Origin of the sequence: Burkholderia sp. Bp9143 (assembly GCF_003853645.1) — a bacterium.
Lineage (GTDB): Bacteria > Pseudomonadota > Gammaproteobacteria > Burkholderiales > Burkholderiaceae > Burkholderia.
Genome location: NZ_QTPO01000031.1, coordinates 1 through 57022, shown reverse-complemented (window position 1 = coordinate 57022; position 57022 = coordinate 1). Strand labels below are relative to the sequence as shown.

At 66.1% G+C, this 57022-nt stretch carries 50 protein-coding genes and 2 tRNA genes (1 of these 52 cut by a window edge); 29 read left to right on the top strand and 23 right to left on the bottom strand.

What is annotated here, in order from left to right:
* On the top strand, positions 1 to 1152 hold the 3' portion of the coding sequence (gene phnY, locus DIE23_RS22900) for a phosphonoacetaldehyde dehydrogenase (protein WP_124614228.1). Its footprint begins 303 nt before the window's first position; the window shows 1152 of its 1455 coding nt (coding positions 304-1455); its start codon lies beyond the left edge, outside the window; it ends in the stop codon at positions 1150 to 1152.
* A 33-nt stretch (positions 1153 to 1185) separates the two neighbouring features.
* Here the strand turns inward: phnY and DIE23_RS22895 are convergent, their stop codons facing one another.
* Positions 1186 to 1989, bottom strand: coding sequence for an alpha/beta fold hydrolase (locus tag DIE23_RS22895; RefSeq protein WP_124614227.1), 804 nt, complete (start codon positions 1987 to 1989; stop codon positions 1186 to 1188).
* An 81-nt stretch (positions 1990 to 2070) separates the two neighbouring features.
* On the opposite strand from DIE23_RS22895, the gene DIE23_RS22890 reads away from it, so the two are divergent.
* The gene (locus DIE23_RS22890; protein WP_124614226.1) at positions 2071 to 2685 is read left to right on the top strand and encodes a CGNR zinc finger domain-containing protein; all 615 of its coding nucleotides are present in this window, start codon (positions 2071 to 2073) and stop codon (positions 2683 to 2685) included.
* Positions 2686 to 2724: 39 nt separating this feature from the next.
* Here the strand turns inward: DIE23_RS22890 and DIE23_RS22885 are convergent, their stop codons facing one another.
* A complete protein-coding gene (locus DIE23_RS22885) occupies positions 2725 to 3774 on the bottom strand; it encodes a DUF3592 domain-containing protein (protein WP_124614225.1) in 1050 nt (349 codons plus the stop codon).
* Positions 3775 to 3961: 187 nt separating this feature from the next.
* Positions 3962 to 4037: transfer RNA gene (locus DIE23_RS22880), tRNA-Lys, on the bottom strand.
* A 192-nt stretch (positions 4038 to 4229) separates the two neighbouring features.
* Between DIE23_RS22880 and DIE23_RS22875 the strand changes: the two genes are divergently transcribed.
* The gene (locus DIE23_RS22875) at positions 4230 to 4634 is read left to right on the top strand and encodes a PaaI family thioesterase (protein ID WP_011886440.1); all 405 of its coding nucleotides are present in this window, start codon (positions 4230 to 4232) and stop codon (positions 4632 to 4634) included.
* 8 nt (positions 4635 to 4642) lie between these two features.
* Entirely contained in the window at positions 4643 to 5509 is an 867-nt protein-coding gene (locus DIE23_RS22870; protein WP_124614224.1) for a patatin-like phospholipase family protein, read from the top strand.
* A gap of 49 nt (positions 5510 to 5558) precedes the next feature.
* Here DIE23_RS22870 and DIE23_RS22865 read toward each other — a convergent pair whose 3' ends face one another.
* The gene (locus DIE23_RS22865; protein WP_124614223.1) at positions 5559 to 6572 is read right to left on the bottom strand and encodes a D-2-hydroxyacid dehydrogenase family protein; all 1014 of its coding nucleotides are present in this window, start codon (positions 6570 to 6572) and stop codon (positions 5559 to 5561) included.
* 425 nt (positions 6573 to 6997) lie between these two features.
* Between DIE23_RS22865 and DIE23_RS22860 the strand changes: the two genes are divergently transcribed.
* Positions 6998 to 8047: a LysR family transcriptional regulator gene (locus DIE23_RS22860; RefSeq protein ID WP_069226298.1), complete on the top strand. Its 1050-nt coding sequence runs from the start codon at positions 6998 to 7000 to the stop codon at positions 8045 to 8047.
* Between the two features lie 136 nt (positions 8048 to 8183).
* Here the strand turns inward: DIE23_RS22860 and DIE23_RS22855 are convergent, their stop codons facing one another.
* The 3 genes from DIE23_RS22855 to dprA all read right to left on the bottom strand — a co-directional run bounded on the left by DIE23_RS22855 (position 8184) and on the right by dprA (position 12709).
* A complete protein-coding gene (locus DIE23_RS22855) occupies positions 8184 to 10781 on the bottom strand; it encodes a DNA topoisomerase III (protein WP_124614222.1) in 2598 nt (865 codons plus the stop codon).
* 191 nt (positions 10782 to 10972) lie between these two features.
* Positions 10973 to 11353 carry a thioredoxin family protein gene (locus tag DIE23_RS22850; protein ID WP_006750078.1) on the bottom strand — a complete coding sequence of 127 codons (381 nt, stop codon included), beginning with the start codon at positions 11351 to 11353 and terminating at the stop codon, positions 10973 to 10975.
* A gap of 36 nt (positions 11354 to 11389) precedes the next feature.
* Positions 11390 to 12709, bottom strand: a complete 1320-nt coding sequence (gene dprA / locus DIE23_RS22845; protein WP_260436145.1) for a DNA-processing protein DprA — start codon at positions 12707 to 12709, stop codon at positions 11390 to 11392.
* Positions 12710 to 12894: 185 nt separating this feature from the next.
* Between dprA and def the strand changes: the two genes are divergently transcribed.
* From def to DIE23_RS22775, 14 genes are all read left to right on the top strand, one after another.
* Positions 12895 to 13398, top strand: coding sequence for a peptide deformylase (gene def, locus DIE23_RS22840; RefSeq protein ID WP_124614220.1), 504 nt, complete (start codon positions 12895 to 12897; stop codon positions 13396 to 13398).
* A 34-nt stretch (positions 13399 to 13432) separates the two neighbouring features.
* On the top strand, positions 13433 to 14416 hold the full coding sequence (fmt, locus tag DIE23_RS22835) for a methionyl-tRNA formyltransferase (RefSeq protein ID WP_124614219.1): 984 nt from the start codon (positions 13433 to 13435) through the stop codon (positions 14414 to 14416).
* A gap of 110 nt (positions 14417 to 14526) precedes the next feature.
* Complete coding sequence (locus DIE23_RS22830; protein ID WP_124614218.1) at positions 14527 to 15168, top strand: LysE family translocator; 642 nt, start codon at positions 14527 to 14529, stop codon at positions 15166 to 15168.
* A gap of 100 nt (positions 15169 to 15268) precedes the next feature.
* On the top strand, positions 15269 to 16126 hold the full coding sequence (htpX, locus tag DIE23_RS22825; RefSeq protein WP_124614217.1) for a zinc metalloprotease HtpX: 858 nt from the start codon (positions 15269 to 15271) through the stop codon (positions 16124 to 16126).
* A 175-nt stretch (positions 16127 to 16301) separates the two neighbouring features.
* The gene (gene rsmB, locus DIE23_RS22820; RefSeq protein WP_124614216.1) at positions 16302 to 17690 is read left to right on the top strand and encodes a 16S rRNA (cytosine(967)-C(5))-methyltransferase RsmB; all 1389 of its coding nucleotides are present in this window, start codon (positions 16302 to 16304) and stop codon (positions 17688 to 17690) included.
* On the top strand, positions 17687 to 18277 hold the full coding sequence (locus tag DIE23_RS22815) for a DUF4390 domain-containing protein (protein ID WP_124614215.1): 591 nt from the start codon (positions 17687 to 17689) through the stop codon (positions 18275 to 18277). Before rsmB ends, DIE23_RS22815 begins: the two co-directional genes overlap by 4 nt.
* Positions 18267 to 20681 (top strand): sensor histidine kinase EsaS, encoded by a 2415-nt coding sequence (gene esaS, locus DIE23_RS22810; RefSeq protein WP_124614214.1) that lies wholly within the window; start codon positions 18267 to 18269, stop codon positions 20679 to 20681. The genes DIE23_RS22815 and esaS overlap by 11 nt, the downstream gene beginning before the upstream one ends.
* Positions 20682 to 21383, top strand: coding sequence for a response regulator transcription factor EsaR (gene esaR / locus DIE23_RS22805; protein WP_124614213.1), 702 nt, complete (start codon positions 20682 to 20684; stop codon positions 21381 to 21383).
* A 62-nt stretch (positions 21384 to 21445) separates the two neighbouring features.
* Positions 21446 to 21521, top strand: a tRNA-Phe gene (locus tag DIE23_RS22800).
* A 349-nt stretch (positions 21522 to 21870) separates the two neighbouring features.
* Positions 21871 to 22605 (top strand): 7-cyano-7-deazaguanine synthase QueC, encoded by a 735-nt coding sequence (gene queC, locus DIE23_RS22795; RefSeq protein ID WP_124614212.1) that lies wholly within the window; start codon positions 21871 to 21873, stop codon positions 22603 to 22605.
* Between the two features lie 75 nt (positions 22606 to 22680).
* The gene (gene queE / locus DIE23_RS22790) at positions 22681 to 23313 is read left to right on the top strand and encodes a 7-carboxy-7-deazaguanine synthase (RefSeq protein WP_124614211.1); all 633 of its coding nucleotides are present in this window, start codon (positions 22681 to 22683) and stop codon (positions 23311 to 23313) included.
* A gap of 18 nt (positions 23314 to 23331) precedes the next feature.
* Positions 23332 to 23784, top strand: a complete 453-nt coding sequence (queD, locus tag DIE23_RS22785; protein ID WP_014895699.1) for a 6-carboxytetrahydropterin synthase QueD — start codon at positions 23332 to 23334, stop codon at positions 23782 to 23784.
* Positions 23785 to 24090: 306 nt separating this feature from the next.
* Positions 24091 to 24876: an HpcH/HpaI aldolase/citrate lyase family protein gene (locus DIE23_RS22780; protein WP_014895700.1), complete on the top strand. Its 786-nt coding sequence runs from the start codon at positions 24091 to 24093 to the stop codon at positions 24874 to 24876.
* Positions 24873 to 25649 carry a tetratricopeptide repeat protein gene (locus DIE23_RS22775; protein WP_124614210.1) on the top strand — a complete coding sequence of 259 codons (777 nt, stop codon included), beginning with the start codon at positions 24873 to 24875 and terminating at the stop codon, positions 25647 to 25649. Before DIE23_RS22780 ends, DIE23_RS22775 begins: the two co-directional genes overlap by 4 nt.
* Before the next feature lie 103 nt (positions 25650 to 25752).
* On the opposite strand, the gene rodA is transcribed toward DIE23_RS22775, so the two are convergent.
* The 5 genes from rodA to DIE23_RS22750 all read right to left on the bottom strand — a co-directional run bounded on the left by rodA (position 25753) and on the right by DIE23_RS22750 (position 32358).
* Positions 25753 to 26901, bottom strand: a complete 1149-nt coding sequence (gene rodA / locus DIE23_RS22770; protein ID WP_124614209.1) for a rod shape-determining protein RodA — start codon at positions 26899 to 26901, stop codon at positions 25753 to 25755.
* 11 nt (positions 26902 to 26912) lie between these two features.
* On the bottom strand, positions 26913 to 29198 hold the full coding sequence (gene mrdA / locus DIE23_RS22765) for a penicillin-binding protein 2 (RefSeq protein ID WP_124614208.1): 2286 nt from the start codon (positions 29196 to 29198) through the stop codon (positions 26913 to 26915).
* Between the two features lie 400 nt (positions 29199 to 29598).
* Complete coding sequence (gene mreD, locus DIE23_RS22760; protein WP_124614207.1) at positions 29599 to 30111, bottom strand: rod shape-determining protein MreD; 513 nt, start codon at positions 30109 to 30111, stop codon at positions 29599 to 29601.
* Positions 30108 to 31175, bottom strand: coding sequence for a rod shape-determining protein MreC (gene mreC / locus DIE23_RS22755; RefSeq protein ID WP_124614206.1), 1068 nt, complete (start codon positions 31173 to 31175; stop codon positions 30108 to 30110). The genes mreD and mreC overlap by 4 nt, the downstream gene beginning before the upstream one ends.
* Positions 31176 to 31314: 139 nt before the next feature.
* Positions 31315 to 32358 (bottom strand): rod shape-determining protein, encoded by a 1044-nt coding sequence (locus DIE23_RS22750; protein WP_004189550.1) that lies wholly within the window; start codon positions 32356 to 32358, stop codon positions 31315 to 31317.
* Positions 32359 to 32725: 367 nt separating this feature from the next.
* On the opposite strand from DIE23_RS22750, the gene gatC reads away from it, so the two are divergent.
* From gatC to DIE23_RS22705, 9 genes are all read left to right on the top strand, one after another.
* Positions 32726 to 33025 (top strand): Asp-tRNA(Asn)/Glu-tRNA(Gln) amidotransferase subunit GatC, encoded by a 300-nt coding sequence (gene gatC / locus DIE23_RS22745; RefSeq protein ID WP_124614205.1) that lies wholly within the window; start codon positions 32726 to 32728, stop codon positions 33023 to 33025.
* Positions 33026 to 33094: 69 nt separating this feature from the next.
* Entirely contained in the window at positions 33095 to 34585 is a 1491-nt protein-coding gene (gatA, locus tag DIE23_RS22740) for an Asp-tRNA(Asn)/Glu-tRNA(Gln) amidotransferase subunit GatA (RefSeq protein ID WP_124614204.1), read from the top strand.
* A 2-nt stretch (positions 34586 to 34587) separates the two neighbouring features.
* Positions 34588 to 36060 carry an Asp-tRNA(Asn)/Glu-tRNA(Gln) amidotransferase subunit GatB gene (gatB, locus tag DIE23_RS22735; protein WP_124614203.1) on the top strand — a complete coding sequence of 491 codons (1473 nt, stop codon included), beginning with the start codon at positions 34588 to 34590 and terminating at the stop codon, positions 36058 to 36060.
* 126 nt (positions 36061 to 36186) lie between these two features.
* Positions 36187 to 37026, top strand: coding sequence for a polyphosphate kinase 2 family protein (locus tag DIE23_RS22730; protein WP_124614202.1), 840 nt, complete (start codon positions 36187 to 36189; stop codon positions 37024 to 37026).
* A 49-nt stretch (positions 37027 to 37075) separates the two neighbouring features.
* The gene (locus tag DIE23_RS22725; RefSeq protein ID WP_124614201.1) at positions 37076 to 37849 is read left to right on the top strand and encodes an exodeoxyribonuclease III; all 774 of its coding nucleotides are present in this window, start codon (positions 37076 to 37078) and stop codon (positions 37847 to 37849) included.
* A 320-nt stretch (positions 37850 to 38169) separates the two neighbouring features.
* Positions 38170 to 38550, top strand: coding sequence for a PAAR domain-containing protein (locus DIE23_RS22720; RefSeq protein WP_124614200.1), 381 nt, complete (start codon positions 38170 to 38172; stop codon positions 38548 to 38550).
* Positions 38543 to 39088 (top strand): PAAR domain-containing protein, encoded by a 546-nt coding sequence (locus DIE23_RS22715; RefSeq protein WP_124614199.1) that lies wholly within the window; start codon positions 38543 to 38545, stop codon positions 39086 to 39088. The genes DIE23_RS22720 and DIE23_RS22715 overlap by 8 nt, the downstream gene beginning before the upstream one ends.
* Positions 39085 to 39699 (top strand): hypothetical protein, encoded by a 615-nt coding sequence (locus tag DIE23_RS22710; RefSeq protein ID WP_124614198.1) that lies wholly within the window; start codon positions 39085 to 39087, stop codon positions 39697 to 39699. The genes DIE23_RS22715 and DIE23_RS22710 overlap by 4 nt, the downstream gene beginning before the upstream one ends.
* Complete coding sequence (locus tag DIE23_RS22705; RefSeq protein ID WP_124614197.1) at positions 39696 to 40418, top strand: hypothetical protein; 723 nt, start codon at positions 39696 to 39698, stop codon at positions 40416 to 40418. The genes DIE23_RS22710 and DIE23_RS22705 overlap by 4 nt, the downstream gene beginning before the upstream one ends.
* Positions 40419 to 40519: 101 nt before the next feature.
* Here the strand turns inward: DIE23_RS22705 and DIE23_RS22700 are convergent, their stop codons facing one another.
* On the bottom strand, positions 40520 to 41572 hold the full coding sequence (locus DIE23_RS22700; RefSeq protein WP_124614196.1) for an NAD(P)-dependent alcohol dehydrogenase: 1053 nt from the start codon (positions 41570 to 41572) through the stop codon (positions 40520 to 40522).
* 229 nt (positions 41573 to 41801) lie between these two features.
* Between DIE23_RS22700 and DIE23_RS22695 the strand changes: the two genes are divergently transcribed.
* Entirely contained in the window at positions 41802 to 42746 is a 945-nt protein-coding gene (locus DIE23_RS22695; protein ID WP_124614195.1) for an AraC family transcriptional regulator, read from the top strand.
* Positions 42747 to 42801: 55 nt separating this feature from the next.
* Here the strand turns inward: DIE23_RS22695 and DIE23_RS22690 are convergent, their stop codons facing one another.
* The 10 genes from DIE23_RS22690 to DIE23_RS22640 form a co-directional block, all read right to left on the bottom strand.
* Positions 42802 to 43848, bottom strand: a complete 1047-nt coding sequence (locus tag DIE23_RS22690; RefSeq protein WP_124614194.1) for a M48 family metallopeptidase — start codon at positions 43846 to 43848, stop codon at positions 42802 to 42804.
* On the bottom strand, positions 43838 to 45259 hold the full coding sequence (locus DIE23_RS22685; protein WP_124614193.1) for an AmpG family muropeptide MFS transporter: 1422 nt from the start codon (positions 45257 to 45259) through the stop codon (positions 43838 to 43840). The genes DIE23_RS22690 and DIE23_RS22685 overlap by 11 nt, the downstream gene beginning before the upstream one ends.
* Positions 45260 to 45375: 116 nt before the next feature.
* Positions 45376 to 45984, bottom strand: a complete 609-nt coding sequence (gene metW / locus DIE23_RS22680) for a methionine biosynthesis protein MetW (protein WP_006755281.1) — start codon at positions 45982 to 45984, stop codon at positions 45376 to 45378.
* Positions 45981 to 47126, bottom strand: coding sequence for a homoserine O-acetyltransferase (locus tag DIE23_RS22675; protein ID WP_124614192.1), 1146 nt, complete (start codon positions 47124 to 47126; stop codon positions 45981 to 45983). The genes metW and DIE23_RS22675 overlap by 4 nt, the downstream gene beginning before the upstream one ends.
* A gap of 266 nt (positions 47127 to 47392) precedes the next feature.
* The gene (locus DIE23_RS22665; protein WP_124614191.1) at positions 47393 to 50386 is read right to left on the bottom strand and encodes an autotransporter outer membrane beta-barrel domain-containing protein; all 2994 of its coding nucleotides are present in this window, start codon (positions 50384 to 50386) and stop codon (positions 47393 to 47395) included.
* 402 nt (positions 50387 to 50788) lie between these two features.
* On the bottom strand, positions 50789 to 51331 hold the full coding sequence (locus DIE23_RS22660; protein WP_124614190.1) for a fimbrial protein: 543 nt from the start codon (positions 51329 to 51331) through the stop codon (positions 50789 to 50791).
* 240 nt (positions 51332 to 51571) lie between these two features.
* Positions 51572 to 52651, bottom strand: a complete 1080-nt coding sequence (locus tag DIE23_RS22655) for a fimbrial protein (RefSeq protein WP_124614189.1) — start codon at positions 52649 to 52651, stop codon at positions 51572 to 51574.
* Between the two features lie 60 nt (positions 52652 to 52711).
* Positions 52712 to 55330, bottom strand: coding sequence for a fimbria/pilus outer membrane usher protein (locus tag DIE23_RS22650; protein ID WP_260436144.1), 2619 nt, complete (start codon positions 55328 to 55330; stop codon positions 52712 to 52714).
* A 189-nt stretch (positions 55331 to 55519) separates the two neighbouring features.
* Positions 55520 to 56284: a molecular chaperone gene (locus tag DIE23_RS22645; RefSeq protein WP_124614187.1), complete on the bottom strand. Its 765-nt coding sequence runs from the start codon at positions 56282 to 56284 to the stop codon at positions 55520 to 55522.
* Positions 56285 to 56390: 106 nt separating this feature from the next.
* On the bottom strand, positions 56391 to 56933 hold the full coding sequence (locus tag DIE23_RS22640; protein WP_124614186.1) for a fimbrial protein: 543 nt from the start codon (positions 56931 to 56933) through the stop codon (positions 56391 to 56393).
* Between the last annotated feature and the right edge of the window lie 89 nt (positions 56934 to 57022).

The window sequence follows — 57022 nt, the reverse complement described above, 5'->3', positions numbered from 1 at the left end:
ATCAAGGATTCGACGTATGAAGCCGGGCGAGTGGCCGACGTGCTCACGTTCGGTGCGGGCGAAGTGCTGAAGGACGACGGGCAGATCTTCTCGTGCGATCTGACGCCGCACGGCAAGAAGCGTCGCGTATACACGCAGCGCGAGCCGTTGCTCGGCGTGATTTCCGCGATCACGCCGTTCAACCATCCGATGAACCAGGTCGCGCACAAGGTCGTGCCGTCGGTCGCGACCAACAACCGGATCGTCGTGAAGCCGTCGGAGAAGGTGCCGCTGTCGTGCTACCTGTTCGCGGACATCCTGTATGAAGCCGGCCTGCCGCCGCAGATGCTGCAGGTGATTACCGGCGACCCGAAGGACATCGCGGACGAGCTGATCACGAATCCTGCGATCGACCTGATCACGTTCACCGGCGGCGTGTCGATCGGCAAGTCGATCGCGTCGCGGATGGGCTACCGGCGCGCGGTGCTCGAGCTCGGCGGCAACGATCCGATCATCGTGATGGAAGACGCCGATCTCGACGAGGCGAGCACGCTCGCCGTATCGGGCTCGTACAAGAACTCGGGGCAGCGCTGCACCGCGATCAAGCGGATGCTCGTGCACGAGGCGGTGGCCGACCGCTTCACCGAGCTGGTCGTCGAGAAAACCCGCGCGTGGGGCTACGGGAACCCGGCCGATCCGTCGGTCGACATGGGCACGGTGATCGACGAAGCGGCCGCGAAGTTCTGCGAGCAGCAGGTGAACGATGCAATTGCGCGCGGTGCGCGGCTCCTGATCGGCAACGTGCGCGACGGTGCGCTGTATTCGCCGACGGTCATCGATCGCGTGACACCCGACATGCCGCTCGTGAAGTACGAGACGTTCGGCCCGGTGTCGCCGATCATGCGCTTTCGCGACATCGACGAGGCGATCCGGATGTCGAACAGCACCGACTATGCGTTGTCGTCGTCGGTCTGCACGAACCGCTTCGACAACATCACGCGTTTCATCACGGAGCTGGAAGTCGGCAGCGTGAACGTGCGCGAGGTTCCGGGCTACCGACTCGAACTGACGCCGTTCGGCGGCGTGAAGGATTCGGGCCTCGGCTACAAGGAAGGCGTGCAGGAAGCGATGAAAAGCTTCACGAATACGAAGACCTATTCGCTGCCCTGGTAAGCGGCACTGCACGATATACCTGCGCGGGTGCGCCTACCGGTCGAGCACGGTGGCGACAATCGCCTCCGGCGCATCCTCCTGGACCAGGTGACCCGCGCGCGGCACCCTGATCAGCTTGCCGTTCGCGATGCGATCGGCAAGCGCCTGCCCCTGTTCGAGCGGAATCCACGCGTCGTCCTCGCCCCACACGATGCGCACCGGAAAGTCCGGCGGCGCATAGCGGGTCTCCGCTTCCTCGATGTAACGCTGGCGCATCTGCGCGATCTGTCGATAGAACGCCGGCTGGCCGGCCGGCGTGAGCCATGGCGAGCGATAGATCGACAGCACGTCGTCGCTCAGCGGCCGTGCGACCGCATTGCCGATATAGGCAGACACGAGTGCGTGGTGCGCATACGCCGGCAGCCCGGTGAACGCGGCTTCGTGCTGCGCGACATGCCGCACGAACGGCGAGCCTTGCGGCGCGATCGCGACCGGGTTGACGAGCGTCAGGTCCGAATACGCGATGCCGTCGAGGAAATGCGCGCGCAGCACCGTCGCGCCGCCGTAGTCGTGCGCCAGCACGCGCGGGCGTGCAATATTCCATTCGTCGAGCAGCGCGCCGAACAGCACGTTCTGCCGGCCGAGCGATACGTCGGCGTCGGGCATGTCCGACTGGCCGTAGCCGAGCAGGTCGTAGAAGAACACGCGATGGCGCCGTGCGAGCCACGGCGCGATGCGGCGCCACACCTGCGATGAAAACGGCGTGCCGTGTACGAGCACGAGCGGCGGCCCTTCGCCGAGCGTGCCCCACGCGATCCGGTGACCTTCAAAAATGAAGCGCTTGGCGAGATCGAGCATCGGTGCCTCCGTGCTAACCTGTTTTGGTTGTTAACAGGTTACGCCTGTTCATCCGGATATGAAACCGATAGGTGGAAATAAATGGTTACTCTACACGAACCTGCGCGCCAGGCGCACGCATGGAGTGCGGCCGATTTCGTCGGCGGCCATCCGGCGCTCGACTTCCTGAACACGGTGGCGGACACGGGCAAGACGCGCGACGAGGACAAACTCGTCGACTGGCCGACCGTGCGGGCGTGGGCCGGGAAATCGGGGTTGCTGGCGGATGCCGATCTCGCGCGTTTCCTGCGTCATCCCCGGCAGGACGGCGCGGACGAACTCGCCGCGCTGCATGGTTTTCGCGAGGATGCATATGCAGCGCTCGCGCACCTGTCGGCCGGCGATGGCGGCCGCGCCGGCGCGCGAGCGGCGGACCGGCTCGCCGAGGCGATTCGCGATGCGATCGGGCGCAGCAGATTCGACGCGGTCGATGGCCGCTTCGCGTGGCGGCCCGATGCGTGCACCGCGTCGCGCTGGATCGATGCAGCCGCGCTCGGGTTCGAGCATCTGATGCGCGGCGACGACTTCGCGCGTGTGCGGCAGTGCGGCCGCTGTACGTGGTTCTTCGTCGATCGCGGCCGCGGTGTCGGGCGACGCTGGTGCGACATGCGCACGTGCGGGAATCGCGCGAAGGTGGAGGCGTTCAGGGAGCGGTGAGGCCGGTGCCGTGGCGTTGACGGGTCGGCTCCGCGTTCGTCATTCAGCGAGTTCGTGCGGCCGATGCTCGGGCCACAGCCCCCCGACGACGAACAGTCCGGCGACGAGGAACGGCGCGCCGATCGCGAACAGGATCGCCGTGAGTCCCCACCGATCCCAGAACCGGTCGATGACCGCGCGCTCGGGCGTGACGGGGTCGTACAGCACGTTGACCACCTCGCCTTCGTACAGCCCGGGATGCGATGAAGCCGAGTCTTGGGCGAATGTGACCGGGCGGCCGCTGTCGGTCGTGAACGCGACGCTCACCGAATAGAGCGACGTGAGGGTGCGGGACGAGCGTGCGGTTTCGGCGATCTCGACGACATGGCCGGTCGAGTGCGCGTAATGGCGGGCGATCTGCCACTGGCGCAGCCCGGCAGCGCCGGCGCCGGCCAGGAAGCCGGTGCCGATCGCGATCGGAATCAGCACGATCGCGATGTTCCAGCGGCGCCGGGCCGTCTTGCGGGCGGCCGGTGCGGAAAGCGCGTCGGCTTGCCGGCCGCGGCGCTCGTTCACGTACAGCAGGCTACCGATCGCCAGCGACGCGACCGCGAGCAGTGCCGGCACCGCGACGGGAAACCAGCGTTGCGTGAAATCGTCTATCAGCGCGGGACGGTTCGGATGGGCCGGATCGACCAGGACGTCCACGCTTTCGCCGATGTCGTACGCCGGGACCACCGATGCGGTACTGCCTGCGACTTCACGGCGGTGGCCGTCGTTCGCGAGATAGGCAACGATCGGGCGGTATGCACGCATCGCGTCGCTGTCCTGCACGATGCGCACGACCGTGCCCGGCGCGCGGACCAGGTCGCCGGCCGCACGGCTTGCGGTGATGGCGAGCGTGGCAGCGACCACGAGCAGCGCAACGCCGAGCGCGAGCGCGACGAGCGCGTCCTTACGCTGCACGGCCGGATCCGCAGTGCGCGCCGTGCGACGGAGCCGGATGCGATCGGGGGGATGGCGCGACTCGACGTGCGCGCCGCTGTCGGCGTGACCATGCCCTCTGAATGGTCGCGTCTCGCTCACATGATTCCATGTCTGACGTCCCATGCTCTCTCAGTGCCGGCGGCGATACGGAGATCGCCGTCCCGGTCGTGTGATATTTGTCGGACGATTCTAACGGAAAGTATATGGGCGGGGCATGTATGTGATGCTTGCCGTGATGCGGGGGGGAGTCAGTCGGGCGCCGAAATGGAAAAAGGCCGGTCAGCTTGCGCTGACCGGCCTTTGGAATTCCTGGTGGGGCGTGAGTGACTCGAACACTCGACCTACGGATTAAGAGTCCGCTGCTCTACCAACTGAGCTAACGCCCCCCAACAGAAGATAAATTATGCACGTGTATTTTGGATTTGGCAAGCCCTTTCTGCGAATTTCCTCAAAATATTTCGTCACGGCAACGGCGGCTGTCCGCGCGGTCACGAGCCATCGCAGTTGGCGCGCTCCCGGTATGATGACGTCCACACGCGTTGCGCGGCGGTCGCGTAACGTTTTCTGGACATTCGAAGATGGACGAAAACGCAGTCCGCGAATTGCTGGATCGCCTGCTGGCCCCGTGGGTCCGCTCGCTCGGTCTGGTCCCCGTATCGATCGGCGACGACAGCGTCACGATGCGCCTGCCGTTTTCCGGCGAATTCCGTCATTCGGGCGGCATCATCTGCGGCCAGGTGTTCACGGCCGCCGCCGACACCGCGATGGTGGTAGCGATCTCGGCCGCGCTCGGCGAATTCCGGCCGATGACGACCGTATCGCTGAACACGAACTTCATGCGTCCGGTGCGCAAGGGCGACGTGCTCGTCACCGCGCGCGTGCTGCGGATGGGCCGCAACCTGGTATTTGGCGAAGTCGAGCTGTTCGACGAGGACGGCAAGATGGCCGTGCACGCGACGTCGACCTACGCGCTCGTCAGCTGAGCGGCGCGATGTTCGACCAGATCGTCTTCGCGGGCGGCGGCAATCGCTGCTGGTGGCAGGCCGGCTTCTGGGACGTCGCGCAGCCGGCGCTCGGCTTGCGCCCGCGCGTGATCGCCGGCATCTCGGCCGGCGCGGCGACGGCCTGCATGCTGTATATGCGCGACGCCGCGTGGGTGATGCGCTATTACGAGGAAGCGCTGCGCCACAACCGCAAGAACGCGTACTGGGGCAACCTGTTCGGGCGAGAGCCCGTGTTTCCGCATTACCGGATCTATCGTCAGGCGCTGCTCGACATCTACGGCGAGCCGTTCCCGCGGCTCGCCGACGCGCCGGAGATCCGCATCGGCGTGTCGCACGTGCCCCGCTGGCTTGGCGCACGCAGTGCGGTCGCCGCGGGCCTTGTCGCGTACAACATCGAAAAGTACGTGCGCAAGACGCTGCACCCGACGCTCGGGCGCACGCTCGGCTTCCGGCCCGAGTTCGTGCGCGCGCAGGCGTGCACGAGCGTCGACGAACTCGCCGACCTGATCCTGCAGTCGTCGTGCACGCCGCCGTTCACGCCGGTGCTGCGCCGCGGCGGCCGGCCGGTGCTCGACGGCGGGATGGTCGACAACGTGCCGGTCGGCGCGCTCGACGCATCGCCGGGCGATGTGCTGGTGCTCGTCACGCGGCTGTATCCGCGCCCGCAGATGTTCACGGTCGCGCACGGCGACCAGCGGCGGCTTTATATACAGCCGTCGAGCAAGGTGCCGATTTCGAGTTGGGATTACACGCGTCCGTCGCAGATGCGGCATGCATACGATCTCGGACGGCGCGACGGCGAGCATTTCCTCACGCGTGTCGACGCGATGACGGGCGGCCGCGTGGCCGCCTGAAGGCGGGAACGGAGAAGCAGGGCCGTGCGGCGAGCGCGGCCCGCGCCGGTCAGCGCACGCGGCGCGGCGTCAGCGCTTCCGGGTTGACGACGCTCGACAGGTCGCCCTGGTCGAACGCGAGGATGTTCCGGAACGCCGCGCTGAAATAGAGCTCGTAGCTCTCGCGCTCGACGTAGCCGATGTGCGGCGTGCAGATCACGTTTTCCATCCGCAGCAGGCTGTAGCCCTGCAGGATCGGCTCGCTCTCGAACACGTCGATCGCGACCATCCCCGGACGGTTGTGCGACAGCGCGTTGACGAGCGCGTTTTCCTCGAGCAGCTCCGCGCGGCTCGTGTTGACGAGCAGCGACGTCGGCTTCATCCGCATCAGGTCTTCCTGCTTGACGATCCCGCGCGTGTCGTCGTGCATGCGCAGGTGCAGCGACAGCACGTCGCTCTGCTCGAACAGCGCCTCGCGGCTCTCGGCGGCCGTATAGCCGTCGGCGCGCGCGGCCTCGAGCGAATGCTCGCGTCCCCAGATCAGCACGTTCATCCCGAACGCCTTGCCGTAGCCGGCGACCAGCCGGCCGATCTTGCCGTAGCCCCAGATGCCGAGCGTCTGGCCGCGCAGCACCTGGCCGAGGCCGAAGTTCGGCGGCAGCGCCGACGTCTTCAGGCCCGACTGTTGCCAGGCACCCTGCTTCAGGTTCGCGACGTATTGCGGAATGCGGCGCTGGGCGGCCATCACGAGCGCCCAGGTCAGTTCGGCCGGCGCGACCGGCGAACCCGTGCCTTCGAGCACCGCGATGCCGCGGTCGGTACACGCTTCGAGGTCGATGTGGGTCGAGATGCGGCCGGTCTGGCTGATCATGCGCAGGTTCGGCAGCTTGGCGAGCAGTTGCGACGAAATCGGCGTGCGCTCGCGAATCAGCACGAGCGCCTCGACTTCCGCGAGACGACTCGCGAGTTGCCCCAGGCCGCGTACCGTGTTGTTGAAGACCTTCACGTCGTGCTCGGCAAGCATCTCGAAGCAGTTCAGCTTGCGGACGGCGTCCTGGTAGTCGTCGAGGATGGCAATTTTCATGGTCAGCGGGAGTCGCGCGTTGAAAGCGGCAGTGGCGGCGGCGCACGTCGCGCACCCGTCCCGCCCGGCCGGGGCCGACATGATGCTACGTCGGCGCACGTCGTGGTGTCTTTTTAACAGGTTGTTACGCTCCGCCGCAATCGGCGCCGGCCTGACCCGGCGCCGCTCCCGTCGGGTGGGGCGGGTGTGCTGCTGTGTCGCATCAAACACGTCCTTCCTGATTCGGCCGCTTACTCGACGAGGTTCACCCAATTGTTGCTGCAATCAGAATAATTGGATCATCCATTCGCGATGAGTGAGGATTTTTGACTATTTTTATCTCGTTTCTCGGTGCCGTTAGGCAACTCTGCATCATTTCCGCTGTCGTAGGAGAATTACGCATTTGCTTCAACTTTTTGAAGTTGTAACAGCGGCAGGAGTCGTTTATGGATCATTTGCAGTCGATGCGCGTGTTCGTCAAGGTTGCGGATCTCGGCAGTTTCGCGCGGGCCGCGAGTGCAATGGATATCTCCAACGCGGTCGCGACGCGTCACGTCGCCGATCTGGAAGGCCGGCTCGGCACGCGTTTGCTGAACCGCACCACGCGCAGCCTTTCGCTGACGGAGTCGGGCCAGGTCTATCTGGAGCGGGCGCGCCAGATTCTCGATGAGCTCGAGGATGTCGAACAGATGGTCGTTGCGCGCAATCACGAGCCGGTCGGCACGTTGCGCATCGTCGCGCCGGTCGTGTTCGGCCTGCACAACCTTGCCCCCGTCCTGCAGTCGTACACGGAGAATTTCCCGAAAGTCGTGCCGGATCTGACCCTGGTCGACCGCCAGGTCGATCTCGTCGAGGAAGGTTTCGACGTCGGCATCGTCGTCACGCGCCAGATGCGCAGCGCAAGCATCGTCACGCGTCGGCTGACCACGGGCTGCATGACTGTGTGCGCGACGCCGAGCTATCTGGAAAAGCACGGCGTGCCGACCCATCCGGAGCACCTCGCCGAGCACCCGGCGCTGAGCCTGCCGACCGAATACTGGGGCGACGAGCGCGTGTTCACGGGGCCGGACGGCGAAGTGCGCGTGCGTCCGACCAATGTGATCGTCGCGAACAACACCGCGATGCTGCGCCAGTTCGCGCTGCTCGGGATGGGTGTCGCGATCCTGCCGAGCTACCTGATCGGCAGCGACATCGCGCGCGGCGCGCTGGTGCGGCTGCTGCCGGATTTCCGGCTGCCGCAGGTCGAGATCAACATCGCGTATCCGAGCCGGCGCCATCTGCCCGCGAAGGTGCGCACGTTCATCGACCACCTCGTCGAGTATTTCAGCCACTCGACCGACGCGACGATGGGCGAACAGTGGGCCGCACAGGGTGCGGCGCCCGCGCCGATCGGCGTCGAGATGCGTGCCGAGCCGCCCGAATCGACCGACCCGAACCTTCAGCCGCGCCTCGCACGGTCGCCGCGCGCGCGCGTCGCGGTGCCATCGCCGCTGTAGCGCCGCGGCGGCCGCGTACCGTCACGGCCGGCATCAGGCACCAAGAAAAAACGCGGATCGAGCGATCGATCCGCGTTTTTTTATCGCCGTTTGACCGGCGTGCAACTGGCCGGGGGAAGCCCCGGCGGCCGGGTCGTCACGAGCCCGTCTTGCGCGCCGTCGTCTTGCGGGCGGCGGTCTTGCGGGCCGGCGCCGGTTTCTCGTCGGCGCCTTCCGTCACGGTTTCGGCGTCCTTCGTCGCCGATTTCGCCGTCTTCTTCGCGGCAGCAGCCTTCGGCTCCTTCTTCTCGAACTCGAAACCGATCTTGCCGTCCGGCTGTTTCACGAGGAATGCCTTGAAGTTGCGGCCCGTGCGCGACGACTTGAAGCTCGGCAGCAGATCCGTGCGGCCGTCGGCCAGCAGCTTGGCCATCTGGTCGCGCGTGATTTCCTGCTGCAGGATCACCTTGCCCGAACGGAAGTCGCAGGTCTTAGGATTCGCGACCGAGTGCTCGCACACATAGCTCATCCCGTGCTCGAACACGCGGCCCTTGCACTTCGGGCACGCGCCAACCGGTTCCTGCGCGGAGAAGTCGGGCGCTTCGCCTTCCTCGCCGCCCTGGTCCTGGCCGAAGTCGAACTCGAGCTTGTAGTTCTTCGTTTCGTCGTCGAACGAGAGCTTCAGGATCGCCGAGAACGGACGGCCCATCTTGCTGCGGAAGCCGGACAGCGGACCGATGGTCTTCTCCCGCAGCAACTCCTCGACTTCCGCGATCTCGAACTGCCGGCTGCCCGGAATCTTCGAGATCGAGAACTCGCACTTCGTGCACGCGAAGCGGCGGTAGTTTTCCTTCACCTGGCCGCCGCAGTTCGGGCACGGCGTCTCGAGCGTCGCGTAATCGCCCGGGATCGTGTCCGAATCGTATTCCTTCGCGCGCTTGACGATCTGCTGCGTCATGCGGGCGATTTCCTGCATGAACGCGTCGCGCCCGAGGTTGCCGCGCTCCATCTGCGACAGCTTGTATTCCCATTCGCCGGTGAGCTCGGGCGCGGTCAGTTCCTTCACGCCGAGCCCGCGCAGCAGCGTCATCAGCTGGAATGCCTTCGCTGTCGGGATCAGTTCGCGGCCTTCGCGCACGAGGTATTTCTCGCCGAGCAGGCCTTCGATGATCGCCGCGCGCGTCGCTGGCGTGCCGAGGCCCTTCGCGGCCATCGCCTCGCGCAGCTCGTCGTCCTCGACGAGCTTGCCCGCGCCTTCCATCGCGGAAAGCAGCGTCGCTTCCGAGTAGCGTGCGGGCGGCTTCGTCACGAGCGCGACGGCGGCGATCTCGTCCGTCTTCACCTTCTCGTCCTTCTGCACCGGCACGAGGTTCGCATCCGCGCCTTCCGCGTCGCGGCCGTACACCTGCAGCCAGCCCGGCTCGACGAGCACCTTGCCTTCGGTCTTGAAGTGATGGCCGGCGACTTCCGTGATCCGCGTCGTGACGCGGAATTCGGCCGCCGGGAAGAACACCGCGAGGAAGCGCTTCACGACCATGTCGTACAGCTTCTGCTCCGGCTCGGACAGCGACTTCGGCGCCTGCAGGGTCGGGATGATGGCGAAGTGGTCGCTGATCTTCGAGTTGTCGAAGATCCGCTTGTTCGGCTTCACCCAGCCCTTGTCGAGCACCTGCTTCGCATGCGGCAGGTAGTTGTGGCTCTCCTTGAGCATCTCGAGCGTGGACTGCACCGTCGAAATGTAGTCTTCCGGCAGCGCGCGCGCGTCGGTACGCGGGTACGTCAGCACCTTGTGCTTTTCATACAGCGCCTGTGCGAGGCCGAGCGTGTTCTTCGCGGAGAAGCCGAAGCGGCTGTTCGCCTCGCGCTGCAGGCTCGTCAGGTCGAACAGCAGCGGCGACAGCTGGGTCGACGGCTTCGATTCCTCCGACACCGTGCCGACCTGGTCGCGGCATGCGGCGACAATGGTTTCGGCGGCTGGCAGGCTCCACAGGCGGGAGTCGCGCTTTTCCGGATCGAACTCGTCGCGCTTGAATTTAGGGTCGAACCACTTGCCTTCGTAGAAGCCGCCCGCGCACGCGAACTCGGCCTTCACTTCCCAGTAGTCGCGCGGGATGAATCGACGGATTTTCTCTTCACGTTCGACGACGATCGACAGCGTTGGCGTCTGGACGCGACCGACGGTCGTCAGGAAGAAGCCGCCGCCCTTGCTGTTGAACGCCGTCATCGCGCGCGTGCCGTTGATGCCGACGAGCCAGTCGGCCTCCGAGCGGCAGCGTGCGGCGTCGGCGAGCGGCTGCATGTCGGTGTCGCTGCGCAGATGTGCGAAACCGTCGCGGATCGCCTGCGGCGTCATCGACTGCAGCCACAGGCGCTGGACCGGCTGCTTCGCCTTCGCGTGCTGCACGATCAGGCGGAAAATCAGCTCGCCCTCGCGCCCCGCGTCACATGCGTTGATCAGCCGGTCGACGTCCTTGCGCTTCATCAGCTTGGTAAGGACCTTCAGGCGCGATTCGCTTTTTGCGATCGGGTTCAGGTCGAAATGCGGGGGGATGACGGGCAGATGAGCGAAGCTCCATTTCCCGCGCTTGACCTCGTACTCTTCCGGGGCGGCAATTTCCAGCAGGTGGCCGACCGCGGACGAAAGGACGAATTCGTCGCTCTCGAAGTATTCGTCATGCTTGGTAAAGCCGCCCAAAGCGCGCGCGATGTCGTTCGCGACAGAAGGCTTTTCCGCAATGATCAGAGCTTTGGACATGACAGGTGTGTGTTGGTAGACCGGGTTCGCCGGTGTGGGTCCCTTTTACGACGGCTTTATAGCACACGCCGCAGCGACGGCGGCTCGGCGTGCAAAAAGCGGCTCATCATAGAGGGGGGCCGCAACGGCGGCAAGCGCCCGGCGCGGCGGCGCGCGCAACGGCGCGACAAGCCGCCCGGCCGGTGCGCGGTTTACGCCTCGACGTTCAGGATGTTGCGCAATTTCGGTGCGTGCGGCGCGCCGGGTACCGCGCTCAGGTCGGACAGCATCCGTTCGACGATCGCCGCATGCGGCAGCACCGTGCCGAAGAAGCGCGCGGTGTTCGCGTCCTCGATCAGGATCGTCGGGAAATTCTCGACGTCGAGGTCGTCGAGCCGGTCGGCATGGGTTTCAATGTCGATCCACGCGAAGCAGGCGTCGGGATGGGCGTCGGCGAGCTGGTCGAAGGCCGTCCGGTAGTCGCGGCAGGTGCCGCACCACTCGGCGCACAGGCAGGCGACCAGCAGCGTGTCGGGATCGGCGAGGCGCTCGGCGATCCGATCGGCATCGGTGTCGAGATTCAGCGCGGGCATGGCGTTCCTTGGGTATCGTCGGCGGCACGGCCGCCTCTATGCGGGGGAATGTAGCACGCCGGACGGGGGCGGGGTGGGCGCCGCGTCAAGCCGCGCGAAGCGTCCGCCGGGCACGCTCGCGACGCGGCCGGCCAGTTCGAGCGCGAGCAGCGCGCGGTGCAGCACGTCGTCGGACAGGCCGCTGTGCTCGGCGAGCCACTCGTAAGTAACGGGGCCGTATCCCAATGCAGCGAGCACGGACTGTTCGGCCGGGTTGTCGGGTGGCGCACCTTCGATTCTGGTGGATGCGGCGGTGGGAACGGAGGCGTTCGTCTTCGCGATGTGCTCGCCCGCGCGTTGACCCGTGGCGGCAGCTTCGCCGTTATCGGGGTGCGAACGCGAATTCGCCGTGGTGTGACCGGTGTGAGCTGCCGGTTCGCCCAGCCCGTATTCCTCGAGCACGTCGAGCGGCGTCGCGGTGAGTTTCGCGCCGTCGCGGATCAGTGCGTGGCAGCCTTGCGCGAGCGGCGCGTGGATCGAGCCCGGCATCGCGAACACGTCGCGGCCCAGCTCGTTCGCGAGCCGCGCGGTGATCAGCGAGCCGGAGCGCGGCGCGGCTTCGACGACGAGTGCACCGAGCGCGAGCGCGGCGATCAGCCGGTTGCGCTGCGGGAAATGCGACGCCCGCGCGGGCGTGCCGAGCGGCCATTCGGATACGATCGCGCCGCGTGCGGCGATCTCGTGCGCGAGCGTGCGGTGCCGCGCCGGATAGACGAGATCGGCGCCCGTCGCGATCACCGCGATCGTGCTGGCGAGGCCGTCGAGGCCGCCGCGATGCGCGGCGCCGTCGATGCCGAGCGCGAGGCCGGAGACGATCGCGAGCCCGGCATCGGACAGCGCATGCGCGAAGCGCGTCGCGTCGGCGAGCCCTTGCGGCGTCGCGTGGCGGCTGCCGACTACGGCGAGCCCGCGCGCATGCAGCAGGTCGAGCCTGCCCTTTACATATAGCAGCGGCGGCGGATCGTGCAGGTCGCGCAGCCGTGGCGGATAGACGGGATCGTTGAGCGTGACGATCGCGTTGCCCGGTGCATCGAGCCATGCGAGTGCGGCGTCGGTGCGCGCGTCGAGGTCGTCCCGCTCGCTGGCGCGCACCGCCCGCGCGGCGGCAGTGCTGCTCGCCGCGCCGATGGCCTGGTCGGACGCGCGCAGCAGCGCCGCCGGCGAGCCGAACGCATCGAGCAGCGCGTACAGCACGGCGGGGGCGAGGCCCGGCGCATGCGCGAGCTGCAGCCACGCGCGCAACGCGGAGGTCGTCAGCGTTTGCGGCGACATGAGGTTCCCCTCGAATGCGGCGGCCAGCGGACCGCGTGGCGCCATGATAAAATTTTCATCATCCGAAATACTCGACAGGGCCGCGCGCACGAGCGTCCGGCCAATTGCAGGAGGCATGACCTGCGGCGTTGATATGCCGCGCGTCCGCCTCATCTTCATTGCATCCCGGCGGCGGCGCCAGCCGGCCGGATGGCCGATGCGGCACGCCGCCCCACCGAATACCGAACACCATGGCTTTGCTGAACATTCTTCATTACCCCGACAAGCGGCTGCACAAGGTCGCCAAGCCCGTCGACAAGGTCGACGACCGGATCCGCAAGCTCGTCGCCGACATGGCCGAAACCATGTACGCCGCGCCCGGCATCGGCCTTGCGGCGACGCAGGTCGACGTGCACGAGCGCGTGATCGTGATCGACGTCTCCGAGGAGAAGAACGAGCTGCGCGCGTTCATCAACCCCGAGATCACCTGGTCGAGCGACGTGAAGCAGGTCTACGAGGAGGGCTGCCTGTCGGTGCCCGGGATCTACGACGAGGTCGAGCGTCCGGACCACGTGCGCGTACGCGCGCTCAACGAGCACGGCGAGGCTTTCGAACTCGACTGCGAGGGCCTGCTGGCCGTGTGCGTGCAGCACGAGATGGATCACCTGATGGGGCGCGTGTTCGTCGAATACCTGTCGCCGCTGAAGCAGACCCGCATCAAGACGAAGATGAAGAAACTCGAACGCGCGATGTGACGCGCGTGTGCCCAGCCCGATCCCGAACGCTGTCATGACCCATACGTTGCGTGTGATTTTTGCCGGCACGCCGGAATTCGCCGCGGCCGCACTCGCCGCGATCCACGAGGCCGGTTTCCCGGTGCCGCTCGTGCTTACCCAGCCCGATCGCCCTGCCGGGCGCGGGATGAAACTGCAGGCGAGCGCCGTGAAGCGCTATGCGGTCGAGCACGGGATGCCCGTCGCGCAGCCGCCGTCGCTGCGCCGCGCGGGCAAGTACCCGGCGGAGGCGGCCGACGCGATCGAGCTGCTGCGCACGACCCCGCACGACGTGATGGTGGTCGCCGCATACGGCCTGCTGTTGCCGCAGGAAGTGCTCGACATTCCACGCGCCGGCTGCATCAACATCCACGCGTCGCTGCTGCCGCGCTGGCGCGGTGCCGCGCCGATCCACCGCGCGATCGAGGCAGGTGACGCCGAGACGGGCGTCACGCTGATGCAGATGGACATCGGCCTCGACACCGGCGCGATGATCGAGGAGGCGCGCCTCGCGATCGCGCCCGACGATACGACCGCCACGCTGCACGACCGGCTGACCGCCGACGGCGCGCGGCTGATCGTCGAGGCGCTGGTTCGGCTCGAGCGCGACGGCACGCTGCCTGCCACGCCGCAGCCGGCCGACGGCGTGACTTATGCGGAAAAGATCGGCAAGCACGAAGCGGTGCTCGACTGGCGCGAGGCGGCCGACGTGCTCGCGCGCCAGGTTCGTGCGTTCGACCCGTTCCCGGGCGGCGTCGCGACGCTCGACGGCGCGGCGATCAAGCTGTGGGCGGCCGAGCCCGTGGCGGCGCGCGGCGACGCGGCGCCCGGCACGATCGTCGAGGCTGCGCCGGAAGGCGTGGTCGTCGCCTGCGGCAGCGGCGCGCTGCGCGTCACGCAACTGCAGAAGCCGGGCGGCAAGCGGCTGCCCGCGCGCGAATTCCTGGCCGGCTCGCCGCTCGCCGTGGGCCAGCGCTTCGCGTTGCCCGACGTGGCGTGAGCGTCATTCGACCCGACATGCCAGCCGCATGCAATCGGCCGGATGGCCGAGTCGCGCGGCGCGGCTGGCGCGCGTAGAATTTTCCTGCGCTTCCCGGTTTAGAGGTTTTCATGCTTGGCATCACCCATTTCGGCTTCTTCGTGCTCGCGGTTTTCCTGCTGAACGTCACGCCCGGCCCCGATACGGCGTACATCGTCGGCCGCAGTGTCGCGCAGGGCCGCGGCGCGGGGCTGATGTCGGCGCTCGGCATCTCGACCGGCTGCTGCGTGCACGCACTTGCGTGCGCGTTCGGCCTGACCGCGCTGCTCGCAGCGTCGGCCGCTGCGTTCACGGTGATTAAGCTGGTCGGGGCCGCTTACCTGATCTATCTCGGCGTGCGCATGATCCTCGTGAAGCAGGCTGCCGCGCCGGCAGGCGCCGAGGCGGCGCAGGCCATGGCCGCGAAGCCGCTGCGCCAGCTGTTCATGCAGGGTTTCTGGACCAACGTGCTGAACCCGAAGGTCGTGCTGTTCTTCGTGTCGTTCTTCCCGCAGTTCGTGTCGGCGGACAGCCCGCACAAGGCGCTGGCGTTCCTGGCCCTCGGTTCGGTGTTCGTCGTGATGAGCACCATCTGGACCTGCGTGGTCGCGTGGGTCGCGGGCAGCGTCACGCAGCGCTTTTCCGGCAAGCCGGGCGTCAAGAAGTGGCTCGACCGCACGGTCGGCAGCGCGTTCGTCGGCCTCGGGCTGAGGCTCGCGGCGGCGCAACGCTGAAATTGAATTTTTCCGGCAAGACCTTATCTAACAAATCACTTACAATTTTCCGCCGTGCACGGTGATGTGCGGCGGGTCCCCTGACGGATAAGGAGTGGGTATGTTCAATTGGGTCAAAACGGCGATGCTGATGGCCGCGATCACGGCCCTGTTCATCGTGATCGGCGGCATGATCGGCGGCTCGCGCGGCATGACGATCGCGCTGCTGTTCGCGCTCGGCATGAATTTCTTCTCGTACTGGTTCTCCGACAAGATGGTGCTGCGCATGTACAACGCGCAGGAAGTCGACGAGAACACGGCGCCGCAGTTCTACCGGATGGTGCGCGAGCTCGCCACCCGCGCGAACCTGCCGATGCCGCGGGTCTACCTGATCAACGAGGACGCGCCGAACGCGTTCGCGACGGGCCGCAACCCCGAGCACGCGGCGGTCGCCGCGACGACGGGTATCCTGCGCGTGCTGTCCGAGCGCGAGATGCGCGGCGTGATGGCGCACGAACTCGCGCACGTGAAGCACCGCGACATCCTGATCTCGACGATCACCGCGACGATGGCGGGCGCGATCTCGGCACTGGCCAACTTCGCGATGTTCTTCGGCGGCCGCGACGAAAACGGTCGCCCGGCCAACCCGATCGCGGGGATCGCGGTCGCGCTCCTCGCGCCGATCGCCGGTGCGCTGATCCAGATGGCGATCTCGCGGGCGCGTGAATTCGAGGCCGACCGCGGCGGCGCTCAGATCTCCGGCGATCCGCAGTCGCTCGCCACCGCGCTCGACAAGATCCATCGCTTTGCGGCCGGCATCCCGTTCCAGGCGGCCGAAGCGCATCCGGCCACCGCGCAGATGATGATCATGAACCCGTTGCATGGCGGCGGCCTGCAGAACCTGTTCTCCACGCACCCGGCGACCGAGGAGCGCATCGCGCGCCTGATGGAGATGGCGCGTACCGGCCGCTTCGACTAAATCGCGTCGTGCTCGACACGTCACCCCGCACGCCCCGCGCTGCGGGGTGTTTCATTTGTGCATCCCGTAAAGGGGCCGCATGGCCTCACGCTACAATGCGCGGTTTGGAATCGCGGCGGCCGCGCGGCCGCTGGGTTCCCGCCGCTCGCGGCGCCCGTTTGCCGATTTTGCTCCGATGACACGAACCCGTTCCTCCGCTCAGTCCTCATCCGGCCGCCCTGCGCGCCTGTCCGCGGTGCATCTCGCGCCCGATTCGCTGGGCTTTGCGCTCGACGCGGCCGCGCAGGCAGTCGATGCGGTGCGGCGCGGCACCGCGCTGCCGGCGGCACTGGCCGCGGTGTTCGCGCAGATGCCGGCCGGCGCGCAGGCGCTGGCGCGCGGCGCGACGCAGGACGTCGCGTACCGGACGATGCGCCGCCTCGGCACCGCGGACTGGCTGATCGGCAAACTCGTCAGCAAGGCGCCGCCCGCGCACGTGCAGGCGGTGCTCGCCGGCGCGCTCGCGTTGCTGCTCGATCCGGAAGAATCGGCTGCGTATCCGGCGTTCACGATCGTCGACCAGGCCGTGACCGTGATCGGCGCACGGCGCGAATATGCGTTCGCGAAGGGGCTGGTCAACGCGGTGCTGCGCCGTTTCCAGCGTGAACGCGACGCGCTCGTCGCGGCGCTGCAGGACGATCCGGTCGCCCGCTGGAACTACCGCCCGTGGTGGATCGATGCGGTGAAGCGCGCGTGGCCGGACGCATGGCAGGCGATCCTCGCGGCCGGCGAGCGCCAGGGGCCGCTGACGCTGCGCGTGAACGCGCGTCACGCGACCGTCGATGTATATCTCGACACGCTGCGTGCGAACGGAATCGACGCGATCGCGATCGGCCGCCATGCGGTGCGGCTCGCGTCGGCGCTTCCCGTCGATCGCATTCCGGGCTTCGCCGATGGCGTCGTGTCGGTGCAGGATGCCGGCGCGCAACTCGCGGCCGAATGGCTCGGCGCGCGTGACGGCATGCGCGTGCTCGACGCGTGCGCGGCACCGGGCGGCAAGACCGGCCATATCCTCGAGCTTGCCGACGCGGACGTCGTCGCGCTCGAAAGCGACGCGACCCGTGCTGCGCGCATCGGCGAGAACCTCGCACGCCTGTCGCTCGCGGCGGACGTGCGCGTCGGCGATGCCGGCGCGCCGGACGCGTGGTACGACGGCCGTCCGTTCGATCGCATCCTCGCCGACGTGCCGTGCTCCGCGTCGGGCATCGTGCGCCGTCATCCCGACATCCGCTGGCTGCGCCGCGAAGCCGACATCGCCGCGCTCGTCGCGGAACAGCGCCGCATCCTGACGGCGTTGTGGCCGCTCGTGAAGCCGGGCGGCGAACTGCTCTATGTGACCTGTTCGATCTTTCCCGAGGAGGGCGAATTGCAGGCCCGCTGGTTTGAAGCGTCCTGTGAAGATGCGGTACGATTGGACGCGCCCGGCCAACTGCTGCCGGGCGGCGTGCACGGCGGGGCGGCCGGCGCACGCGACCAGAACACCGATCACGACGGATTTTTCTACGCGCGGTTTCAGAAACGGTGACGATCAAACACCTTTTTCCACTTCGGCTCGCGGCCGTCCTGCTGGTCGCGCTGGCGCTGTGCCTGACTGTCGTTCGGCAGGCGCGCGCCGAGTCGATCGCCGTGCAGCGCGCATCGCTGCAGGCTGACGGAAGCGGCTGGAGTCTCGATGCCCGCTTCGATTTCGAGCTGAATCCGAACCTCGAGGATGCCGTCAACAAGGGCATCCCGCTTTACTTCACGACCGACTTCGAACTGGGCCGCGCGCGCTGGTACTGGTTCGACGAGCAGCCGGTGTCGGTGTCGCAGACGATCCGGCTGTCGTTCCAGCCGCTCACGCGCGAGTACCGCGTGTCGACGGGCGGGCTGCAGCTCGGGTTCCCGTCGCTGAAGGACGCGCTCGCGGTGGTCCGGCACATCACGTCGTGGCATGTGATCGACCGCAACCAGGTGCGCGCCGGTGAAACCTATACGGCCTCGGTGCGGATGCAGCTCGATACGGCGCTGATGCCGAAGCCGTTCCAGGTCGACGCGGTGAACAACCGCGACTGGACGCTCGGGTCGGACTGGAAGCGCTTTACTTTCACGGTGACCGAACGTGCTAAATAAAGTGCGCCGCGCGGCCAGCGGGAAGAGCCTCCTCGTTCGCGTGATCGTCTCGACCGTCGCGATCACCGCGCTGCTGCTGCTCGTGCTGCTCGCGGCCGCGAGCGCGAACACCGAATTCTTCGACCGCTACTACTCGTGGCTGTACGCGATGAACATCATCGTCGCGCTCGTGTTCCTGCTGGTGGTGCTCGGGCTGATCGGGATGATCGTCGCGCGCCTGAGGAAGGGCAAGTTCGGCACGCGGCTGCTCGCGAAGCTCGCGGTGTTCTTCGCACTCGTCGGCGTGGTGCCGGGCGGCATCATCTACATCGTGTCGTACCAGTTCGTGTCGCGCAGTATCGAGTCGTGGTTCGACGTGAACGTCGAGACCGCGCTGACGGCCGGTCTGAACCTCGGCCGCGGGATGCTCGACGCGTCGCTGTCGGACCTGCAGACGAAGGCGCGGCTGATGTCCGACCAGCTTGCGAGCGTCGATGCGAATACGAACGGCACGACGCTCACGCTCTTGCGCCTGCGTGACCAGTTCGGCGTGCAGGACGCGACGATCGTCGAGCCGAGCCGCGGCGGCTCCGGCGCGGCGCCCGACCTGCACATCGTCGCGCAGGCATCGGGCAATTTCGCCGCGCTGATTCCGGACGACCTGCCGACGCCGCTGATGCTGAGCCAGGCGCGCGAACACGGCGCGTACGCGGCGATCGAGGGCGAAGTGGACGGCGATCCGCGCGCGCACGGCGCGAAGGGCGCGTTGCGGCTGCGCGTCGTGCGGCCGATTCCCGATGCGACGACGTCGCTGCTGCAGCCGGCGGAGCGGTTCCTGCAGCTCACGCAGCCGGTGCCGCCCACGCTCGCGCACAACGCCGACGCGGTGCAGCGCGCGTATCGCGAGTACCAGGAAAAGTCGCTCGGCCGCACCGGGCTGCGCAAGATGTACATCGGCACGCTGACGCTCGCGCTGTTCCTCGCGACCTTCATCGCGATGATGCTCGCGCTCGCGCTCGGCCAGCAGCTCGCGCGGCCGCTGTTCCTGCTCGCGCAGGGGACGAAGGAGATCACCGAAGGCGACTACACGCCGAAGCGCGAGATCAAGTCGCGCGACGAGCTCGGCTTCCTCACGCAGTCGTTCAACGCGATGACGCGCCAACTGTCCGAGGCGCGGCTCGCGGTCGAGAAGAACCGCGTCGCGCTCGAGCATTCGAAGACGTATCTCGAGAGCATCCTCGCGAACCTGACCGCCGGCGTGTTCGTGCTCGACCGCCAGTTCCGGCTGACGACGGCCAACCGCGGCGCCGAGCGGATCTTCCGGCAGCCGTTCAGCGCGATGATCGGCACGGCGCTCGACCGGATCGGCGTCGTGGCGGAATTCGGCGCGATGGTGCGCAAGGCGTTCGCCGATCGCGAGGCGGCTTCCGACGACGGCAGCGGCGATCGCGGTCACTGGCAGCAGCAGTTCGCGATCGAGGTGCCGGGCGAAGCCGATCCGCTGACCCTGCTCGTGCGCGGCACGCGCCTCGTGTCGACGGTCGAGGGCGAGGCCGACGATCCGCAGACGTCCGGCTACGTCGTCGTGTTCGACGACATCTCCGACGTGATTTCCGCGCAGCGTTCGGTCGCATGGGGCGAGGTCGCGCGGCGGCTCGCACACGAGATCAAGAATCCGCTGACGCCGATCCAGCTGTCGGCCGAGCGGCTGCAGATGAAGCTGTCCGACAAGCTCGCGCCGCAGGATGCGGACGTGCTCAAGCGCGGCGCGACGATGATCGTCAACCAGGTGGCCGCGATGAAGCGGATGGTCGACGACTTCCGCGAATATGCGCGCACACCGCCCGCGGTGCTCGCGAACCTGCAGTTGAACGAACTGGCGAGCGAAGTGCTCGGGTTGTATGGTGTCGGCGAAGGCAAGAGCGCGATCGTCGCCGAACTCGCGCCGTCGCTGCCGGTGATCCGCGGCGACGCGACGCAACTGCGCCAGGTGATTCACAACCTGCTGCAGAACGCGCAGGATTCGGTCGCGGAAGTCGCGCATCCGCGTGTGTTGATCGAAACCAAGACAGTAGAATATGGCGATCCCGACGCCGAGGGCAAAACGCGCGTCGCGGTCCGTCTTACCGTGTCCGATAACGGGCCCGGTTTTCCGGCACGCATCCTGACCCGTGCGTTCGAGCCTTACGTGACGACGAAGGCGAAGGGCACGGGGCTCGGGCTGGCCACGGTCAAGAAAATCGTCGACGAGCACGGCGCGCGGATCGATCTGCGCAATCGCATGCACGGCGAGACCGTCGAGGGTGCGCAGGTGTCGATCCTGTTCCTGCAGATGGCGAGCGATACGCCAGATGCCGAATCCGGCGCGCAGGGCGGGACGGCTCCCGCTAAGACAAAAGCAAGTGTGCAGACAAAGGCAGCGTAAATGGCAACCATCCTGGTGGTAGATGATGAAATGGGCATCCGGGAATTGCTCTCGGAGATCCTCAGCGATGAAGGGCATGTCGTCGAGGCGGCGGAGAACGCGCAGGCCGCGCGGGAATACCGTCTGAATCAGGCGCCCGATCTCGTGCTGCTCGATATCTGGATGCCCGATACCGACGGCGTCACGCTGCTCAAGGAATGGGCGGCGCAGGGCCTGTTGACGATGCCCGTGATCATGATGTCCGGGCACGCGACGATCGACACGGCCGTCGAGGCGACGAAGATCGGCGCGCTCGATTTTCTCGAGAAGCCGATCGCGCTGCAGAAGCTGCTGAAGTCCGTCGAACACGGTCTCGCGCGCGGCGCTGCACCGGTGTCCGTCAACGCGGCGGCGAAGGGAGGTGTCGGCCAGGCGTCGGGCCCGGCGGCGGTCGCGTCCGCGGCCGCGCTACCGACGCTCGGCGACGACATGGCGGCGGCGCTCGGCCTCGCGGGCCAGACGGCCGCGATTCCGTTCGACATCCCGTTGCGCGAAGCGCGCGACGCGTTCGAGCGCGCGTACTTCGAATATCACCTCGCGCGCGAGAACGGCAGCATGACGCGCGTCGCGGAGAAGACGGGCCTCGAGCGCACTCACCTGTATCGCAAGCTCAAGCAGCTGGGCGTCGAGCTTGGCAAGAAGCCGTCGGAAGGCGTCGCATAAAAATATTTTGCGAAAACCCTTGCGCAAGTGAAGAGGGCTGGATATACTTTCTCTTCTTCGTTGGCCCGGTAGCTCAGTTGGTAGAGCAGCGGATTGAAAATCCGCGTGTCGATGGTTCGATTCCGTCCCAGGCCACCAGCAGTTCCAACCCCAAGAATCGGAAGGTTCTTGGGGTTTTTCGTTTGTGGTGGTTGGCGTGGTATCGGTGGCGCGTCCGGCAGCATTCGCCGGGGCATGATAAAATCCGTGCCCGCTCAATGACTTAGCACATCGCTTCATGCGCACGGCAGGGCTGCCCGCAGGCGCCGCCGTGACGATCGGCAACGATGCCGCGCGATGGGCGGTATAAGCGCGCCGCCGCGTTCGCAGCCGATCGCGCTGCCTATACTGGTCGAGCCGGCGCAGGTCGGCACGCGTCGGGCCGCCCGGCGGCAGCCGGCCCCGGGGCGCAGCGCGACGCGAGCCTATACATTCACGGAGTATCACGGTGATTCGGACAGACGCTAAAGACGGCGCGCTCGTGTTGTTTTCCGGCGGGCAGGACTCGGCCACGTGCGTGGCCTGGGCCCTGGAGCGCTACCAGACGGTCGAGACGCTCGGCTTCGATTACGGCCAGCGCCACCGCGTCGAACTCGAATGTCGCGAAAGCGTGCGCGACGCGCTGAAGCGCCAGTTTCCCGCTTGGGCCGACCGTCTCGGCGACGATCACATGATCGACCTGTCGGTGCTCGGCGCGATCAGCGATACCGCGATGACGCGCACGATCGAGATCGAAACCGCGGCGAACGGCTTGCCGAATACGTTCGTGCCGGGCCGCAACCTGCTGTTCATGACGATCGCGGCCGCGATTGCCTATCGCCGCGGATTGCGCGTGCTGGTCGGCGGAATGTGCGAGACCGATTTCTCGGGCTATCCCGACTGCCGCGACGACACGATGAAGGCGCTGCAGGTCGCGCTGAACCTCGGGATGGACACGCGCGTCGTGCTCGAGACGCCGCTGATGTGGCTCGACAAGGCGCAGACCTGGCAACTCGCCGAGCAGCTCGGCGGCGAGGCGCTCGTCGAGCTGATCCGTGTCGAGACGCACACGTGCTACGTGGGCGAGCGCGCGGAACTGCACGACTGGGGCTTCGGCTGCGGCGAATGCCCGGCCTGCAAGCTGCGCAAGCGCGGCTACGAGGCCTACCTGAAGGGCGAGCGGGTGACCGAAGCGCCGCTGTGATGCGGTTGCGCCGGCAGCGCTTGATGGATAACGGATTCTGATCGACAACGAGCGGCGCGAGCCGGACGAAGCACGATGACTTACGCGGTCAAGGAAATTTTCTACACGTTGCAGGGCGAGGGCGCGAACGCGGGCCGTCCGGCCGTGTTCTGCCGGTTCGCCGGCTGCAATCTGTGGTCGGGCCGCGAAGAGGATCGGGCGGAGGCCGTGTGCCGCTTCTGCGACACGGACTTCGTCGGCACCGACGGCGAGAACGGTGGCAAGTTCAAGGACGCCGAGGCACTCGTCGCGACGATCGCCGGCCTGTGGCCGGACGGCGAGGCGCGCCGCTTCGTCGTCTGCACGGGCGGCGAGCCGATGCTGCAGCTCGACCAGCCGCTCGTCGACGTACTGCACGCGGCGGGCTTCGAGATCGCGATCGAGACCAACGGCTCGCTGCCGGTGCTCGAGACGATCGACTGGATCTGCGTGAGCCCGAAGGCCGATGCGCCGCTCGTCGTCACGAAGGGCAACGAACTGAAGGTCGTGATCCCGCAAGACAACCAGCGGCTTGCCGACTACGCGAAGCTCGATTTCGAGTATTTTCTCGTGCAGCCGATGGACGGCCCGTCGCGCGATCTCAACACCAAGCTCGCGATCGACTGGTGCAAGCGGCATCCGCAGTGGCGGCTGTCGATGCAGACCCACAAATATCTGAACATTCCCTGAGCCACGGCTTTTGACATCGTGCTGATTACCCGAAAACTCGAATTCGACGCGGGCCACCGCATTCCCGATCACCGCAGCCAGTGCAGGAACCTGCACGGCCATCGCTACGTGCTCGAAGTCACGCTGCGCGGCGATCTCGTCGATACCGAGGGGGCGCCCGACCGCGGCATGGTGATGGATTTCGCCGACGTGAAGGCGCTCGCGGTCGAGCACCTCGTCAACAAGTGGGATCACGCGTTCCTGGTCTACGCGCGCGACGAAGTCGTGCGCTCGTTCCTCGAGCAGATGGCCGATCACAAGACCGTCGTGATCGACCGGATCCCGACCGTCGAGAACCTCGCGGCGATCGCATTCGACATCCTCGCGAACGTGTACGACGCGCACTACGGCGTGAACCTGCGTCTGGAACGCGTGCGTCTGTACGAAACGCCAAACTGCTGGGCCGACGTCGAGCGCCAGCCCGGCCGCTGATCCTGTCTTCCCGTTAGCCCCGCCAGCCGGCGCGGGCTGCCTGCCACCGTGCCGGGCGGCCTCGTCCGGCGCCGCTCCCCGCCTGTTCCCACATTCCGTGTAACGCCGCGCTATGATCGTTGCGTGGCACCGGAAAACGCATCCGTGCGCCGTCGCGCGGCCCGCGCTGTCAGATCGGCCGCCCACGGCCGACTGACGTTCCTGGGCCCGGTCCGGCGCCGCCGGGCATGGCGGTCCGGCGTGTCGCGCCCGCTTCGCCTGTTGCTTGTCCCGTTCGATTGCCGTTCCGTCCAGGAGGCCGTATCGATGAGCACGCTCACCAATTCCCTCAAACAACGTCTGCACGACGGCGACGAGCCGCTGTACGGCCTGTGGCTGTCGCTCGGCTGCGATTCGGCCGCGGAAGCGCTCGCGCATGCCGGCTACGACTGGCTCTGCATCGACATGGAGCATGCGCCGAACGACAGCCGCGACGTCGCATCGCAACTGCGCGCGCTGGCCGCCGCGCACCTGCCGAGCGAGCCCGTCGTGCGCGTGCCGGGGCGCGAGCCGTGGCTCGTGAAGCGCGCGCTCGACGCCGGCGCGCGCACGCTGATGTTCCCGTGCATCGAGACGCCTGACGAGGCCGCGCACGCGGTACGGCTCACGCGCTTCCCGTCGCCGGATTCCCCGGACGGGCTGCGCGGCGTGGCCGGCATGGTGCGCGCGGCGGCGTTCGGCATGCGCCGCGATTACCTGCAGACGGCCAACGCGCAGGTTGCGGTGATCGTGCAGATCGAATCGGCGCGCGGGATCGACGAAGTCGAACGGATCGCCGCGACGCCGGGCGTCGACTGCCTGTTCATCGGCCCGGCCGATCTGGCGGCGAGCCTCGGGCATCTCGGCGACAGCCGCCACCCGGACGTCGAGACCGCGATGGCGCGCGTGCTCGCGGCCGGCAAGCAGGCTGGCGTCGCGGTCGGCATCTTCGCGAGCGATACGGCGACTGCGCGCCAGTATCGCGAGGCCGGCTACCGGATGATCACGCTGTCGGCCGATGTGAGCTGGCTGCTGCGCGCGACGCGCCAGGCGTTGCAGGAGGTGCGGTCATGAACGGTGGTGATGGCGCGGGGCCCGGACGTACGCGGCGTACGATCGGCGTACGCGGGCGGATCGGCGCGATGCTCGGGCTGTGGGCCGTATGCGTCGCGGCGCTTGCGCAGAATGCGTCGCACGCGAAGCCTGATCCGGCGCGCGAGACGCAATCGGCGGTGGCCGACTACAACGCCGGCGATTATCGTGCGGCGCTGGTGCAGTTCCACGACGCGGCCGAACGCGGCGACCGGCTCGCGCAGTTCAATTACGCGATGATGCTGCTCACCGGCGTCGGCGTGACCGCGAACGTCGACGAAGGGCTGCGCTGGCTGAAGCGGGCGGCCGACGCGAACATGTCGCACGCGCAGTACGTGTACGGGCGAATGTTCGACGACGGCGAGTTCGTCGCGCGCAATCCGGCCGAAGCGCACCGCTGGTTCCTGCGCGCGGCGAAGCAGGGACACGTGCAGGCCGAGTTGTCGCTCGCGAACCAGTTCCTCGACGGGCGCGGCACGCCGCGCGACAACCGGCAGGCATTCGCGTGGTACAAGCAGGCGGCCGACGCGGGCGAGCCGACCGCGCAGTACGTGACCGCGTCCTTCTACGAACGCGGCGGCGACGGCGTCACGCAGAACCTGAACATCGCGCGTGCGTACTACGCGGCCGCGGCGGCGCAGGGCGACGAGACGGCCGGGCTGAAATTCAAGGAGCTGAGCGCGCGGCTGAAGACGCAGGAGCCGGCATCGGGTGCCGGTGCGGACCATGGGAGTCCGCGCGCGCCGCCGCAGTGAGTGGGCGCTGCCCGCTGCATTCTGCCTGGTCAATGAAAAACGGCGCCCGAGGCGCCGTTTTTCATTGCTGCGAGTGCTCGCGGCTGCGTGCCGCGCCGCGTCGTCAGCTCTTCATCAGCCGCCGCTGCCGCCCGACGCTCATGATCATCCCGATCGCGACGCCGAGCGTCGCGAGCGCGGTGCCGCCGTAGCTCATGAACGGCAACGGCACGCCGACGACGGGCAGCACGCCGCTCACCATCCCGATGTTGACGAACGCATAGACGAAGAACGCGAGCGTGAGCGAGCCCGCGAGCAGCCGGCCGAACAGCGTCGCGCCCTGCGCGGCGATGTAGAGCCCGCGCGCGATCAGCGCCATGTACAGCGTCAACAGCACAAGGCCGCCGGCGAGCCCCCATTCTTCCGAGAACACCGCGAAGATGAAGTCGGTGTGCTTCTCCGGAATGAATTCGAGGTGGGCCTGCGTGCCCTTCAGGTAGCCCTTGCCGAGCGCGCCGCCCGAGCCGATCGCGATCACGGCCTGGATCGTGTGGAAGCCCTTGCCGAGCGGGTCGGAAGTCGGGTCGAGCAGCGTGCACACGCGGTGCTTCTGGTAGTCGTGCATCAGCGGCCACTGCACTTCGGGCTGGCAGATGCGCTCTTCGAACACGGCGATCGAGCCGACCGCGATCACGCCCGCGACGAGCACCGGCACGATCAGCTTGAACGACAGGCCGGCGAGGTAGATCACGAAGAAGCCGGCTGCGAACACGAGCAGGCCCGTGCCGAGGTCGGGCTGCTTCGCGATCAGGCCGACCGGCACCAGCAGGATCCCGAACGCGGCGATGAAGTCGTACCAGCGCAGCCCACCTTCGCGGCGCTGGTAGTACCACGCGAGCATCAGCGGTGTCGCGATCTTGAGGATCTCCGACGGCTGGATCACGACGCCGACGTTCAGCCAGCGCTTCGCGCCCTTCTTGGTCATCCCGAACAGTGCGACCGCGACCAGCAGCGCGACCCCGAACGTATAGAGCGGGACCGCGAAGCGCATCAGCGTGGTTGGCGGAATGTTGGCGATTACCCACATCAGCACGAACGTCAGCAGGATATTGCGCAACTGGTCCTCGACGCGGCCCGGCATGTCGATCGCCGCGCTGTACAGCGTGACGATGCCGACACACAGCAGCAGGAACACGATGAGGGCGAGCGGGCGGTCGAAGCCCGCGAACATCTGCTTGATCTTGTCGAGCCAGGCGCGCTTGTCGAATTGCATGCCTATCTCCGTTAATGAGCGGTGCCGGCATTTGCCGCTTTCGCGGCGGCCGTGGCACGGGAGTTGTCGTCGCGTGGCGCCGTGGCGAGCGGCTGCGCATCACTGGCGGGCCGGCGCGGCCGGTGCGGGCGCCGGATCGGCGGCAGGCTCGCGGCCCTCGGCGCCGCGGCGCTCGCGTCGGACGCCTGCGCCGCGCTCGCGCCGGCTGCGCCCGACGCATCGGGTGCCGATGCGGCCGATGCCGCATCCGCCGCGCTGGCCGCGTTCGGCACGACCGGCTGCGGCAGCGCGGTGAAGCCGGCTGCGACGACGGCGGGCTTCACCGCGTCGCCGATCACGGGCGCGCTCACCGGCTCGGTTGCCGACGCGGCCGCGGCCACGGCTGCGGCCTCGTTCTGCGGATTCTGGCGCTCGACGAGGTAATAGTCGAGCACGCGGCGCGCGATCGGGCCTGCGGCCTGCGCGCCCCAGCCGCCGTTCTCGACGACCAGCGCGAGTGCGATCTGCGGATGGTCGACGGGTGCGTAGGCGATGAACAGCGCGTGGTCGCGCAGGTGCTCGGCAAGCAGGTGGCCCTTGTAGTTCGAGCCCTGCAGCGAGAACACCTGCGCGGTACCGGTCTTGCCGGCGGCGAGGTACGGCGCGCCGCGGAACACCTTGTACGCGGTGCCGGACGGGTTCTCGATCACGTTCTCCATCCCGCGCTTCACGACGTCGATGTCGGCCTGCTTGAGCGGGATCGTTTCGCTTTCCTTCGGCACCGTCAGATGGCGCGCGCGCGTGATCGGATCCTCGACTTCCTTCACGAGGTGGGGCTTCATCACGACGCCGTTGTTCGCGAGTGTCGCGGTGGCATGCGCGAGCTGCAGGATCGTGTACGAGTTGTAGCCCTGGCCGATCCCGAGGCTGATCGTCTCGCCGTCGAACCACTTCTGTTGCGCGGCCTTCTTGAACGCCTTCTTCTTCCAGTCGGTCGACGGCAGGATCCCGCGTGCCTCACCCTGGATGTCGATGCCGGTGATCTGGCCGAAACCGAACGGCTTCATGAAGTTCGCGATCGCGTTCACGCCGAGGTCGCGCGCGAGCATGTAGAAGTAGGTGTCGTTCGACACCATGATCGCCTTGTTCATGTCGACCCAGCCCTGGCCCGAGCGCACGTCGTTGCGGAACGTGTGGCCGCCGAACGTGAAGTAGCCGGGATCCTGGAAGCCCCAGCCCGGCGTGCGCTTGCCGAGCGTCAGGCCGGCCAGCGCCATGAACGGCTTGTACGTCGAGCCGGGCGGGTAGGTGCCGTGCAGCGGGCGGTTCAGGAGCGGCTTGTCGGACGAGTTGTTCAGCTCGTCCCAGGTCTGCTGGTCGATGCCGTCGACGAACGAGTTCGGGTCGAAGCTCGGCGACGACACGAACGCGAGCACGTCGCCCGTCTTCGGCTCGATCGCGACGAGCGCGCCGCGCTTGCCGGCGAACGCCTGCTCGGCGACCTGCTGCAGCGCGATGTCGAGCGACAGCACGAGGTTGTTGCCGGGCGTCGCCTGCGTGCGCGACAGCGTGCGCACGGGCCGGCCGCCGGCCGTCACCTCGACTTCCTCGAAGCCCGTGAGGCCGTGCAGCTCGGTTTCGTAGCTCTGCTCGACGCCGATCTTGCCGATGTAGTCGGTGCCCTTGTAGTTGTTCGCGTCGCGGCGCGGATCGTAGTGTTCCTGGTCGCTGTCGTTGTCGTCGCTCATCGCGTCGATGCGATCCTGGTCGCGCTTCGAGATCCGGCCGATGTAGCCGATCACATGCGCGGCCGTCATGCCGAGCGGGTACTGGCGGAACAGCCGCGCGCGCACGTCGACGCCGGGGAAGCGGAAGCGCTGCGCGGTGAAGCGCGCGACTTCCGCGTCGGTGAGGCGGGTGCGGATCGGCAGGCTCTCGAAGTTCTTCGAGTCTTCCTGCAGCTTCTTGAAGCGGCGGCGGTCGCGCGCGTCGATCGGGATGATCTCGGACAGCTTGTCGATCGTGTTGTCGAGCGTGTCGTTGAGCTTCGACGGCGTGATCTCGAGCGTGTACGCGGAATAGTTCTTCGCGAGGACCACGCCGTTGCGGTCGGTGATGATCCCGCGGTTCGGCACGATCGGCGCGACCGAGATGCGGTTTTCCTCGGCCTGCAGCGCGTATTTGCCGTGCTGCATCAGCTGCAGATAGAAGAAACGGCTTGCGAGCAGCCCGAAGCACACGAACACGAACACGCCCGCCGCCGCGACGCGCAGGCGGAACTTCGAGAGCTGCTGTTGGGTGTCGTTGAATTCGGTCATGCCTAGGGTCTATTTACATATGGAACGTGCATGCGTTGCCACGAGAACGGCCGCTCGCGAGGCGCGCGACGCCGCGAATACTGACGTATTCGCAAGGAGCGCAACGCGGCGAGCGGCCGTTCTCGTGGCAACCCCAAATTTAAAATTCATTCCACGGGAATGCCCGAAATCGCTCGTATGGCGGCGTCGCTCGTCACTTGTTTGGCGCGGCCAAACGGCGCTCCTCACTTCTTGCCCTCCGAGCGATTTCGGGCATTCGCATGTACGTTCCATATGTAAATAGACCCTAAGGTCGATCCGGCCCGTGCGCGGCGCACGCGCGCGGGCGAGGGGCCGCCCCGGAGCGCGGCGCGCGGCGGGCGTGGGGGCGGCGGGTATTCAAGGTCGGTCCTGGTGCGGCTCAGATGGGGCGCGTATCGTCCGGGTCGACCGGGCGGCGTTGCGGCATCAGCAGCAGGTGGCTCGCGATCGGCCACAGCGCGGCCTCGACGAAACCATCCACCAAATAGCGCCAGCCGGGAAACGCCGCACCCATCACGAGGCGGATCACGAACGGCACCAGTTGCGCGACGACGAGCAGCGGCGTGACGTACAGCACCTGCACGCCGATCGGCATCCACAGCACGCGGCGATGGATCGTAATCGCGCCGTACGACAGCAGCGTATAGGCGAGCGCGTGCTCGCCGAGCAGCCCCGCGTCATGCACGTCCATCAGGATGCCGAGCGCGAACGCGACGCCCATCCCGACCTTGCGCGGCTGGTGGATGTTCCAGAACAGCAGCACGACCGCGACGAAGTCGGGCACGCCGGGCAGGCGGCCCCACGGCATCAGGTTCAGCAGGAACGCGGCGGCGAGGCTGAAGACGATGAAGTACGGGTTGACCGGCTGCAGGATGTATTGCGGACGGTTCATCGCTGGGCTCCTGGTTGCCCGGCCGCGGGCTTCGCGGGCGCGGCGGCGGGCTTGGCCGGAGCGGCGGGCGCAGCCGGTGCGGGTTTCGCGCCGGGCGCGGCCGCGGCGGCCGGCTTCGCGTTCGCGTCGGCCTTCTCGGCTTTCTCGCCCTTCGCGGCGGCCTTGGCGCCCTTCTTGCCCTTCGCGTTCTTGTCGGCGGCCGGATCGGGCTCGGCCGGACGCGGCGGGACGTCGTTCTGGTAATGCAGCACGAGCATCTGGCGCGCACCGCGCACGGCGGCGACCGGCGCGCAGGTCACGCGCGCGAACGCGGTATCGGCGAGCTTGTCGACGCGAACGACCTTCGCGACCGGCAGGCCCGGCGGGTACACGCCGTCGAGGCCGCTCGTGACGAGCTCGTCGCCCGCGACAAGGTCCGAACTCGTCGGCACGAAGCGCAGATCGAGCGAATCGCCCTTCGGCGTGCCGTAGATCACGCTGCGCAGGCCGGTGCGCAGCACCTGCACGGGAATCGCGAGATCGCGGTCGGTGATCAGCGTGACTTCGGCCTGCAGCGGGAACACGCGCGTGATCTGGCCGATCACGCCGTCCTCGCTGACGACCGGCGAGCCGTTCTGGATGCCTTGCTGCGAACCCTGCCCGATCACGATCTTCTGCGTGAACGGGTCGCTCGTGTCGTACTGGATCTCGACCGGCGTCGATTGCGTCGCGATGTGCTGGCGCAGCTCGAGCACCGCGCGCAGATGCGTGTTTTCCTGCGTGAGCACGGCGGCCTGGTTGGCCTGCGTGGACAGCTGCAGGTTGCGCTTGCGCAGCGCGTCGTTCTCGTGGCGCAGCGATGCACCCGTGACGGCGATGTCGGCCGCGCCCATGAACAGGTCGCGCGGCACGAGCGCCGCGCGCTGCAGCGGATACAGCACGGTGCCGAGCACGCCGCGGACGATTTCGAGCGTGCTGAAGCGCGCGTCCGATACGAGGAGCGCGATGGCGAGGGCGACGAAGAAGATGAGCCGCGCGAGCGCGGGCGGACCTTGCTTGAAGAGGGGCGGCGGACTGTATTCCATGGTCGGCGCCGGGCGCGTGGTGATCGGTTAAATGATGCTCAGACGCGCAAACGGCGTGGCGGTTCGTTCTGAACGAGCGATCCGGCCACGCCGCGGGTGCGTCATATCAAACGGGACTGCTTAGGCGATCACTCGGCGATCACTCGTACGAGAAGATGCTGCCCAGCTTGTCCATGCGTTCGAGCGCCATGCCCGAACCACGTACGACGCAGGTGAGCGGATCTTCGGCGACGAGCACCGGCAGGCCGGTTTCTTCCGCGAGCAGGCGGTCGAGGTCGCGCAGCAGTGCGCCGCCGCCCGTCAGCATCATCCCGCGCTCGGCGATGTCGGCGCCGAGTTCCGGCGGCGTTTGCTCGAGGGCGATCTTCACCGACGACACGATCTGGTTCAGCGGATCGGTCAGCGCTTCGAGGATTTCGTTGCTGGAGATCGTGAAGCTGCGCGGAATGCCTTCCGACAGGTTGCGGCCCTTCACTTCCATTTCCTTGACTTCGGAGCCCGGGAACGCGGAGCCGATTTCCTTCTTGATCGCCTCGGCGGTCTGTTCGCCGATCAGCATCCCGTAGTTGCGGCGGATGTAGTTGACGATCGCTTCGTCGAACTTGTCGCCGCCGACGCGCACCGAGCCCTTATAGACGATGCCGCCGAGCGAGATCACGCCGACTTCGGTCGTGCCGCCGCCGATGTCGACGACCATCGAGCCGGTGGCTTCCGACACCGGCAGGCCCGCGCCGATCGCGGCCGCCATCGGCTCCTCGATCAGGTAGACCTGCGATGCGCCGGCGCCGTGCGCGGCTTCCTTGATCGCGCGGCGCTCGACCTGGGTCGAGCCGCACGGCACGCAGATGATGATGCGCGGCGACGGCGAGAACATGCGCGACTCGTGGGCCGTCTTGATGAACTGCTTGATCATCTGCTCGGTGACGGTGAAGTCGGCGATCACGCCGTCCTTCATCGGGCGGATCGCCTCGATGTTGCCCGGCACCTTGCCGAGCATCTGCTTGGCTTCCTTGCCGACCGCCTGGATCGTCTTCTTGCCGTTGGGGCCGCCTTCCTGGCGGATCGACACGACCGACGGCTCATCGAGCACGATGCCCTTGCCGCGCATGTAGATCAGGGTGTTTGCGGTGCCGAGGTCGATCGCCAGATCGTTGGAGAAGTAGCTGCGCAAAAAACCGAACATTCAGAATCCTGTTTCGCTCTGGGCCGGCCCTGCATAGCGAGCGCTGAGGGCGGCAGCGGAAAAAATAACAGCCTCGGGAAGCGTGGCGGAAGCGGCCGCCGCGGCGCACGAAGCTGCGAGTGATGTCTACCGGGGATCGCACGAAGCACGCACGGCTTGCCGAAGCGGGGCGAAACGGTGCGGGAAAAGGCTGCCGGGTTTGGGTCGAACGCGTAATGATACCTTATAATTTCACGGTATTTGAATCGAAACGGACGGTATTTTTGCCGCTTCGGCCCCGATTTTTGAGGGTGGGATCGCACCCTCCAACCCCCCGCTGCAGCGCGGTTTTTGATGCGCTGCGCAGCCTTGTTTTTCCGGTGATCGCATGGCCCTGACCCTGACCGATGTGAAACGCATCGCGCACCTGGCGCGACTCGAAATGGCCGACGCCGACGCCGAGCATACGCTCGGCCAGCTCAATGAATTCTTCGGCCTCGTCGAGCAGATGCAGGCGGTCGACACCGCCGGCATCGCACCGCTCGCCCACCCGATCGAACAGATCCAGGAAGTCGCGCAGCGCCTGCGCGACGACGCCGTGACGGAAGTCGTCCATCGCGACGACAACCAGCGTCCGGCGCCGGCCGTCCAGGACGGCCTCTATCTCGTGCCGAAGGTGATCGAGTAAGCATTCGATGAGAAGTGCGCCGGCCGGCTTGCGCCGCGCGCCACCCAGAATTCCCAGGAAAACCACTCAATGCACGCAAAAAGCCTGACCGAACTGCGCGCTGCGCTCGCCGCCAAGGAATGCTCGGCCGTCGAGCTCGCGCAGCTCTACCTGAAACGGATCGACGCGGCACGCGACCTGAACGCGTTCGTCCAAGTCGACGCCGACCTCACCCTCGCGCAGGCGAAGGCCGCCGACGCCGAACTCGCGCGCGGCGCGGGCGGCGCGCTGACCGGCCTGCCGATCGCGCACAAGGACGTGTTCGTCACGCGCGGCTGGCGCTCGACCGCCGGCTCGAAGATGCTCGCGAACTACGAGAGCCCGTTCGACGCGACCGTCGTCGCCCGCCTGCAGGCGGCCGGCATGGTCACGCTCGGCAAGACCAACATGGACGAGTTCGCGATGGGCTCGTCGAACGAGAACTCCGCGTTCGGCGCGGTGAAGAACCCGTGGGACACCAATGCTGTGCCGGGCGGCAGCTCGGGCGGCAGCTCGGCGGCCGTCGCCGCGCGCCTCGCGCCGGCCGCGACCGGCACCGACACCGGCGGCTCGATCCGCCAGCCCGCGTCGTTCGCGGGCGTGACGGGCATCAAGCCGACCTACGGCCGCGTGTCGCGCTACGGGATGATCGCGTTCGCGTCGTCGCTCGACCAGGGCGGCCCGATGGCGCAGAGCGCGTCCGACTGCGCGCTGCTGCTGAACGCGATGGCCGGCTTCGACGAGCGCGACTCGACGAGCCTCGAGCGTGACGACGAGGATTTCACTCGCCACCTCGGCCAGCCGTGGGCGGCCGGCAACGACGCCGGCAAGCCGCTCGCGGGGCTGCGCATCGGCCTGCCGAACGAGTATTTCGGCGACGGCCTCGCCGACGACGTGCGCGCGTCGATCGACGCCGCACTCAAGCAATATGAAGCGCTCGGCGCGACGCTCGTGCCGGTGTCGCTGCCGAAGACGGAACTGTCGATCCCCGTGTACTACGTGATCGCACCGGCCGAGGCCTCGTCGAACCTGTCGCGTTTCGACGGCGTGCGCTTCGGCCACCGCGCCGCGCAGTACGGCGACCTGCTCGACATGTACAAGAAGTCGCGCGCCGAAGGCTTCGGCCCCGAGGTGAAGCGCCGGATTCTGGTCGGCACCTACGTGCTGTCGCACGGCTACTACGACGCGTACTACCTGCAGGCGCAGAAGATCCGCCGCATCATCGCGCAGGATTTCCAGGAGGCGTTCAAGTCCTGCGACGTGATCATGGGCCCGGCGTCGCCGACGGTCGCATGGGATCTCGGCGCGAAGGGCGACGATCCGGTGCAGATGTATCTCGCGGATATCTACACGCTGTCGGTGAGCCTCGCCGGCCTGCCGGGCATGAGCGTGCCGTGCGGTTTCGGCGACGGCGCGAACGCGAAGCGCCCGGTCGGTCTGCAGATCATCGGCAACTATTTCAACGAAGCCCGGATGCTGCAGGTCGCCGACGCGTTCCAGCGCGCGACCGACTGGCACAAGCAAGTTCCGGCGGGGGTGTAAGCATGACTCAATGGGAAGTCGTCATCGGTCTCGAGACGCACGCGCAACTGTCGACCGTCTCGAAGATTTTCTCCGGCGCCTCGACGCAGTTCGGCGCGGAGCCGAACACGCAGGCCTGCCCGGTCGACCTGGCGCTGCCGGGTGTGCTGCCGGTGCTGAACCGCGGCGCGGTCGAGCGGGCGATCCGCTTTGGCCTCGCGATCGGCTCGACCATCGCGCCGCGCAGCATCTTCGCGCGCAAGAATTATTTCTACCCCGATCTGCCGAAGGGCTATCAGATCAGCCAGTACGAGATTCCGGTCGTGCAGGGCGGCCAGATCACGATCCAGGTGCCCGCCAACGAAAAGGCCGGCAAGCAAGCGTACGAGAAGACGGTCAACCTGACCCGCGCGCACCTCGAGGAAGATGCGGGCAAGTCGCTGCATGAAGACTTCGCCGGGATGACCGGGATCGACCTGAACCGCGCGGGCACGCCGCTGCTCGAGATCGTCACCGAGCCGGAAATGCGCAGCGCGGCCGAGGCCGTGGCGTATGCGAAGGCGCTGCATGCGCTCGTCGTGTGGCTCGGCATCTGCGACGGCAACATGCAGGAAGGCTCGTTCCGCTGCGACGCGAACGTGTCGGTGCGCCCGGTCGGCCAGGAGAAGTTCGGCACGCGCGCCGAGATCAAGAACCTGAACTCGTTCCGGTTCCTCGAGGAAGCGATCAATTACGAAGTGCGTCGCCAGATCGAGCTGATCGAGGACGGCGGCGAAGTTGTGCAGGAAACGCGCCTCTACGATCCGGACAAGCGCGAGACGCGTTCGATGCGCAGCAAGGAAGACGCGCACGACTACCGCTATTTCCCCGACCCCGACCTGATGCCGCTCGTGATCGGCCAGGACTGGGTCGAGCGCGTGCAGGCCGGGATGCCCGAACTGCCGGCCGCGATGCAGCAGCGCTTCGTCGAGCAATACGGCGTGTCCGCGTACGACGCGGGCGTGCTGACGTCGAGCAAGGCGATGGCCGCGTACTTCGAGGCCGTGGTCGCGAAGGCCGGCGCGGCGAACGCGAAGATCGCCGCGAACTGGCTGATGGGCGACGTGTCGTCGCAGCTCAATCGCGACGACATCGAGATCGACGCGATTCCGGTCTCGGCCGCACAGCTCGCGCTGGTGCTGCAGCGCATCGCCGACGGCACGATCTCGAACAAGATCGCGAAGGAAATCTTCGCGACGATCTGGGACGAGAAGGCGACCGACGATGCCGCGGCCGACCGCATCATCGACGCGAAGGGCCTGAAGCAGATCTCCGACACCGGTGCGCTGGAAGCGATCATCGACGAGGTGCTCGCGGCGAACGCGAAGTCGGTCGAGGAATTCCGCGCGGGCAAGGAAAAGGCGTTCAATGCGCTGATCGGCCAGGCGATGAAGGCGACCAAGGGCAAGGCGAATCCTCAGCAGGTCAACGAACTGCTGAAGAAGAAACTCGGCTGAACATGGCCGCGCGCCTGAACCGCGCCTGACGACGGGCCGCCGCCGGATTCGTTCGGGGCGGCCCGTCGCTTTGGTGCATGCGTTATCGTGTGCGCGTGTGCATCGCACCGTCCAACGGAGGAACGAATGGCGAAACAACCGTCGCTCGACGATTTCCGCGTGCCGTACAGCACGCGCGAGAAGGAAGCTGCCGCATTCAAGCTCGACGCGTTCGATCCGGCCGCGAAGCCGTTCTCGTCGGGGTCGAAGGATGCCGACCGCGAACGGCTGTCGGCCGTGTCGACCGAGCTCGACGTACAGCAGGAGCGCCTGCACACGCAGCAGAAGAAGCGCGTGCTGCTCGTGCTGCAGGGGATGGACACCAGCGGCAAGGACGGCACCGTGCGCGCGGTGTTCCGCGAGGTCGATCCGCTCGGCCTGCGCGTCGTGCCGTTCAAGGCGCCGACGCCGATCGAGGCCGCGCACGACTTCCTGTGGCGCGTGCATGCGCAGGTGCCGGCCGCGGGCGAGCTCGCGATCTTCAACCGCAGCCACTACGAAGACGTGCTCGTGCCGCGCGTGCTCGACGCGATCGACAGCAAGGAGTGCGAGAGCCGCTACCGCCAGATTCGCGATTTCGAGACGATGCTGTTCGAGAACGGCACGACGATCGTCAAGTGCTTCCTGCACATCTCGAAGGACGAGCAGCGCGCGCGGCTGCAGGCGCGCATCGACGATCCGACCAAGCACTGGAAGTTCGACATCTCCGATCTCGACGCGCGCAAGCACTGGGACGCGTACCAGTCGGCGTACCGCGATGCGCTCGCCGCGACGTCGGCCGAGCATGCGCCGTGGTACGTGATTCCGGCGAACTCGAAGACGCACCGCAACGTGATGATCGCCGAACTGCTGCTGCGCACGATGACCGACATGAAGCTCGAATTCCCGCCGCCGAAGCCGGAGCTCGAAGGCGTGAAGATCCGCTAGGCTGCGATCCTGCAAAAACATCGAACTGAACTGAACAACGGAACCCGACATGATGCGAGTGATTACCGCCAACCTGAACGGCATCCGCTCCGCCGCGAAGAAGGGCTTCTTCGAATGGCTCGGCGAACAGAATGCCGATTGCGTGTGCGTGCAGGAAATCAAGGTATCGGCCGACGACCTGCCGGCCGAATTCGTCGAGCCGCACGGCTTCAGGAGCTACTTCCACCACGCCGAGAAGAAGGGCTACAGCGGCGCGGGCGTGTATAGCCGCCACGAGCCCGATGACGTGATCATCGGCTTCGGCAGCAGCGAATTCGATTCCGAGGGGCGCTACGTCGAGGCGCGCTACGGCAAGCTGTCGGTCGTGTCGGTGTACGTGCCGTCCGGCTCGAGCGGCGAAGAGCGCCAGCAGGCGAAGTACCGCTTCATGGACGAGTTCATGCCGCACCTCGCCGCGCTGAAGAAGAAGCGCGAGGTGATCCTGTGCGGCGACGTGAACATCGTGCACAAGGAAATCGACATCAAGAACTGGAAGAGCAACCAGAAGAACTCGGGTTGCCTGCCGGAAGAGCGCGCGTGGCTCACGCAGCTGTTCGACGATGTCGGTTATGTCGACGTATTCCGCACGCTCGACCCGCGTCCCGAGCAGTACACGTGGTGGAGCAACCGCGGCCAGGCGTACGCGAAGAACGTCGGGTGGCGGATCGATTACCAGATCGCGACGCCGGGCGTGGCCGGCACCGCGAAGAGCACGTCGATCTTCAAGGACATCAAGTTCAGCGATCACGCGCCGCTGACGGTGGATTACGACTACAAGAAGTGATGTGCGGGGCTGCGCATCGCGCGTAGCCGGCACTCCGGATGCAAACGGGCCGCATGCCAAGCATGCGGCCCGTTTCGTTTGGGGCGCGGCGATCATACGTGTGGTCCGGAGTCTATTCGCCTCCAGCGTATGGCAGACACCACTTCTGTGCCGCCGTGATTCATTCGCGTAGCGCTCACATTTTCGAACTCATCCCATATTCACGCCCCCTCGAATTGTGGAGACTGCTCGACGAATATGCGCGTGCTTTCCGAACACGCGAAGCATTCGTCACGGCCATTCGCAGGCCGCGATGATCCGTTCACACAGGAGAACTCGGCATGTCGAAGCAAGCTATCAACGAAACGACGCATCTTTTCGCAACGATCGGCGCGCGAACCGAACGCGGTGGAAAGGTTACACGGGTGTCCACCAATGCTACGGTCGACGATCTGGGGCTTGCAGTAGTTGGCGATATCGTTGCATACGAGGACGGTACAGAGGCCACTATCGTAGACGGAGCCGGTCTTGCCGCTATGTGGGAAGACAGACCGGTTGCACTCGTCGGATCGCATTTGAGTAATGGCGATCGTATCGTGACGGCCGCGCAGGACGCGTTTGGCATTACCGTTCGTGACGGTGAGGAGATTCCTGGACTGTTTGATTCGACGTATTCGCCGACCATGGCTGATGCAGCTCGTACGGGAGGGCGCCATGCGTAAGGCGGCGATTCGGCACGATGACCCTACAACGACGGGCGGAGTCGTCTTCGCCTATTCGTCCACGATTTACGACGATGGAAAGCATGTCGCGCTGAGTGGGGACGAAGCGACGTGCGGCAACTGTGACGGGACATTCAAAATATTCGGAACCGGCAAAGGGATGTCGGAAAAGGGGCGGAATGTTGTTGTTGACGGTGACCTGGTGCTCTGCCCATGCAAAACGAATCGAGTCCTCGTTGGCCTCAATCCAGGAATATTTCTGACAACCTATAGCAATGAAGGATCGTCTGTTGCGAATGCGGTGGCTCAGAATGTAGTCATACTATCCGCAGACTCGGAGGAGGATCTCGAGCACTTTTTCGAGATTGTCGATGCAGTCTCTGGAAAACCTGTTGAAGGAATGAACTACAAGGTGCGGAGCAACGGACGTACGCTTGTCGATAATGCGCCTCTTGCACACGGTAGAACGCAGTCGTTCTCAATGAAAGCGCACCCTGATCTCACCGTCGTAGCTTGGCGTGCCGGGGCGGTGCGATGAGTGAAGAAATTAGCGAAGACTTGCGTCTGCTTGCTGCGATCGCATACGGTGAAGCGTCCGTTGCAAATGATTCGAACGAAATCGGAGGCATCGCCTTTGCTGTCGCAAACAGATGTCGGGCATGGGGCGGGAAGAGCGTATCTCAACTGCGTGCAGCCGATCGAAACTATGCCTATGCCTGGAATGGTGCCAATCAGCGATTCAACAAGCTGATGTCAGCCCCGGACGACAAGCTCGATGCTGACCCCGGGATGAAATTGGCTGTCGAGTGGGCACGCAAAGCCCTGGCAAATGAAGGTCCGGACCCGTCGAATGGTGCGTTTTGGTGGGACGGCCGTGACTTCATGACGGCGTATGCATCACACCCTAAGGTCAAAAACACATTTAAGTGGGGGGCGCCTTCGCACAACATTTTCGATGTGCAGGAGAATCCGGGATTGTTCGTCAAACGATGGAGGGTGGTGAACAAGAAGACCGGAAAGGCAGTTGACGGCGCTGAACGAGGCCGCTATGACTCGGTATGGGTTTCGACCGCAGCCCATGGAAGTACGATTTTCTGGAAATATAATCCCGATTATCTTGGGGCAACGGGAGCCAAGGCGCATCGATGACCATCGTAACGATCTTGGCAGTAGCAGTGGCCCTCTTGGCGCACGATGCCACGGCTGCGTCGTATGACGGCTACGATGCATTCTACGCAGCACGACCAAGCTCCGTATTTCGCGCGCCGGTCGAACGGGAAGTTGACCCGACCAGATCTGGTGCTCACGTACTCTATGCATACCCCGGAAAGCGAGGTGAGTTCGCGGCGTTGCACGCCGAATTGGGGCGAAAGGCACTCGCGCTCGAACTCTGGCAAAACCGCATCGTGGTCAATGGCAGAACGTATCGGTTTGGGCGTGCGAAAGCATTCCCCGGTGAGTACGCGTCCGACATTTTCCCGGACTCGGCCGTTGTGTTCGCCGCCGAGCGAACCAGTGCCCACCCGCCGCTGATCTGCGTGGAGGGTAACGGCAGTGCATCGGGTGAGGCGGCCAGCCGATACCGGCAAGTATTCCTGATGGTGAATCCCTTGGCGCGTAAGCCAACGTTTCTGCAATTGCCTGGACTGCTTTCGTCCTGTCGGGCCGTTGTGGTAACGAACGATGGGAAACTTGCGTTCCCTAAGAACAGCTATCTGCTCGACGATGCGAATGCGGTGCGGACCGGATTGCTGGTCGAGTACTACACGTTCGATGGGCGGCGCTTTGCTCGAACCCACGGTTCGCTCCGGCTCAGATTCGCCACGCCCGAAAATCCGTTTCAATTCTCGCTTCAGGATAGTGACTGACTTACCCATCGAAATCGCGGGCACTATCGAGGTGTCATCCCGCGATATCAGTTCGGCGTGCTCGCGGGTCGGTGCAAGGCCACGCAAGCACGCCTTCAGGCTTACCGCTTGAGCGACGCCATGTCCACCACGAACCGATACTTCACGTCGCTCTTCAGCATCCGCTCGTAGGCGGCGTTGATCTGCTGCATCGGAATCGTCTCGATATCCGACGTGATCCCGTGCTCCGCGCAGAAATCGAGCATTTCCTGCGTTTCCGCGATCCCGCCGATCAGCGAGCCCGCGAGGCGGCGGCGCTTGAAGATCAGGTTGAACACCTGCGGCGACGGATGGTCGTGCTCCGGCGCACCGACGAGCGACATCGTGCCGTCGCGCTTCAGCAAGTGCAGGAACGGGTTCAGGTCGTGCTGCGCGGCGACCGTGTTCAGGATGAAGTCGAAGCTGTTCAGGTGCGCGTTCATCTGCGCTTCGTCTTTCGAGATCACCACTTCGTGGGCGCCAAGCCGCTTGCCGTCCTCGATCTTCGACGGCGACGTCGTGAACAGCACGACGTGCGCGCCCATCGCGCGCGCGAGCTTCACGCCCATGTGGCCGAGGCCGCCGAGGCCGACGATCCCGACCTTCTTGCCGGGCCCGACGTTCCACTGGCGCAGCGGCGAGTAGGTCGTGATCCCCGCGCACAGCAGCGGCGCGGCACCGGCCGGGTCCAGCGTCTCCGGCACGCGCAGCACGAACGCCTCGTCGACGACGAGTTGCGTCGAATAGCCGCCGTACGTGACGTCGCCGGTCACGCGGTCCTGGCCGTTGTAGGTGCCGACGAAGCCGTTCTCGCAATACTGCTCGAGGCCTTCCGCGCAGCTCGGGCAGGTGCGGCACGAATCGACGAGACAGCCGACGCCGACCAGCTCGCCGACCTTGAAGCGCGTCACTTGCGGGCCGGTCGCGGTCACGCGGCCGACGATTTCATGGCCCGGCACGACCGGGTAGATCGTGTTGCGCCATTCGTTGCGGGCCTGATGCAGGTCCGAGTGGCAGACGCCGCAGTAGAGCACCTCGATCTGGACGTCGAGGTCGCGCAGCGCGCGGCGCTGGAATTCGAACGGGGCGAGCGGCGAGCGCGCATCGGTCGCCGCGTAAGCGTAAGTTGTGCTCATGCAGGGGGCTCCTTGTCCGGGAAAAACGTCCGGCGAATCAGACTGCCGCCGCATCATGTGGCGACGCGGCGAGACAGGTGCCCATCGTAAGGAGCCGGCCGCTTCGGCGAAATACACGAAGGTCTCGAAGATTTGCCTATTCCTCTCGAATTGCACGCGAACGGCCGTCAAAATGCTTTCAAGGTGCTACATTGCGAGCCTGATTCTCTTGCCGGACAGGACGACGCCGATGAGCTTCCAGCCCCTTTTCGACGACTCGGGCGACCGTGTGCGGCGCCGCATGATCGAGCTGCATTCGCGCCTCGCGCCGAACGAGGGCGATACGCTGGCGGCGCTCGACGGCGTGCGCTTCATCCGGGTGAGCCGTCCCGTGCCGCGCATGCCGGTGCTGTACGAACCGAGCATCATCGTCGTGTGCCAGGGCCGCAAGCTCGGCTATCTCGGCGACCGCTCGTTCGTCTACGACGCGCAGCAGTATCTCGTGCTGTCGGTGCCGCTGCCGTTCGAATGCGAGACCTTCGCGAGCATGGACGAGCCGTTTCTCGCGATCTCGATCCGCGTCGATCTCGCGGTGATCGCCGAGCTCGCGATCCTGCTCGACGAGACGCTCGGCGCGGCGGTCAGCGAGCCGCACGGTGTCTATTCGACGCCGCTCGATGCGCCGCTCGCCGACGCGGTGGTGCGGCTGCTCGAAGCGCTCGCGTCGCCGCACGACACGTGCGTGCTCGGGCCGGCGATCATGCGCGAGATCGCGTACCGCGTGCTGACGGGCGCACAGGGCGACGCGATTCGGGCGGCGCTCGCCCAGCAACATCATTTCGGCCGCATCGCGAAGGCGCTGCGGCGCATCCATGCGGACCTGAAGGCCGATCTCGACGTCGAGACGCTCGCGCGCGAAGCCGGGATGAGCCTCGCGGTGTTCCACGCGCAGTTCAAGCACGTGACGGCGACGTCGCCGATGCAGTATGTGAAGGCCGCGCGCCTGCACCAGGCGCGGTTGATGATGGTGCAGGACGGCGTCGGGGCGGGGACTGCCGCCGCGCGGGTCGGCTATGCGAGCGCGTCGCAGTTCAGCCGCGAGTTCAAGCGGCTGTTCGGCCGTAGCCCGGGAGACGACGTGCGCTGGATGCGCGAAAGCGGCAGCCGGCCGGCCGAATCGGAAGTCGGTGCATAGCGCCCGGCGTCACGTGCCGGCGATGCCCGAAGAGGACCACCGCCGGCTGCGGCGCTCAGCGCCGCACGATCTTGCGCCGTTGTGCGCTGATGCCGGCGTAGTCGGACAGCGTATCGACCCGTTTGCCGATTGCCTTCGCATACAGCGGCATCAGGTCCGGCAGGCGGTTCAGCAGATCCTGCCGCCGCGTCGCGCTGTACGGGTGCATGTAGATGAAGCCCGACGTCCTGTTCGCGCGCGTCGCCGCCGCGAGCTTGTCCCACAGCGTGATCGCCGCGCGCGGATCGAAGCCCGCGCGGGCGGCGATGTCGCCGCCGATCACGTCGGCTTCGGTTTCGTCGGTCGGGTCGTAGCGCAGCGTCTGCAGGCGCGCGCCGAGGTTCAGCGCCTGCGGCAGCGGATCGCCGACGCCGAACAGCGGCGGTAGCGTGGCCGCGCGCAGCGAGGTTTGCGACGTCTCGCTGAAATTGCTGCGCGCGTGTTCGCGCAGCGCATGCGCGATGCCGTGCGCGAGCAGCACGCCGAACTCGTCGTCGTTCAGGCGGACGCGGTCGAGCAGCCCGCCGTACACGAGCACCTTGCCGCCCGGCAGGCAGGTGACGCGGATGTCGCGCGAGCGGATCGCGTTGACGTCCCACGCCCAGTTCTTCACGCGATCGTTCCATTTCACCGAATACGGCGCGAGCTTCATGACGATCGCGCGCAGGCGTTTTACGCGCGGCTGGTTCGCGGGCAGCAGGCGGTCGCTGTCGGCGGCTGCCTGCACGATCTGCGCGTATTCGCTCGCGGTCAGCTGTTCGAGCAGCGGCGACGGGATCAGCGTGCGGAACGCGATCGCGTTGCCGTAGCGAACCTGCTGCGGCGTCGGCGTATAGGCTTTCGCGGGCACGGCCGCGCCGGTCGGCTGCGCGGCTTCGGCTGCAGACGGCGGAGCGGGGGGCGCCGGCGTGGACGGCGCAGCCGGCGCGGTGGCGGGTGCGGAGCCGGCCGTGATCGCACTGGTGTCGGACGCGTGAGCGCTTCCCGCCGCGCCGAGCGTCGCGATGCCGACGCTCAGCGCGGCGGCGACACGTGCCGCGCGATGCAGTCGGTCATTGTGCACGGCTGGCCTCGCCGTTGCGCGCGGTGCCGTTCCACGGCGCGATCTTGAACAGCAGCAGCATGCCGGGGATCGCGAGCGCGGTGCACACGATGAAGTAGTCGAACCAGCCGATCTTCGCGACGATGAAGCCGCTCGCGGCTGATGCGAGCGTGCGCGGCACGGACGCGAGGCTCGTGAACAGCGCGAACTGGGTGGCCGTGTAGCGCGGGTCGGTCGTGCTCGCGATATACGCGACGAACGCGGCCATCGTCAGGCCGGTCGTGAAGGTTTCGACGCCGTAGACGATCGCGAGCGCGACCGTCATCGGGCTGAACTGCGGCGTGACGGCGATGCCGAACACCGACAGCGCCGACGCGATCGCGTGGCTCGTCGATACCGTGAAGTCGTACAGCATGGCAAGCACGGGCGACCCGGGGCCGAGTTGAGCGAGCCACGCGAAGCCGAGCGTCGATACCATCTGCAGCGCGCCGAAGATCCATAGCCCGCGGCCGATCCCGATCTTCACGAGCCAGACGCCGCCGATGATGCCGCCGGCGACGCTCGCGACGAGCGCGGTGGTTTTCGCGACGATGCCGATTTCGGTGCGCGTGAAACCGATGTCGAGGAAGAACGACGTCGACAGCGTGGTCGCCATCGTGTCGCCGATCTTGAACAGGAAGATGAACGCGATGACGAGCAGCGCACCGGCCCAGCCGTCGCGCTGGATGAATTCACGGAACGGCAGCACGATCGCGTCGCGCAGGTTGCGCGGCGGCGCGCCGACGACTTCGGGCTCGCGCACGACGAGCGTCATCAGGATGCCCGGCAGCATGAACGCGCCGGTGAGCGCGAACACGGCATCCCACGGCATGTGGTCGGACAGGATCAGCGCCAGCGAGCCGGGGATCAGCGCGGCGAGCTTGTATGCGTTCACGTGCACCGCATTGCCGAGACCCTGCTCGGTGTCGCGCAGCAATTCGCGGCGGTACGCGTCGATCACGATGTCGGCGCTCGCGCCGAAGAACGCGACGAGCGTCGTGAGCGCGGCGACCGTCCAGATCGAGTCGCGCGGCGACACGAAACCGAGCGCGGCGATCGCGCCTGCGACCAGCACCTGCGTGAGCAGCAGCCAGCCGCGCCGGCGGCCCGGCCGCCAGCCGGGCAGGCGCGGGATGTAGCGGTCCATCAGTGGCGCCCACAGGAACTTCCACGTATACGGGAACTGGATCAGCGCGAACAGGCCGATTTCCTTCAGGTTCACGCCCTCGGAGCGCAGCCATGCCTGCACGAGGTAGACGAGCGTGAACAGGGGTAGACCCGACGTGAAGCCGAGGAACACGCAAATCAGCATGTGCGTGTTCAGATAGGCTCGCCAGCCGGGGTGATCCTCGTGAGCGGTGAGCGCGGGCGCCTCGTGTGGCGTTTTGGACATGGACTGGAACTGGGTAGCGTTGACTGATTGCGGCGGCAGCGCAGGCGGTGCGGACGGCGCAGAAGGGGCGGCCGCACGCGCGTGCGGGCCGGATCTTCGGTCAACAGCCCTCCGGCTCAGCTGCGCTTGACGCGATAGACAGCAAGACTACCACGCCAGTTCGCTCCCCATCGAATCGGCTGGCCTTCGTGCAGCACGACGCGGTCGAGGATCGTGACGCCGACTTCGGGCGCGAGCGCCTCGAAATCCTCGATCGTCAGCACCCGGACGTTCGGCGTGTTGTGCCACTGGTACGGCAGCGACTTCGACACCGGCATCCGGCCGTTCAGCACCGACAGCCGGTGCGGCCAGTAGCCGAAATTCGGGAACGACACGATGCATTCGCGTCCGACCCGCGCGGTTTCGCGCAGGATCGCGGCCGTCTGGTGAATCGTCTGCAGAGTCTGCGACAGGATCGCGATGTCGAAGCTGTGGTCCTCGAACAGGCGCAGGCCGTCTTCCAGGTTCTGCTGGATCACGTTGATGCCGTTCTTCGCGCTCGCGAGCACGCCCGCGTCGTTCAGCTCGATCCCGTAGCCGGTCACGTCCAGTTCTTCCATCAGCAGCGCGAGCAGCGAGCCGTCGCCGCAGCCGAGGTCGAGCACCGTCGAACGCGGCTCGACCCAGCGCGCGATCGTGCGGAAGTCCGCGCGCGCGGACAGGGAGTTCAGCGCTTGCTGGTTCATACGCCCACCTCGTTGGCGATTCGTTCGTAATACGCGCGGAGCAGGTTGTGATAGCGCGCGTCGTCGAGCAGGAACGCGTCGTGGCCGTGCGGCGCGTCGATCTCCGCGTAGCTGACCGTGCGCTTGTTGTCGAGCAGCGCCTTCACGATCTCGCGCGAACGCGCCGGCGCGAAGCGCCAGTCGGTCGAGAAGCTCGCGATCAGGTATTTCGCCTGCGTGTGTGCGAGCGCGGCCGTCAGGTTGCCTTCGAATGCCTTGGCCGGGTCGAAGTAGTCGAGCGCGCGCGTGATCAGCAGGTACGTGTTCGCGTCGAAGTAGTCGGCGAACTTGTCGCCCTGGTAGCGCAGGTACGACTCGACCTCGAACTCGACGTCGAAGCTGAAGTTGTATGCGTCGAGCGCGCCGTCGGCGCGGCGCAGCGCGCGGCCGAATTTCTCGGCCATGTCATCGTCGGACAGGTACGTGATGTGACCGATCATCCGCGCGACGCGCAGGCCGCGCTTCGGTTTGACGTTGTGCGCGTAATAGTCGCCGCCGTGAAAGTCGGGATCGGACAGGATCGCCGAGCGCGCGACCTCGTTGAACGCGATGTTCTGCGCGGACAGCTTCGGCGTGGACGCGATGTCGATGCAGTGCGCGACGCGCTCCGGATACATCAGGCTCCATGCGAGCGCCTGCATCCCGCCGAGGCTGCCGCCCATCACGGCCGCGAAGCGGTCGATGCCGAACGCATCCGCGACGCGCGCCTGTGCGTGCACCCAGTCCTCGACCGTGACGACCGGGAAGCGCGCGCCGTACGGCTTGCCGGTCGACGGGTCGATGCTCATCGGGCCGGTCGAGCCGAAGCACGAACCGAGGTTGTTCACGCCGATCACGAAGAAGCGGTTGGTGTCGAGCGGCTTGCCCGGGCCGACCATGTTGTCCCACCAGCCGGTGCTGCGCGGATCGTCCGCGTAGATGCCGGCGACGTGGTGCGACGCGTTGAGCGCATGGCAGACCAGCACCGCGTTCGAGCGCGCGGCGTTGAGCTCGCCGTACGTCTCGACGACGAGCTGATAGTTGCCGATCACGCTGCCGCTTTGCAAGCGCAGCGGTTCGGCGAAGTGCATGGTCTGTGGAGCGACGATGCCGATCGATTCCATTCGTTCCGCCTTATGACTGGGCGGCTAAATGGTGTCGGCGATGCGCGGAGGCGAAGGTGCGCGGCTGACGACCTCTTTAGCCGCATTTGTAGTGAACCGCCGGGGAACGACGCATCGACGCATCAAGGCCCCGGCCGGTTCGCGCGCCCGCAATCGAGTCAGCAAATCGGCGCGCTTCCGACCTGCCGCCAAGGAGGCGGCAGTCGGAGGAGTATAGCGGAATTCCGCAGGGCGCGGATTTCACGCTCCGCCGGCCGCCGACGACTTCACCAGCGGTATTTCGCCGAGAACTGTCCCTTTACCACCGAGTAGTCGGACAGATTGCCTTCCACGCCGATGCTCGCCGATATCGAGAATTGCCGGCTCAACTGCCCGGTCGCGCCGATCCGGACGGCAGCCCGGTCGCGCGGCACGCTGAACGAGAACGCATTGCGATCGAGCGTCAGCGAGTGCGAGCCGGGGCCGTGCCACCAGTTTGCCTCGATGAACGGCCGAAGTTCGCGTCCATGCGGCATCGCGGTGATGCCGTGCACACGTACGCCCAGGCGGGTGAGCACGTCGGTGGAGCCCTGGCCGTCAACGCGGCCGCCGGCCGTGCCGTGTGCGTCCGCGCGATAGTCGGATACGACGACCTGCGCTTCGGGCTCGACGAAGAATCGTGTGTCGCCGCGTTCATAGAACCCGAACGAATAGCCGGTTTCCAGCGAGCCCGTGACGGTGCGTGATCGGTACGAATCCGCCGCGAGGCTGCCGCCGACGCTGTTCGCATAGGCACCGTACATGAACCATGCGTCGACATAGGGGCCGCTCAGGATGTCGCGGTTGCCGTACCACGTGCTGTAGAGCCCGACGTTGTAACCGGAGACGCTGCCGCGTGCGGTTGCGTTCATCACCCGGTGCTCGATCGCGTTCCACAGCGGGCGCGTCGACCAGTTCGTCTGGCTGCCGTACATGCCCATCGCGCCGATACGCACGCTGCCGCCGCGACCATCGTCGAAGCGGAGCAGGTCGGCGCCCGCGTGAATCAGGCGGCCGTTGCCCGACACGCTGCGGTTGCCGCCCGACATCGACGTCATCTGGCCCTCGGCGCGCAGCCAGACCGCGCCGTCGAGCGGGCCGGCTGCTTGGGTGCGAAGCGAGCGATCGTCGCGCTGATGCAGTGTGTGGATTGCCATCGTCGACGCTGCATCGGCGTTCGCCAGGTACGCATCGGGCTCCGGTGCCGCAGTGCGCGGCGGACGCGTGATCTCCGGCTCGATCGGCGGGTCGGGGGCGACGGGGCCGGGCGGCGGCGGTGGCTCCGGCGGTTGCGGCGGTTGCGGCGGTTCCGGCGGGACAGGTTTTGCCGCGGAGACGAGATACCAGTCGTCCTCCCGGCCGCCCTGGCCGCCGCGCTTGAGCATGTAGTCGTAGCCGCCGGCAGACAAGGTGCCGAAGCCGCTCCGGTAGCCGTCCGATCCTGCATCGAGCGTGAAGGCCGACGCGTCGGTCGTGCCGCCATTGCGGGTTTCGACGATCGGAATGCCGACCGTCGTTGGCGCGCCATCCCCCCCGGCGCGCTTGACGACGATGCCGGTGTCGCCCGATGCGTGGCCGCCGTCGATCACGAGGCGGTCGGTGGGCGAAGCGTCGTCCTGCAGCGTCGTATGGAGGACCAGCTGGCCGTTGCGGGCCGCATAGTCGCCGGTCACGACGAGTGTGCGCGGCGTCGGCGTCCCGCGGGCCGCCGGCGCGGCGAACGCGATCGTCGAATCGTTCAGCGCGACGGAGCCGACCGTCGAATCCGCGGTGACGGTCCAGCGGCTGCTCGTGTCGAGCGACAGCGCGCGGACCACGTCGGTCGCGCCGGTCCACGCGGACGCATTGGCGAGCGCGACGTCCGTCACGGCATCCGTCGGGCTGCCGTCGTCGGTCGGCTGGTTGACGATGTCGCCGTCGGCACGGGAGCCGGCGTCGAGCGTCAGGCGCACCGGTGCGCCTGACTCCGCATGGACGGACAGCAGCGTGCCGTTGCCGCCGATGGCGCGCGTGCCGTTCTTCAGCGCGATGGTCGCGTCCGAGGCATCGATCGCGCCGTGGCGTTCGCTGACCAGCGAGCCGTCGTCGATCGTCAGCGTGCCGCCGTAGACGGCCGCTGCATGGGCGCCGTCGCCGGTCGCGCGCGCGCTGGTCCGCACCAGGTCGATCGTGCCGCCGGCGCCCGAATAAAGCGCGACGGCTTCCTTGCCCTGGGTTTCGACGCTCGTATCGACGAGCGACGCGACGGAGTCCGCGCCGGCCGACATCACGCCGCGCGCGCGTTCGCCGCTCGTGGTGATGTCGCCGCGCGTCATCGAGATCTTGCCGCCGAGGCGCGCGATCACGCCGATCGCGCGAGCGCCGGTGGTGGTCACGAACGTATCGGCTGCATTGACGACAGGCGTATCGGTGTACTCCTTCGATGCATAAAGCCCGTGCGCGCTGGTGCCGTGCGTGATGACGCGCGTGCGCGCGAGTTCGACGCTGCCCTCGCGCGTGTCCACGCCGAGCGCGTAGTCGCCGGCGGTTTCAAGGTGCGAGTCGCTGAATGCGACCGTGGAAGCGCTCGGCATGTACAGCACCGTCGCATAGTCGCCATCCGTACGGATATCGGTGCGGGTCAGTGTCGCCCGGACGCCGCCGTAACTGATGGACAGGCCGACGCCGAACAGGCCGCTGGTACGGACCAGCGTGTCGGCCACGTCGATGGTGCCGCCCGGCGCCAGGATCGCCATGATGCCATGCGCTTCCTGGCCGCGCGTCACGATCACGCTGTCGGACAGCGTGAGGCGCGCGTTGGCGCCGTCGACGAATGCACCATGCGAATAGTCGCCGTCGGTATCGATGGACACGCGCTCCGCGGATGCGTTACCACCGTTACGAAGGTCAATGCCGGCGCTGGAGCCGCCGCGGGTCCGGATTTCGGTATCGCGGAGGGCGACGCGCGACTGGCTGCCCCATGCGGCGACACCCGCCGCGGCGTTGCCGGTCGAAAAAACGCGGGTCCGGCTGTTGGTCGTCAGGATGCCGCCGTTGATCGCGGAAAGCACGGCATCGCCCGACTGGTGCGTCGAATATTCACCGGGCGCGACTTCGAGTTCGATGCCGTCGGCTCGCTGAGGGCCGCTGCCCGTGACTTGTGCGGTTGACGGGGGGGAGATCGCCGCGCCGGCGAGCAGAGCCGAATGAGCGACGCACAGGCGGACCCGCGCACGGGACGAGAGGAAATAACTGCGGTTCACTAGATCACCTTTATTAACTCGAACAGGTGAAAAGTAGTTTTGTTGAGCAGGTTTGGATATTGGACGAGTTCGAATTTTCGGAAGGGACTGACGAGCGGCACGGAGGACATGTGAGGCGCGAAGGCGCTTCGGTGCCGACTGTTTGAATGATGCGGGCTTTCGGGGGGGTATCGGGCCTGAAACTGCGCTGGCCAATTGCGTGTCACTCGGCGTGAGCGTTTCGGGCCGGGGTGGTGAGGGAATCCTGATAGAGGCGAGGTGCAGTGACGAACGCTCGAACGACAATTCCGTCGGCACGCGGATCGATCGCGCGTTGGTCCGCCGTGGATGTCGGGGAAGGGGCGCGCGCCCCCGCGCCCCGGTACCGAGCCGGCGCGCAGGACGCGCGCCGGCGCTCGGGCTTTACTGATACATGATCGAGTACATCACCGACGTGTTCACCGTGCCCTGGCTCGCGGCGCCGCCCGTCGCGACATACTGGGCGTAGTACGGCAGCTCCGCAGCGCCGTCCTTCAGCGCGACGGCCAGCGAATTTTCATCGGCCTTGCCGACACCGATGTTGGTCGTATCGCCGTTGAGCAGGCCGATTTCGACGTTCTTCGCGGTGCCCGATGCGTTGAGCAGCTGGCCAGTGGTCGAGTTGACCGTCGTGCCCGGCTCGAAGTGCGTGTAGACGTTGCCGGTGGCCGGCGAGCAGTTCTTCAGGCCGATCTTGAACGGCGTGCGGCCAGCCGTCGCGCCGCCGGCGGCGAGCGCCGACGTCGACACCTTCGGCAGCGCGACCGTGAAGTCCTTGCCGCCGGTGCCGTTGCCGTCGATCGTGCAGGTCTGCGTACCGATGTTGCCGTTGATGGTGATCGTGCCGTCGGCGGCGTGCGATACGGCCGGCAGGGTTGCTGCTGCTGCGACGACGAGTGCTGCGATGCTGGTGTATGCGAACTTCATATCGATTCCTCTAGTACTAGTTGGAAAATGGACTCCGTCGTCAGATCGCCCGGCCGCGTGAGCGGACATACGCACGACATTCGATTTCGTCCGAAAATACCTTCCGATTCAATCCAGCAGGACTGCGAAGCGGAAGGCTGCTCTGGTCATCGATTCGACGATGACCGCCAATGGGCACCGGGTCGCTCGCACTATCGGGCGATCGGTGCGCCACCGAATTACCTTGCTATTCAGTGATGCTTACTGATAGCTCATCGTGAATGTCGCGACACCCTTGACCTTTCCGGCGGAAACGCGGTCGGTCGCGATGTACTGCGCACTCAATGGGATGTGGTTCGTCGACGCCGACGGCCCGACATACCATTGATTCGGGTTGCCGATCGCGCCGGAGTCGGGGCCGTAGCTGACCGGTTGGCCATCCTTGAGGATTTGCAACTTCACGCCCTTTGCCGTCGAGTCTGGCGTCAAGGTCAGTTGGTTACCCGTGTTGCCTGTATCGGTCAGGTCGGTCAACGTGACATAGACACCCGATCCCGTCTTGCACGACAAGCCGATGTTGAATCCCGTATCGCCAGCGGTGGCGCCTACCGTAGGCAGTTTGGATGCGGCAATCGACGGCAGTGGCACCGGTACGTTGGGCGTGGTGACCGTACAGCTTTGTTGCATGGCCAATACCTTGCCCATGGGTTTGTTATCCATGGTCCATGTAAACACGCCGTTCGCCGGTGTTTCCGGGTATCCCGTGCTCCCATTGTTTATGGTTGAAAGGGAAACATAATTCATTTGATAGTTGACCCATTTCCCTATGTATTTGTATATCAAATCATTGAGTTTTACGATCTCGGCCTTGATTTTTACCGTGCCGCGGGTGGGCTGTGAGGGCGTTGATGGTCCCCATGGAACATATTTCCCACGCATGTTGGTCATTACTTGCCCCGTTTCTGCGTTGGTGATTCGAAACCCGATCGCGCCATGGAAATCAGTCAGCGGGGTGGTGTACGCGATGACTCCCGGGAATGGGGTGTCCTTGAAAAAATTCGGGTCTGGCGACGTCGTTTTGATCATGAATCTAAACCCGCCGCTGCCCTCGGTATTGGCAGGGCAGATATATTCCAGCTCGGTTAATGACGTTCCAAGAACCACTCCATTCGGTGCGTTCGGCGGAACGATGAGGTCTGGGTACTTGAGGAGCACATGTTTGGCCAACAGGCCGTCAGGATCCGGGCAGTATGAAAGATCAGCGGCAGCGGCGCTTCCAGTGAAAAATAGCCCTGCCCATGTAACGAGAGGGATGAAAATTGACCTTAAGAGTATTTTCATATCTGATGGAATTCTTATTTAAAGGGGCGATGGATCGGATTTTCGTGCGGCATTTGCCGGTCAGTCTTTTCCTGATCTGCTATCGCTGCCAGTGATGGTCGCTTCCGTGTGTGCATCCGAAAGTGCTGTAGCCGTGCCGGATGGCTTCGTGTTCAGCGGCGGACCGTAATCGCAAGTCGATTCGAGACGGGTGTAAATATCACGCGTACCGGTCTGGACGGGCAGTCGATAGGAAAAGGAACAGGATTCTGTCGAACGTTTGCCCCATTTCGCCGTCAATACGCCCGTCTCCGGGAGACCACGCGTGAATAGCTGCCCGCCCTGTCCGGTTGCCCCGACGACCTTGTCGGAGGAATCAACCACGGTGCTCCCGAACGGAACCGGCGCACCATTCGGTTGACGCATCGTCAACAGCGCTGCGCGGCCGGACACAGTCTCGAACTTGAGTTTGACGACTGAATTCGCTCGCGGCGCGATCTGCTGGCTCGTCGACAGCATCTCGACATCCAGCGGGATGCCCTTCGGATCGAGTTCGACGGTGTTCATCTGGTACGGCGTCAGATACGGAAGCACTGCATAGCCGCGCCTGTCGATCCGCACGTCCGTGCCGTTCGTGATGCGTGCGCCGACGGCATCTTTCGCCTCGACGATGGCGACGGTGTCGCCGAGATCGTTGGCGAGCGTGACGCCGCCCGCATGCCCGACGAATGCGCCCGAGATGCCCGCGGAGACGCTCGAATAGCCGCTGCCGCCGCTCGCGCTGCCCGAGAAGGTTGCGTACGGGCTGCGATACTGTGCGTTGCCGCCGCCGGAGGTTGCGCCGCCGCTGGAGGTCGCGTTCACGTTGTACGAGAACGCGTTGGATTTCCCGGCGGTACCGCTCAGCGACATCTGGCCGAGCATGCCGCCCTGGTTCTGGTGCGTGACGCTCGCGCTCAGCGTCGGTGCATACGCTTGTCGGCCGAGCGGGAGCGTGATGTTCGCGTATACCTGGTTGTTCAGGCTGCCCGTGTAGCCGTCGCGCTGTCGCGAAACCGACAGGTTGTAGCTGAGGTTCAGTCCTTTGAACCGGAGGTTGTTGTTGTAACCGAGCTGGAACTGCGTCGTCGTGCCCTGGCGATTCCAGTAGCTGGCCGTCGAGCCCACCGCGAACAGGCTGCCGCGGCCTTCGCCGAGCGTCTGGTTCAGCGTCAGCTGAATCTGGTTGCGCTGCCGGTACGCATCGTTCGGATCCATGCCGGCTGCCGCGCGTTCGCGGGCGGTCATCGCATCGCGCATGGTCCAGTAGCCACGCGACGAGTAGCGATACGCGGCGACTGCGATGTTCGTGCCGGTCGACTCGACGGACTTGCTGTAGCTCAAACGTACGCTCTGGCCGCTCGTCGCCGACACGCCCGGGATGCGTGCGCTCGCCTGCGTGACATCGACGGCGACCGCACCGATGGGCGTGTTGAATGCCGCGCCGACCAGCCCGGCCAGGTAGTTCTCCGCGGCGATCGCGCCGACATAGCCGGTCAACACGTTGTTGATGCCGCGCTGATACGTGGCCTGTGCGAAATTCGGGTGGCTATTCAGTCCCGAGTCGCGCAACTGACCCACCGCGAAAGCGTAGCGCGCGATGCCGGGACGCAACGATTGCGCGACCGCCGCGTAGGGCACGGTGAAGCTGTGCTTCCGGCCGTCGGCCTCGGTCACGGTGACGAGCAGGTTGCCGCCATAGCCCGTCGGATACAGGTCGTCGATCTGGAACGGGCCCGGCGCGACGTTCGTTTCGTAGAGCACGGCGCCGTTTTGCGACACCGCGACGTGCGCGTTGCTCGACGCGACGCCACGCACCACCGGTGCATAGCCGCGCATCGAATCGGGCAGCATGCGGTCGTCCGTCTCCAGCGTGGCGCCGCGCAGGCCGACGCTGTCGAACAGCGAGCCGTCGGTGTAGGTCTCGCCGATCTTCAACTGGCTGCGCCAGGCGGGCAGATCGCGCTGTACGTAAGTGTTGAGGCTCTGGTAGCGGCTGTCGCCTTGAGATTGCGCGGTATAGGTGCCGTTGTGCCGGAAATGCCAGTTCGCGATGTTGACGCCCGCGTTCAGCCCCAGGAATCCCTGCGTGCTCTCATAGCCCGAAGACGAACTGCGGAAGACGTTCGCGTTGTACTTGATCGTCGCGCTCGGCACGCCGCCGTCCCACAGTGCCGGACTGACATAGCCGCGCGGATTGCGCAGCAACGCGGCCTGCGGAATGCTGACGTTCAGGCGCAGATCGCCCATGTCGAATTCATATTTCGCATCGGCAACCAGCTTCTCGACGTCGGTACACTCGCCAGCCTGCACGCGTACCAGTTCGGCGCGCCCCGCATCGGTGAGCGCCTGGTCGTCGAGCCCGAGCCGCGCTACCAGCGTGCGGTCGAAACATGGCTTGGCGTTGTCCGTTTCGCCATCGGCGGCGAAACGCACCGACGAGCGGCCGTTCCATTGCCCGTTAACGTAGAAATCGACCGTATAGTCGCCCGGTGTGACCGGGTTGCCTTTCGCGAAGCGGTCGAGATCGAGCCGCTGCCCGCGCGGTTTCATCATCAACGTGTCGTTGAAGTGAACCTGGGCGATCTCGAAATGGTCCGCCGATGCGGCAGGTGTATCCACGGCGGCCGCATCGACTGCCCAGCCGCCAAGTGCGGCCATGACGAACAGGCAACTCGGCCTGAGCTTGAAATGAGTGGCGGCCACCGACGGCCGAATTTGATGATTCGCTCGCATGAATTCAACGTATCAATGCCGCATCGTCATAGCGCGAGCGACGGTGTGCCTTTATCGGTGCGATAACCGCACCGACTGCAGAGCACGGGATGGAGTCGGGTAAGGCGTTGGGCGTCAGTGCGCCGCTTTTGGCGCGGAGGTGCCATCGATGCCGGCGCCGTAGTCGTCGAGGAACGTGTAGTCGACCTCGATCGGTCCGGCGGGCTGCGACGCCACGTTGCCGACGTTGAACTGTTCGGTGCCGCCGGGCTTGACCATGCCGCCCGTTTCGTTCTTCCAGGTCGTGCCGCCGGATTTGACGGTCATCCGCGTGAACGTGACGTGGTAGGGCGTCGGATTCTTCGCTTCCAGTGCGTAGCCTCCGCCGGCCTTGGGTGCGAAGTTCCACGTCACCTTGGCGGCGGATTCGTCGGCGACGCCTTCCAACGAGGTGGGGCGGAAGAACAGCTTGATGCGCGAACGGAACGCGAGCTGCAGCAGGTTCGGCGTATCGGGATCATCGGCCGCCTGCGGAGGGACGTCGAGCACATTCAGCCAGTAGAGCGTTTCCTTGTCCTGCGCGAGCGGTTCATTCGTATAGATCAGCCGAAGGCTCTGCCCTTTCTTCGGGTCGAGACGGAACAACGGCGGTGTCAGCGTGAACGGCACCTTCGATTCGTCGGGCAGCGCATTGACGTTGCCGTCATCGATCCATGCCTGGACGAGCGACGGCCGCGTGCCCTCGTTGGTCAACTTCACCGTGACCTCGCGTTCCTTCTCCGGATACACCACGCGGGTGCCGCCGATTACCACGCTTGCTTCCGCTATGCCCGCACCGGACAGCGACGCGGCCAGCATTGCCGCACCCATGGTCGAGCGCCAGTTCATTGGCATCCGCATCGTTTAGTTCTCCTTTTCGATGAAAAAAGACATACCCGTCGGCCGGGCGCGGCCCGCGCGCCGCCATTACTGTGCGGACGCGGGCCGGTGATCGTGATACCGGGTTTTACTGATACGAGACCGAGTACATGACCGACGTGCCGACCGTGCCCGCGGTGGAGGCACCGCCGGTCGCGACGTATTGCGCGTAGTAGTCGAGGGTCGCCGCGCCAGCCGAGATCGCCACGGATTGCGAGTTCTGCTGCGCCTGGGCTGCGCCGAGCTTGATGTTCGAGCCATCCTTGTTCAGCAGGCCGACTTCGACGTTCTTGGCACTACCCGTGGCGTTGAACAGCTGGCCCGTCTGCGCGTTGACCGTCGTACCCGGCTCGAAGTACACCGATGCATTGCCCGAGTTCGGCGAACAGTTCGACAGTGCGATGCGGAACGGCTTGCGGCCAGCCGTCGAGCCCGCGACGGACAGTGCCGAGGTCGACACGTTGGGCAGCGTGACCGTGAAATCCTTGCCGCCGCCGTCGCCCGAGATCGTGCAGGTCTGGGCCGTGATCTCGCCGGTGATCGTGATCGTGCCGTCAGCAGCGTGGGCCGATGAAGCAGCGGCGAGGAGACCCGCGGATGCAATCAGAATGGAAAGTGCTTTCTTGGACATGTAAGTACCTGTTAGGGTCTGTTTACATTCGATGAAATGTGTTTACATCTTGTCTTTTGCGCGAGCGGGCCAAGATGATTCGAACGTTG

Bases quoted from the DNA above. Each gene is read 5' to 3' on its own strand.
- DIE23_RS22860 (WP_069226298.1), top strand. From the start codon at position 6,998: ATGGATCATTTGCAGTCGATGCGCGTGTTCGTCAAGGTTGCGGATCTC.
- DIE23_RS22875 (WP_011886440.1), top strand. From the start codon at position 4,230: ATGGACGAAAACGCAGTCCGCGAATTGCTGGATCGCCTGCTGGCCCCG.
- metW (WP_006755281.1), bottom strand. From the start codon at position 45,984: ATGAACCAGCAAGCGCTGAACTCCCTGTCCGCGCGCGCGGACTTCCGC.
- DIE23_RS22700 (WP_124614196.1), bottom strand. From the start codon at position 41,572: ATGAGCACAACTTACGCTTACGCGGCGACCGATGCGCGCTCGCCGCTC.
- DIE23_RS22725 (WP_124614201.1), top strand. From the start codon at position 37,076: ATGATGCGAGTGATTACCGCCAACCTGAACGGCATCCGCTCCGCCGCG.
- gatC (WP_124614205.1), top strand. From the start codon at position 32,726: ATGGCCCTGACCCTGACCGATGTGAAACGCATCGCGCACCTGGCGCGA.
- DIE23_RS22885 (WP_124614225.1), bottom strand. From the start codon at position 3,774: ATGGGACGTCAGACATGGAATCATGTGAGCGAGACGCGACCATTCAGA.
- DIE23_RS22890 (WP_124614226.1), top strand. From the start codon at position 2,071: ATGGTTACTCTACACGAACCTGCGCGCCAGGCGCACGCATGGAGTGCG.
- DIE23_RS22695 (WP_124614195.1), top strand. From the start codon at position 41,802: ATGAGCTTCCAGCCCCTTTTCGACGACTCGGGCGACCGTGTGCGGCGC.
- htpX (WP_124614217.1), top strand. From the start codon at position 15,269: ATGTTCAATTGGGTCAAAACGGCGATGCTGATGGCCGCGATCACGGCC.
- mrdA (WP_124614208.1), bottom strand. From the start codon at position 29,198: ATGACCGAATTCAACGACACCCAACAGCAGCTCTCGAAGTTCCGCCTG.
- DIE23_RS22685 (WP_124614193.1), bottom strand. From the start codon at position 45,259: ATGTCCAAAACGCCACACGAGGCGCCCGCGCTCACCGCTCACGAGGAT.
- DIE23_RS22865 (WP_124614223.1), bottom strand. From the start codon at position 6,572: ATGAAAATTGCCATCCTCGACGACTACCAGGACGCCGTCCGCAAGCTG.
- mreD (WP_124614207.1), bottom strand. From the start codon at position 30,111: ATGAACCGTCCGCAATACATCCTGCAGCCGGTCAACCCGTACTTCATC.
- DIE23_RS22655 (WP_124614189.1), bottom strand. From the start codon at position 52,651: ATGAAAATACTCTTAAGGTCAATTTTCATCCCTCTCGTTACATGGGCA.
- DIE23_RS22780 (WP_014895700.1), top strand. From the start codon at position 24,091: ATGAGCACGCTCACCAATTCCCTCAAACAACGTCTGCACGACGGCGAC.
- DIE23_RS22660 (WP_124614190.1), bottom strand. From the start codon at position 51,331: ATGAAGTTCGCATACACCAGCATCGCAGCACTCGTCGTCGCAGCAGCA.
- DIE23_RS22870 (WP_124614224.1), top strand. From the start codon at position 4,643: ATGTTCGACCAGATCGTCTTCGCGGGCGGCGGCAATCGCTGCTGGTGG.
- DIE23_RS22850 (WP_006750078.1), bottom strand. From the start codon at position 11,353: ATGCCCGCGCTGAATCTCGACACCGATGCCGATCGGATCGCCGAGCGC.
- DIE23_RS22775 (WP_124614210.1), top strand. From the start codon at position 24,873: ATGAACGGTGGTGATGGCGCGGGGCCCGGACGTACGCGGCGTACGATC.
- gatB (WP_124614203.1), top strand. From the start codon at position 34,588: ATGACTCAATGGGAAGTCGTCATCGGTCTCGAGACGCACGCGCAACTG.
- esaR (WP_124614213.1), top strand. From the start codon at position 20,682: ATGGCAACCATCCTGGTGGTAGATGATGAAATGGGCATCCGGGAATTG.
- fmt (WP_124614219.1), top strand. From the start codon at position 13,433: ATGACCCATACGTTGCGTGTGATTTTTGCCGGCACGCCGGAATTCGCC.
- DIE23_RS22895 (WP_124614227.1), bottom strand. From the start codon at position 1,989: ATGCTCGATCTCGCCAAGCGCTTCATTTTTGAAGGTCACCGGATCGCG.
- queE (WP_124614211.1), top strand. From the start codon at position 22,681: ATGACTTACGCGGTCAAGGAAATTTTCTACACGTTGCAGGGCGAGGGC.
- DIE23_RS22640 (WP_124614186.1), bottom strand. From the start codon at position 56,933: ATGTCCAAGAAAGCACTTTCCATTCTGATTGCATCCGCGGGTCTCCTC.
- DIE23_RS22730 (WP_124614202.1), top strand. From the start codon at position 36,187: ATGGCGAAACAACCGTCGCTCGACGATTTCCGCGTGCCGTACAGCACG.
- rodA (WP_124614209.1), bottom strand. From the start codon at position 26,901: ATGCAATTCGACAAGCGCGCCTGGCTCGACAAGATCAAGCAGATGTTC.
- DIE23_RS22650 (WP_260436144.1), bottom strand. From the start codon at position 55,330: ATGGCCGCACTTGGCGGCTGGGCAGTCGATGCGGCCGCCGTGGATACA.
- DIE23_RS22675 (WP_124614192.1), bottom strand. From the start codon at position 47,126: ATGGAATCGATCGGCATCGTCGCTCCACAGACCATGCACTTCGCCGAA.
- dprA (WP_260436145.1), bottom strand. From the start codon at position 12,709: ATGGCGCCACGCGGTCCGCTGGCCGCCGCATTCGAGGGGAACCTCATG.
- DIE23_RS22750 (WP_004189550.1), bottom strand. From the start codon at position 32,358: ATGTTCGGTTTTTTGCGCAGCTACTTCTCCAACGATCTGGCGATCGAC.
- DIE23_RS22855 (WP_124614222.1), bottom strand. From the start codon at position 10,781: ATGTCCAAAGCTCTGATCATTGCGGAAAAGCCTTCTGTCGCGAACGAC.
- DIE23_RS22645 (WP_124614187.1), bottom strand. From the start codon at position 56,284: ATGCGGATGCCAATGAACTGGCGCTCGACCATGGGTGCGGCAATGCTG.
- gatA (WP_124614204.1), top strand. From the start codon at position 33,095: ATGCACGCAAAAAGCCTGACCGAACTGCGCGCTGCGCTCGCCGCCAAG.
- DIE23_RS22715 (WP_124614199.1), top strand. From the start codon at position 38,543: ATGCGTAAGGCGGCGATTCGGCACGATGACCCTACAACGACGGGCGGA.
- def (WP_124614220.1), top strand. From the start codon at position 12,895: ATGGCTTTGCTGAACATTCTTCATTACCCCGACAAGCGGCTGCACAAG.
- rsmB (WP_124614216.1), top strand. From the start codon at position 16,302: ATGACACGAACCCGTTCCTCCGCTCAGTCCTCATCCGGCCGCCCTGCG.
- DIE23_RS22720 (WP_124614200.1), top strand. From the start codon at position 38,170: ATGTCGAAGCAAGCTATCAACGAAACGACGCATCTTTTCGCAACGATC.
- DIE23_RS22830 (WP_124614218.1), top strand. From the start codon at position 14,527: ATGCTTGGCATCACCCATTTCGGCTTCTTCGTGCTCGCGGTTTTCCTG.
- DIE23_RS22710 (WP_124614198.1), top strand. From the start codon at position 39,085: ATGAGTGAAGAAATTAGCGAAGACTTGCGTCTGCTTGCTGCGATCGCA.
- mreC (WP_124614206.1), bottom strand. From the start codon at position 31,175: ATGGAATACAGTCCGCCGCCCCTCTTCAAGCAAGGTCCGCCCGCGCTC.
- DIE23_RS22705 (WP_124614197.1), top strand. From the start codon at position 39,696: ATGACCATCGTAACGATCTTGGCAGTAGCAGTGGCCCTCTTGGCGCAC.